The sequence below is a fragment of the Micromonospora sp. Mcm103 genome, assembly GCF_024519755.1.
Taxonomy (GTDB): Bacteria; Actinomycetota; Actinomycetes; order Mycobacteriales; family Micromonosporaceae; genus Micromonospora; species Micromonospora aurantiaca.
Genome location: NZ_JALJRJ010000003.1, coordinates 431,386 through 472,091, shown reverse-complemented (window position 1 = coordinate 472,091; position 40,706 = coordinate 431,386). Strand labels below are relative to the sequence as shown.

Annotated in this window: 44 protein-coding genes; 28 read left to right on the top strand and 16 right to left on the bottom strand. The window is 72.9% G+C overall.

Going from position 1 to position 40,706, the window contains the following annotated elements; genetic code table 11:
* From OC439_RS07160 to OC439_RS07145, 4 genes are all read right to left on the bottom strand, one after another.
* A partial coding sequence (locus OC439_RS07160; RefSeq protein ID WP_262012745.1) for a mucoidy inhibitor MuiA family protein occupies positions 1–821 on the bottom strand: 821 nt, incomplete at its 3' end.
* A 36-nt stretch (positions 822–857) separates the two neighbouring features.
* Positions 858–1,694, bottom strand: coding sequence for a hypothetical protein (locus OC439_RS07155; RefSeq protein WP_262012744.1), 837 nt, complete (start codon positions 1,692–1,694; stop codon positions 858–860).
* Entirely contained in the window at positions 1,691–2,200 is a 510-nt protein-coding gene (locus tag OC439_RS07150) for a SigE family RNA polymerase sigma factor (protein WP_262012743.1), read from the bottom strand. The genes OC439_RS07155 and OC439_RS07150 overlap by 4 nt, the downstream gene beginning before the upstream one ends.
* Before the next feature lie 88 nt (positions 2,201–2,288).
* Positions 2,289–3,707: a PLP-dependent aminotransferase family protein gene (locus OC439_RS07145; protein ID WP_262012742.1), complete on the bottom strand. Its 1,419-nt coding sequence runs from the start codon at positions 3,705–3,707 to the stop codon at positions 2,289–2,291.
* Positions 3,708–3,815: 108 nt separating this feature from the next.
* Between OC439_RS07145 and OC439_RS07140 the strand changes: the two genes are divergently transcribed.
* Together OC439_RS07140 and OC439_RS07135 are read left to right on the top strand one after the other, a co-directional pair.
* The gene (locus OC439_RS07140) at positions 3,816–5,093 is read left to right on the top strand and encodes an MFS transporter (RefSeq protein WP_262012741.1); all 1,278 of its coding nucleotides are present in this window, start codon (positions 3,816–3,818) and stop codon (positions 5,091–5,093) included.
* Positions 5,094–5,175: 82 nt separating this feature from the next.
* Complete coding sequence (locus OC439_RS07135) at positions 5,176–5,526, top strand: STAS domain-containing protein (protein WP_315985914.1); 351 nt, start codon at positions 5,176–5,178, stop codon at positions 5,524–5,526.
* Here the strand turns inward: OC439_RS07135 and OC439_RS07130 are convergent.
* Positions 5,509–6,780 (bottom strand): PP2C family protein-serine/threonine phosphatase, encoded by a 1,272-nt coding sequence (locus tag OC439_RS07130; protein WP_262012739.1) that lies wholly within the window; start codon positions 6,778–6,780, stop codon positions 5,509–5,511. The genes OC439_RS07135 and OC439_RS07130 overlap by 18 nt on opposite strands.
* A 203-nt stretch (positions 6,781–6,983) precedes the next feature.
* Between OC439_RS07130 and OC439_RS07125 the strand changes: the two genes are divergently transcribed.
* The 5 genes from OC439_RS07125 to OC439_RS07105 are packed head-to-tail and all read left to right on the top strand — an operon-like array spanning position 6,984 to position 12,114.
* Entirely contained in the window at positions 6,984–8,582 is a 1,599-nt protein-coding gene (locus OC439_RS07125) for an ABC transporter substrate-binding protein (RefSeq protein ID WP_262012738.1), read from the top strand.
* Positions 8,579–9,583, top strand: a complete 1,005-nt coding sequence (locus OC439_RS07120; protein WP_262012737.1) for an ABC transporter permease — start codon at positions 8,579–8,581, stop codon at positions 9,581–9,583. Before OC439_RS07125 ends, OC439_RS07120 begins: the two co-directional genes overlap by 4 nt.
* Positions 9,576–10,442: an ABC transporter permease gene (locus tag OC439_RS07115; protein ID WP_151010877.1), complete on the top strand. Its 867-nt coding sequence runs from the start codon at positions 9,576–9,578 to the stop codon at positions 10,440–10,442. The genes OC439_RS07120 and OC439_RS07115 overlap by 8 nt, the downstream gene beginning before the upstream one ends.
* Complete coding sequence (locus tag OC439_RS07110) at positions 10,439–11,407, top strand: ABC transporter ATP-binding protein (RefSeq protein ID WP_262012736.1); 969 nt, start codon at positions 10,439–10,441, stop codon at positions 11,405–11,407. The genes OC439_RS07115 and OC439_RS07110 overlap by 4 nt, the downstream gene beginning before the upstream one ends.
* Entirely contained in the window at positions 11,404–12,114 is a 711-nt protein-coding gene (locus OC439_RS07105) for an ABC transporter ATP-binding protein (RefSeq protein ID WP_262012735.1), read from the top strand. The genes OC439_RS07110 and OC439_RS07105 overlap by 4 nt, the downstream gene beginning before the upstream one ends.
* 7 nt (positions 12,115–12,121) lie before the next feature.
* Here the strand turns inward: OC439_RS07105 and OC439_RS07100 are convergent, their stop codons facing one another.
* The 3 genes from OC439_RS07100 to OC439_RS07090 all read right to left on the bottom strand — a co-directional run bounded on the left by OC439_RS07100 (position 12,122) and on the right by OC439_RS07090 (position 14,790).
* A complete protein-coding gene (locus OC439_RS07100; protein WP_262012734.1) occupies positions 12,122–12,562 on the bottom strand; it encodes a hypothetical protein in 441 nt (146 codons plus the stop codon).
* Between the two features lie 98 nt (positions 12,563–12,660).
* Positions 12,661–13,458, bottom strand: a complete 798-nt coding sequence (locus OC439_RS07095; protein ID WP_151010871.1) for a S1 family peptidase — start codon at positions 13,456–13,458, stop codon at positions 12,661–12,663.
* A 168-nt stretch (positions 13,459–13,626) separates the two neighbouring features.
* Positions 13,627–14,790, bottom strand: coding sequence for a peptidoglycan DD-metalloendopeptidase family protein (locus OC439_RS07090; protein ID WP_262012733.1), 1,164 nt, complete (start codon positions 14,788–14,790; stop codon positions 13,627–13,629).
* A gap of 170 nt (positions 14,791–14,960) precedes the next feature.
* On the opposite strand from OC439_RS07090, the gene OC439_RS07085 reads away from it, so the two are divergent.
* Positions 14,961–15,437: a TspO/MBR family protein gene (locus OC439_RS07085; RefSeq protein WP_151010867.1), complete on the top strand. Its 477-nt coding sequence runs from the start codon at positions 14,961–14,963 to the stop codon at positions 15,435–15,437.
* Positions 15,438–15,442: 5 nt separating this feature from the next.
* Here the strand turns inward: OC439_RS07085 and OC439_RS07080 are convergent, their stop codons facing one another.
* A complete protein-coding gene (locus OC439_RS07080; protein ID WP_262012732.1) occupies positions 15,443–16,324 on the bottom strand; it encodes a helix-turn-helix transcriptional regulator in 882 nt (293 codons plus the stop codon).
* A 132-nt stretch (positions 16,325–16,456) separates the two neighbouring features.
* On the opposite strand from OC439_RS07080, the gene OC439_RS07075 reads away from it, so the two are divergent.
* The 12 genes from OC439_RS07075 to OC439_RS07020 all read left to right on the top strand — a co-directional run bounded on the left by OC439_RS07075 (position 16,457) and on the right by OC439_RS07020 (position 26,661).
* A complete protein-coding gene (locus OC439_RS07075) occupies positions 16,457–17,362 on the top strand; it encodes an oxidoreductase (RefSeq protein ID WP_262012731.1) in 906 nt (301 codons plus the stop codon).
* 87 nt (positions 17,363–17,449) lie between these two features.
* Positions 17,450–18,517 carry a DUF2855 family protein gene (locus tag OC439_RS07070; protein WP_262012730.1) on the top strand — a complete coding sequence of 356 codons (1,068 nt, stop codon included), beginning with the start codon at positions 17,450–17,452 and terminating at the stop codon, positions 18,515–18,517.
* Positions 18,518–18,636: 119 nt separating this feature from the next.
* On the top strand, positions 18,637–18,855 hold the full coding sequence (locus tag OC439_RS07065) for a hypothetical protein (protein WP_225319468.1): 219 nt from the start codon (positions 18,637–18,639) through the stop codon (positions 18,853–18,855).
* A gap of 141 nt (positions 18,856–18,996) precedes the next feature.
* A complete protein-coding gene (locus OC439_RS07060; RefSeq protein ID WP_151010859.1) occupies positions 18,997–19,728 on the top strand; it encodes a GAF and ANTAR domain-containing protein in 732 nt (243 codons plus the stop codon).
* A 188-nt stretch (positions 19,729–19,916) separates the two neighbouring features.
* The gene (locus OC439_RS07055; RefSeq protein WP_262012729.1) at positions 19,917–20,669 is read left to right on the top strand and encodes a SigB/SigF/SigG family RNA polymerase sigma factor; all 753 of its coding nucleotides are present in this window, start codon (positions 19,917–19,919) and stop codon (positions 20,667–20,669) included.
* Between the two features lie 166 nt (positions 20,670–20,835).
* Positions 20,836–21,228: a LapA family protein gene (locus tag OC439_RS07050; protein WP_262012728.1), complete on the top strand. Its 393-nt coding sequence runs from the start codon at positions 20,836–20,838 to the stop codon at positions 21,226–21,228.
* Positions 21,228–21,593: a DUF5994 family protein gene (locus OC439_RS07045; RefSeq protein WP_262012727.1), complete on the top strand. Its 366-nt coding sequence runs from the start codon at positions 21,228–21,230 to the stop codon at positions 21,591–21,593. The genes OC439_RS07050 and OC439_RS07045 overlap by 1 nt, the downstream gene beginning before the upstream one ends.
* Before the next feature lie 67 nt (positions 21,594–21,660).
* Positions 21,661–21,834, top strand: a complete 174-nt coding sequence (locus OC439_RS07040; RefSeq protein WP_262012726.1) for a hypothetical protein — start codon at positions 21,661–21,663, stop codon at positions 21,832–21,834.
* Positions 21,831–22,844, top strand: a complete 1,014-nt coding sequence (locus OC439_RS07035; protein ID WP_262012725.1) for a glycosyltransferase family 4 protein — start codon at positions 21,831–21,833, stop codon at positions 22,842–22,844. The genes OC439_RS07040 and OC439_RS07035 overlap by 4 nt, the downstream gene beginning before the upstream one ends.
* 138 nt (positions 22,845–22,982) lie before the next feature.
* Positions 22,983–24,113 (top strand): glycosyltransferase, encoded by a 1,131-nt coding sequence (locus OC439_RS07030; protein WP_262012724.1) that lies wholly within the window; start codon positions 22,983–22,985, stop codon positions 24,111–24,113.
* Between the two features lie 2 nt (positions 24,114–24,115).
* Positions 24,116–25,168, top strand: a complete 1,053-nt coding sequence (locus tag OC439_RS07025; protein ID WP_262012723.1) for a glycosyltransferase — start codon at positions 24,116–24,118, stop codon at positions 25,166–25,168.
* Positions 25,165–26,661: a glycoside hydrolase family 130 protein gene (locus OC439_RS07020; RefSeq protein ID WP_262012722.1), complete on the top strand. Its 1,497-nt coding sequence runs from the start codon at positions 25,165–25,167 to the stop codon at positions 26,659–26,661. Before OC439_RS07025 ends, OC439_RS07020 begins: the two co-directional genes overlap by 4 nt.
* A 69-nt stretch (positions 26,662–26,730) precedes the next feature.
* Here OC439_RS07020 and OC439_RS07015 read toward each other — a convergent pair whose 3' ends face one another.
* Positions 26,731–28,023 carry a GAF domain-containing protein gene (locus OC439_RS07015; protein WP_262012721.1) on the bottom strand — a complete coding sequence of 431 codons (1,293 nt, stop codon included), beginning with the start codon at positions 28,021–28,023 and terminating at the stop codon, positions 26,731–26,733.
* Between the two features lie 156 nt (positions 28,024–28,179).
* Between OC439_RS07015 and OC439_RS07010 the strand changes: the two genes are divergently transcribed.
* Positions 28,180–29,565, top strand: a complete 1,386-nt coding sequence (locus OC439_RS07010) for a glycoside hydrolase family 6 protein (RefSeq protein ID WP_262012720.1) — start codon at positions 28,180–28,182, stop codon at positions 29,563–29,565.
* A gap of 59 nt (positions 29,566–29,624) precedes the next feature.
* On the opposite strand, the gene OC439_RS07005 is transcribed toward OC439_RS07010, so the two are convergent.
* On the bottom strand, positions 29,625–30,551 hold the full coding sequence (locus OC439_RS07005) for an MBL fold metallo-hydrolase (protein ID WP_262012719.1): 927 nt from the start codon (positions 30,549–30,551) through the stop codon (positions 29,625–29,627).
* 95 nt (positions 30,552–30,646) lie between these two features.
* Here OC439_RS07005 and OC439_RS07000 point away from each other — a divergent pair, with 95 nt between their 5' ends.
* On the top strand, positions 30,647–31,513 hold the full coding sequence (locus tag OC439_RS07000; protein ID WP_262012718.1) for a LysR family transcriptional regulator: 867 nt from the start codon (positions 30,647–30,649) through the stop codon (positions 31,511–31,513).
* A 28-nt stretch (positions 31,514–31,541) separates the two neighbouring features.
* Here the strand turns inward: OC439_RS07000 and OC439_RS06995 are convergent, their stop codons facing one another.
* From OC439_RS06995 to OC439_RS06985, 3 genes are read right to left on the bottom strand one after another with little or no spacing between them, the layout of a single operon-like run.
* Positions 31,542–32,195, bottom strand: coding sequence for an NADPH-dependent F420 reductase (locus tag OC439_RS06995; protein WP_262012717.1), 654 nt, complete (start codon positions 32,193–32,195; stop codon positions 31,542–31,544).
* Positions 32,196–32,208: 13 nt separating this feature from the next.
* Complete coding sequence (locus OC439_RS06990) at positions 32,209–32,607, bottom strand: ester cyclase (protein WP_262012716.1); 399 nt, start codon at positions 32,605–32,607, stop codon at positions 32,209–32,211.
* 53 nt (positions 32,608–32,660) lie between these two features.
* The gene (locus OC439_RS06985; protein WP_262012715.1) at positions 32,661–33,347 is read right to left on the bottom strand and encodes an SDR family NAD(P)-dependent oxidoreductase; all 687 of its coding nucleotides are present in this window, start codon (positions 33,345–33,347) and stop codon (positions 32,661–32,663) included.
* A 117-nt stretch (positions 33,348–33,464) separates the two neighbouring features.
* On the opposite strand from OC439_RS06985, the gene OC439_RS06980 reads away from it, so the two are divergent.
* The 4 genes from OC439_RS06980 to OC439_RS06965 all read left to right on the top strand — a co-directional run bounded on the left by OC439_RS06980 (position 33,465) and on the right by OC439_RS06965 (position 36,768).
* Positions 33,465–34,088: a TetR/AcrR family transcriptional regulator gene (locus OC439_RS06980; protein ID WP_262012714.1), complete on the top strand. Its 624-nt coding sequence runs from the start codon at positions 33,465–33,467 to the stop codon at positions 34,086–34,088.
* A gap of 161 nt (positions 34,089–34,249) precedes the next feature.
* On the top strand, positions 34,250–35,332 hold the full coding sequence (locus OC439_RS06975) for a sporulation protein (protein WP_410054892.1): 1,083 nt from the start codon (positions 34,250–34,252) through the stop codon (positions 35,330–35,332).
* 107 nt (positions 35,333–35,439) lie between these two features.
* A complete protein-coding gene (locus OC439_RS06970; protein WP_018788305.1) occupies positions 35,440–35,661 on the top strand; it encodes a hypothetical protein in 222 nt (73 codons plus the stop codon).
* Positions 35,662–35,835: 174 nt separating this feature from the next.
* Positions 35,836–36,768, top strand: a complete 933-nt coding sequence (locus OC439_RS06965; protein ID WP_262012713.1) for a cation diffusion facilitator family transporter — start codon at positions 35,836–35,838, stop codon at positions 36,766–36,768.
* Positions 36,769–36,867: 99 nt separating this feature from the next.
* Here OC439_RS06965 and OC439_RS06960 read toward each other — a convergent pair whose 3' ends face one another.
* A complete protein-coding gene (locus tag OC439_RS06960; protein WP_262012712.1) occupies positions 36,868–37,425 on the bottom strand; it encodes a MarR family winged helix-turn-helix transcriptional regulator in 558 nt (185 codons plus the stop codon).
* 133 nt (positions 37,426–37,558) lie between these two features.
* On the opposite strand from OC439_RS06960, the gene OC439_RS06955 reads away from it, so the two are divergent.
* Together OC439_RS06955 and OC439_RS06950 are read left to right on the top strand one after the other, a co-directional pair.
* Positions 37,559–38,491: an NADP-dependent oxidoreductase gene (locus OC439_RS06955; protein ID WP_262012711.1), complete on the top strand. Its 933-nt coding sequence runs from the start codon at positions 37,559–37,561 to the stop codon at positions 38,489–38,491.
* A gap of 65 nt (positions 38,492–38,556) precedes the next feature.
* Positions 38,557–39,645 (top strand): alkene reductase, encoded by a 1,089-nt coding sequence (locus OC439_RS06950; protein ID WP_262012710.1) that lies wholly within the window; start codon positions 38,557–38,559, stop codon positions 39,643–39,645.
* A gap of 70 nt (positions 39,646–39,715) precedes the next feature.
* On the opposite strand, the gene OC439_RS06945 is transcribed toward OC439_RS06950, so the two are convergent.
* Complete coding sequence (locus tag OC439_RS06945) at positions 39,716–40,552, bottom strand: LLM class flavin-dependent oxidoreductase (protein ID WP_262012709.1); 837 nt, start codon at positions 40,550–40,552, stop codon at positions 39,716–39,718.
* Positions 40,553–40,706: the final 154 nt, after the last annotated feature.

Genomic DNA, 40,706 nt, shown 5'->3' with positions numbered 1-40,706 from the left:
GGCCGGAACCGGTCGAGATACCAGGGCGACAATTCGGGTACGCCGCTCGCCGCCGCCGGCCGGGCGGTGGAGAGCTGGAGTTCGCACTCCGGCCAGTCCTCCCCGGTGCCCTGGCTGACCAGCCCGAACCAGGTGACGGTCATGGTGTCCTCGACCAGCCGCAGGTCGTAGGAGGGCGTCCAGCGGGCGCCGTCCACCAGGTACGTCAGCTCCAGCTCCACCTCGGTCTCGTCGGCGTCCACCGAGACGGACACCTCGGCGGCCAGCCGGTCCGGCTCCCGCTTGCCGCGCGCCGCGTCCAGCTCCCGGTCGACGGCGGCCAGCTCCTCCGCCAGCTCGGCGCGGCGCCGGGTCAGCCCGCGCCGCCGGGCCCGGGACTCGGCGAGCTGACCGGCCACCGAGTCGGTGAAGGCCGCGACGTCGGCCGGGGCCGCGTCACCTGCGGCCAGCGCCCGGGCGTACGTGCCACCCGCGCGCTCGGCCAGCCGGGTGAGGAAATCGCCGCGCTGGTCCTCGATCGCGTCGGTGTCGCCGACCTCGGCCAGCTCGTCGGCCAGGTCGCGCCGCCGCCGTTCCAGCTCGACGACCTGGGCGTCGGTGCTGCGGGCCTGCCGCCACGCGGCCACGTCCACCCCGAGCACCGTCACCGCGCCCCGGCCACCCACCCGGATCGAGTCCCGGCGCAGGCCCAGCGGGAGCGGGGCGACGCGTACCCGGTGGTCGCCGGCGGTCAGCCGGACGCGGCCGCGGCGGGTGACCCGGGCGCGGTCCGGGTAGACGGTCACGCCGGCGACGGGCGCATCGATCTCCACTGTGTCCACGGCGGCGAGGGTAGTTCAGCCGCGCCCGCGGCGGGGCTACCGCAGATGGAGCCGCTCGTCGACGGCGACAGCGGCCAGGTCGCGCGCGGTGAACGGCAGCGGGGACGCGGGCGCCTGCCTGTCGTACGCGCCCTGCGCGACGAAGACCACCACGCCGTCGGGGTGCCGGTAGGCGGCCCACTGGTCGAACCGGTCGTCCGCGCCGGGCCGGACCACCACGCCCACAGTCGCGTCGCCGACCGTCACCGGCTGGCACTCGCCCCCCATGCCCCAGAACTCGCGCGCCAGGGCACACGGTTCGGACGGCAGCACGTTGCCCGCGGTGTGCACCTCGGTGAGCAGGCGCCCCTTCCACGTCCCCTTCGCCACGTCGACCGAGGCCAGGTAGCTCCACAGCTCGACGCCGCCTGCCCGTCCGGTGAAGTCCGCCTGATGGGTGCCGAGCGTCTCCTTCCCGGTCTCGGTGGAGACGGTCTTCTCGGCGGTGTACCCGGCGGGCACCACTGTGACGAGCCGGTCGAGCAGCAGGGCGGCCTGGTCGTACCGGGTGCCCGCCCGCGCGGTGCGGTCCTCCTGCGGCAGGCCGTCGGGCCCGGTCGGCATCGGCTCGGCGCTCGTGTCCGCCGACGGCGGCGGGGCGGCCTGCGGCAGCGCGGCCGGCGGGCGCCGGTCGCCGCCGTCGGGGGTGGCGAGGGCCACGACACCCACGACGGCGAGTACGGCCGTCGCCGACCCGGCGCACGCCTGGACGACCCGGCGCCGGTTGCGGGCCCGCCGCGCGGTCCGGAGCATGGCGTCCGTGCTCGGTCGCGGTGGCGCGGCGACGCCGCGCATCTCGTCGCGAAGCGCCTCGCGCAGCTGGTCTCCGTTCATCGTTGCCCCTTCTCGCTCGTCGAGTGCATGGGTGACAGGAGGCCGCGCAACGTGTCCAGTCCGCGGGCGGACTGGCTCTTCACCGTTCCCGGCGAGCAGTTCAGCAGCGCCGCCACCTCGTCGATCGGCAGGTCCTCCCAGTAGCGGAGGACCAGGACGGCCCGCTGCCGGGGCGGTACGGCGGCCAGCGCCTGGAGCAGCACGAGCCGGTCCTCGTGCGGACTCGCCGGCACCGGCGGATCGGCGTCGGGCGTGCCCACCCGTTCCCGTCGCCACCAGCCCCGCCGCCGTTCGTCGAGGAAGGACCTCACGATGATCTGGCGCAGGTAGGAGTCGAGCGCCTCGTGCCGGGCGATCCGGTTCCAGACCAGGTACAGCTTGGTGAACCCGGTCTGGACCAGGTCCTCCGCGCGGTGCCAGTCACCGCAGAGCAGATACGCGGTGGCGCGCATGGCGTGGTGCCTCGCCGAGAAGTACTCCGCGAACGCCGTGTCGCGATCACTCATTCGGACCTCCGATCGGATTCGGGATAGTCACGCCATGTGTGGCTCCCGGGGTTGCTCGGAGGGCGAGGCGAATCTGCGCCGCCGCCGGTCAGCCGCGGAAGCTCCGCGCGAGCAACCGGAGCCCTTCGGGTACGTCGGCGGTGGCGACGGCGCCGTAGCCGAGCACCAGACCGGCCGGGCCGGGCGGCCCCGCCTGGTAGCCGGCGATCTCGCGTACGGTGACGCCGGCCTCGGCCGCCCGGGCGACGACGGCCGGCAGGTCGACGCCGGCCTCCGGGCGCAGCCGCGCGCACAGGTGCAGGCCCGCTGTGGACGGCACCGGGTCGAGCCAGCCGGCGAGGTCGGAGCGCAGCGCGGCATCGATCAGGTCGCGCCGCTCGGCGTACACCCGGGTCGCCTTGCGGATGTGCCGGGCCAGTTCGCCGGAGTCGATGAACCGGGCCAGCGCGGCCTGCGTGGTGTGGTCGCCGTGCCAGTCGGTGAGCTGCCGGGCGGACAGCAGCGCCGGGCGCAGCGAGGCGGGGGCGACCAGGAACCCGAGGCGCAGCATGGGCAGCAGGGTCTTGGAAAACGTGCCGACGTAGACCACCTTCCCGGCCCGGTCCAGCGTCTGCAACGGGTCCAGCGGGCGCGCCGAGAAGCGGAACTCGGTGTCGTAGTCGTCCTCGACGATCACCGCGTCCCGGGTCGTCGCCCAGTCCAGCAGCGCCGCCCGGCGGGCCGGGGACATCCGGACGCCCAGCGGGAACTGGTGCGACGGGGTGACGTAGACCAGCCGCGCGTCGCCTGGTAGCGCGCGTACGTCGATGCCCTCGTCGTCGACCGGCACCGGCACGACCCGCGCGCCGTGGCCGGCGAACAGCCGCCGGGCCGGGGGATAGCCGGGATCCTCGATGGCCACCCGGTCGCCCGGTTCGAGCATCACCCGGGCGATCAGGTCCAGCGCCTGCTGCGCGCCGTGGGTGACGACGACGTCGTCGGGCCCGGCCCGTACCGCGCGGGCGAGACCCACGTACCGGGCGACGGCGGTACGGAGGCCCCGGTGCCCGGCCGGGTCGGCGTAGCCGCCCCGGATCGTCGCGGTACGCAGTTCCCCGGCGACCAGCCGCCGCCAGGTGGCCAGCGGGAACAGCCCGGTATCAGGGGTGCCGGCCCGGAAGTCGTGGCCCGGCCGGGGCGCGGCGGTGGGCGCCGGCTCGGCGGACGCCCAGAACGCGCGGGGGCGTACCCCACCGGCCGGCGCGGGACGGGGCCGGGCGCGGGCGACCGGCTCGCCGGCGACGAACGTCCCCGCGCCGACCCGGGCGGTGAGCAGGCCCTCGGCGGTCAGCCGCTCGTAGGCGACGGCGACCGTGTTGCGGGAGACGTCGAGCCGCCGGGCCAGTTCGCGGGTGGGTGGAAGCCGCTCGCCGGGCCGCAGCCGGCCGTCCAGGATCGCCTCCAGCAACTGCCTGTGGATCCGGGTGGCGCGGTCGCCGGGACCGGCCAGGCTGACGTGGACATCCACGGCGACGACACTACATTGGCCCAATCACATCGCCTGGAATCGGCGCTTCTGCGAGCCAATCCGCAGGTCTTGGATGGAGGAAGGAGCACGGCGAACGGGGGACGAGCAATGACCGATGTCGACACCGGCCGCCGGGTCCGGGTGCTGGCCCTGGCCCAGCTCGCGAACTCGGTGGGTGACGGCGCGTTCTACGCCTGCTCGGCGCTGTTCTTCATCCGGGTGGTCGGGCTCTCCCCGGCGCAGGTCGGGATCGCCCTCACCGTGGGCTGGTCGACGGGCATCCTCGCCGGGGTGCCCGCCGGCCAGTCGGCAGACCGCTACGGCGCGCGGCGGATGACAGTCGTCTTCGCCGTCGCCACCGCCGCCGCACTCAGCGGCTTCCTCGTGATCCGTTCCTTCCCGCTGTTCGTGCTGCTCGCCTGTTGCTACGCCGCCTGCCAGGCCGGGCTCACCGCCAGCCGGCAGGCACTGCTGGTCGGGCTGATCGAGCGCACGCGGCGCACGGCGGTACGGGCCCGGTTGCAGTCGATCTCGAACGCCGGCCTGGCCGCCGGGGCCGGGCTGGGCGCGCTCGTGCTCTGGGCGGACAGCCACCCGGCGTACCTGTCCGCCTTCGCGCTCGACGCGGCGAGCTTCCTGGCCGCCGCCCTGCTGGTGCGCCGGCTGCCCGAGGCGGCGGCGCCGGTTCCGGCCGGACCCGAGCCGGGACGGCTGGCCGTGCTGCGCGACCGCCCGTACGCGCTGATCACGCTGCTGAACGCGGTGATGTGCCTGAACATGCCGCTGCTCAGCCTGGCGTTGCCACTGTGGATCGCCGAACGGACCGACGCCCCGGCGCCGATGGGCGCGATCGTGCTCACCGTGAACATGCTGTGCGTGGTGCTGTGGCAGGTCCGGGTGGCCCGCCGGGTGACCGATCCGGGCACGGCGGCGCGGGCCAGCGGGCACGCCGGTTGGGTGCTGCTTGTCGCCTGCGGCGCGTACGCGGTCTCCGGGATGGTCGGCGGCGCGTGGGTGGCCTCGGCGGTGCTGCTGGGCGCGGCACTGGTGCAGGTGTTCGGCGAGATGGTGCAGGCGGCCAGCGGCTGGGAGGTCGGCTTCACCCTGGCCCGCCCCGACCGGCAGGGGCAGTACCAGGGCTTCTTCGGCATGGCGCCGCAGCTCGCCCGGATGCTCGGCCCGGTGCTGCTGACCTCGCTGCTGCTCGGCTGGGGCACCCCGGGCTGGCTGGTGCTCGGCGGGCTGTTCGTGGTCGCCGGCCTGGCCATGCGGCCGGCGGTACGCCTCGCCGAGCGCCGCCGGGCCGCCGCCGCGGTGCGGATCCCCGCTCCGGTGCGGCGGACCGGCACCGAGGTGTCCTCCACCACTTCCCGGGAAGACCGCTGAGCCGACGCGTGCCCCCGGGAGGCGGTAGGGGCCGGTTTCTGGCACGGTGGCGGGTAGCGAGGTGCGCGGTTGAGGGGGAGTGGTGGAGTTCTCGGCGACGAGCAGGCAGGGGCGTGTCGGCACGGTGATCGAAGTCGCCGGTGACCTGGACATGAGCACCACCCCGCAGCTGCGCGACCGGCTGTACGAGCTGACGGAGGGCGGCGCCCGGGTCGTCGTCGTCGATCTGGCCGGGGTCGGGTTCATGGACTCCAGTGGCCTGGGCGCGCTCGTGGTCGGCTACAAGAGCCTGCGGGAGCGGGACGGCTGGCTCGGTCTGGCCGGCGTCCGCGCGTCCGTGCGCCGGGTCTTCTCGATCACCTCGGTGGACCGGGTGATCCCGTTGTTCGACACGGTGGCGGAGGCGGAGGACGCATCACCGCTGGTGCCGTGAGCGCCCCTCGACGGGTTGACCGCTCGCGCGGGCGAGGTCGGCGCCGGCGGTGCTGCGCCGGGGCCCGTGGTCGCCGTACCAGTCGATGACGAGCAGGGTGGCGTCGTCGGCCAGCGCCGGCCCGGCGATCTCCAGCACCGCGTCGGACAGCGCCCGCACCGCCTCGCGGGGATGCAGGTGGGCGATGCCGAGCAGGGCGCGGGGCAGGTCGAGGTCGGCGGCGTTGCGTTCGCGCATGCCGTCGGTGACCACCACCAGCCGGTCGCCGGGCCGCAGCGGCAGTTCCGCGCTGCGGTAGCCCTCGTCGGGGAACATGCCGAGTGGGAAGTTGCCCGGCAGGTCCACCGGTGCGACCCGGCCGTCCCGGACCAGTATCGGCGGTACGTGCCCGGCGTTCAGCAGTTCGCAGCGACCGGTGGTCAGGTCGATGCGGCCCAGCACGGCGGTGAGGTACGCGCCGCGTACGTTGGCGTGCTCCGCGACGGCCCGGTTGGCCTCCTCGGCCTGGACGATCAGGCTGCCGCCGCGCCGCCGTGTGTTGCGCAGGCTGCCGACGCCGAGGGTGGCGGTGAGCGCGCTCGCCACGCCGTGGCCCATGGCGTCGGTGACGCTGAGATGCAGGACGTCTCGTGCCAGGGTGTAGTCGAAGGTGTCCCCGCCGACGCTCGCCGCGGGTTCCAGCCACCCGGAGAGGGCGAAGGAGTTGGCCTCGCAGGTGAACGAGGCGGGCAGCAGGCGACGCTGGATCTCGGCGGAGAGGCTGAACGGTGTGGTGCGCTGCCCCCACTCGAACAGGTCGGTGTGCCTGCGGTTGGCGATGACCACGAACGCCAGCGCGAGCGCGGTGCGGGCGATCCGGCCCACCACGTCGTCGTCCGGCTCGTCGGGCAGGTCGATCTCCAGCAGGCCGATCGCCTCACCGCGGTCGGTGACCGGCGCCAGCACGGTCCAGGTGCCGTCGCCGGGGATGACCGCCGGGGCCTGCTGACGTAGTGCCTGCTCGTAGGGCCCACCGTCGAAGGGGAGGACCTCGGCGTCCTCCTCGTCGTGGCGCCGGCCGGGACCGCCACCGGCCGGCTGGTGGGTCAGCCGGACCAGCGCACGGCCGCTGAGGTCGGCGATCAGCAGCGAGACGCCGAGCGCGTTCAGCGCCGTGGCGATGACGCCGGTGACGGCCTCGACCGCCTCCACCGGGGCGGCGTCCTCGGCCGACTGCAACATCTCGGCCAGCATCGCCTGCTCGCTGCCCTTCACCTCGTGAGCATATTCAGCCCGCCGGACGGCCGCCTCGCGAGCGACACCGGGGGCGGCGGGTCGCGGTCATCGATCAGAGGTTATTGCATATAGTTGGCAACTACCGAATAGTGGCGGTAGTGGGCGCTCCGGCACGCGATGATCGATCCTCGCCGGAGCGCCCGCCCGCTGCCATCCGCAGACGAGTGTTCGAGGGGTTGCCGGTGGCGATCAGACCCAAGCCCGTACGCGTGGCCGCGGTGCTCACCGCCGCGCTGCTCGCCGCCGCCGGCTGTTCGTCGCCCTCGGCGTCGACCCGCGGCACGAGCGATACCGGCACAGTGGTGGTCGCCACCGCGGGCGAGCCGGACACGCTCAACCCGGTGCTCAACTACGGCGTCGACGGCGCCTCGCTGATCTTCGACGGGCTGGTCGCCCGGGACGCCCGCAACGAGCTGGTGCCCGCCCTGGCCCGCGAACTGCCCACCGTCTCGGCGGACGGGAAGACGGTCACCGCGAAGCTGCGCGAGGGGGTGCTGTTCCACGACGGCAGCCCGCTGACCGCCCAGGACGTGGTGTTCACCTACCAGGCGGTGCTCGACCCGAGAGTCGACTCCACGCTTCGGTCCGATCTGGACATGCTCGCCTCCGTCACCGCGCCCGACCCGGCGACAGTGGTGTTCACGCTCAAGTACGCGTACGCGCCGTTCCTGCAACGGCTGGCGCTGGGGATCGTCCCGGCGAAGGCGTTCGCCGGGCAGGACGTCAACAAGGCCGCGTTCAACCGCAAGCCGGTCGGCACCGGCCCGTACCGGTTCACCTCCTGGACCCCGGGTGACCGGCTCGTGCTCGCGGCGAACGAGACGTACTGGGACGGCAAGCCGGCGAACTCCGGCGTGGTGGTGGCGTTCGTCGCCGACGACAACGTCCGGGCCCAGCGGATGCGGGCCGGTGAGTTCGACGCGGCGGAGCTGGCGCCGAAGCTCGCCTCCGGGTTCGAGAACCGGAACGGCTACCGGGTGCACAAGGTGCCGACCGCCGACTACCGGGGCGTCATGCTGCCGATGGGCAACCCGGTCACCGGCGACCTCGCGATCCGGCAGGCGCTGAACGTCGCGGTGGACCGGCAGGCCATGGTGACGGGTGTGCTCGGCGGTGCGGGCGAGCCCGCGTTCGGGCCGGTGCCACCCACCTCGGAATACGACGAGCCGTCGATCGCCGGCAGTCCCGCCGCCGACACCGCCGCCGCGACCGCCGCGCTGGACGCCGCCGGGTGGAAGCCCGGCCCGGACGGCATCCGGGTCAAGGACGGGCGGCCGGCCGCGTTCGCGCTCCTGTACCCGGCCACCGACAGCCTGCGCAAGGAACTGGCGCTCGCCGTCACCGCCGACGCGAAGAAGGTCGGCATCAGGGTCACGCCGGAGGGCCTGACCTGGGACGCGATCACGCCGCGAATGAAGCGCGACGCGCTGATGATGGGCTACGGCACGCCGTACGACCCGGACTTCGTCTCCTACAAGCTGTTCAGCTCGGCCTTCGCCGGGCAGGGCTTCTTCAACCCCGGCTCGTACCGCTCGGCGGTCACCGACGCCGCGTTGCAGGACGGCCGGGACAACGCCGACCCGGCCGCCCGCAAGGCCGCGTACGCCACGTTCCAGAAGCAGCTCGCCGCCGACGTGCCGTGGGTGTTCCTCACCTACCTCCAGCACACCTACGTGGTGAAGGGCGGCGTGACCGGGGTGACGCCGCGGGTCGAGCCGCACGAGCACGACGTCGCCAACAGCATCTGGTGGAACGTGCACACCTGGACGAAGACGTCGTGACGGCGCCGGTGACGGGCCGGCGGCGGCCGGCCGGGGCCAGCGCCGTGGTCCGGCGGCGGCTGCTGGTCGCCGTACCGGTGCTGGCCGCGACCAGCATGGGCATGTTCGCCCTCGGCGCCGCCTCCCCGATCGACCCGGCCCAGCAGTACGCGGGCGCGGCGGCGTTCACCACCAGTGAGGAGAACCTCGCGCAGATCCGCGCCAACTGGGGTGTCGACGATCCGCTGCCGGTGCAGTACGCCCGCTGGGTCGGCAACCTGCTGAGCGGCGACCTCGGCTGGTCGACGAGCCGGCACGAGCCGGTCACCTCGGTGCTGGCCTCCCGGGCCGGGTGGACGCTGCTGCTCGTCGGCACCGCGCTCGCCCTGGTGCTGGTGGCGAGCGTGCTGCTGGGCACGCTGGCCGCGTACCGGCGTGGCGGCTGGTTCGACAGGGCGCTGCGCGCCGTCGCGTACGCCGTGCAGTCCATGCCGGTGTTCTGGATCGGCCTCGCGGCGATCGCCGTGTTCGCGCTCAGCCTCGGCTGGCTGCCCGCCGGCGGGCTCACCGACATCACCGCCACGAGCACCGACCCGGCCGACGTGGCCCGGCACCTGGTGCTCCCGGTGACAGTGCTGGCGATCTCCCAGGCGCCGTGGTTCGTGCTGTTCGTCCGCGACGCGGTCGCCGAGAGCCTGCGCGACGACCACGTCCTGGCCGCCCGCGCCCGCGGGCTCCCCGGCCGGGTCGTCCTGTTCGGACACGCGCTGCGTACCGCGCTGCTGCCGTTCCTCACCCTGGTCGGCACGCACCTGCCCGAACTCGTCGGCGGCGCCGTCCTGGTGGAGACCGTGTTCTCCCTGCCCGGCCTCGGCGCGGTCACCGTCGAGGCCGCGCTGGGCGCCGACTTCCCGCTGCTCGCGGCCACGACCCTGGTCACCACCGTCGTGGTGCTGACCGCGAACCTGCTCACCGACCTCGCCTACGCCGCCGCCGACCCCCGGGTACGCCTCGATGACTGATCTCGCCCTTCCCGCGCGCGTCCGGCGCATGTGGCGTCCCGGCAGCGCCGGCACGACAGTCGCCGTCGTCGTGCTCACCGGTGTCGTCGCCGCCGCGCTGCTCGCCCCGGTTCTGTGGCCGCTGGACCAGAGCGCCGTCGACCTCTCCCGTACCCGGCTCGCGCCCTCGCCCGACCACCTGGCCGGCACCGACGACCTCGGCCGCGACGTGGCTCTGCGCAGCCTCTACGGCCTGCGCGTCTCGCTGCTCGTCGGCGCGGTCGCCGCGCTCGTCGCGGCGGTCGTCGGCGGCCTGGTCGGCGCCGTCGCGGGCAGCGTCGGCGGCTGGGTGGACCGGGCGCTCATGCGCGTCGTGGACACCGTCGCCGCGCTGCCGCACCTGCTGCTGGGCATCTTCATCGTGGCGATGCTGCGCCCCAGCCTGGGCGCGGTGATCGCCTCCATCGCGCTGACGCACTGGCTCTCCACCGCCCGGATCGTCCGGTCGGAACTGCTCAGCCTGCGCAACCGGCCGTTCGTCGACGCCGCGATCTCCGGTGGCGCCGGGCGCGTCCGGGTGCTCACCCGGCACCTGCTGCCGCACGTGCTGCCCCGCCTGGCGCTGGCGACCACGCTCATGGTGCCGCACGCCGTCTGGCACGAGACCGCGCTGTCCTTCCTCGGCCTCGGCCTGCCCCCGCACCTCGCCTCGATCGGCAACATGATCAACGACGGGCAGCGGTCGCTGCTCACCGGCGCCTGGTGGGCCAGCATCGTCCCCGGTCTCCTGCTCGTGGCCGCAACGCTGGCACTCGCCGTGCTCACCGGCCGGTGGCGCGACCGCCTCGACCCGCGCGTACGAGCGGAGCTGCACCTGTGACCGCCCCGGCGCTGCTGACCGTCGACGGGCTGACCGTCCGCTTCCGGCTGCGCGACGCCGTCGTGCACGCCGTGACCGACCTGAGCCTCACGCTGCGGCCCGGCGAACTGCTCGCGGTGGTCGGCGAGTCCGGGTGCGGCAAGTCGGTCCTCGCGCACGCCCTGCTCGGCCTGCTGCCAGGCAACGCCACTGTCACCGGGCAGGCCCGCCTGCACGCGCCGGGACGCCACGAGGTCGACCTGATCGGCGCGGGGGAGCGGCACCTCGCCCGGCACGTACGCGGCCGGGGCGTCGGCCTCGTCCCGCAGAGCCCCGCCACCGCGCTCACCCCGGTGCGTACCGGGCGGAAGCTGCTGGAGGAGACGCTGCGCGCCCACGGGCACAGCCGCCGCGACGCGCCCGCCGCCGCCGACCGGGTCGCCGCCGACGTCGGCCTCGACCCGGCCGACCTGAACCGGTACCCGCACGAGCTGTCCGGCGGCATGGCCCAGCGGCTCGCCACCGCGCTCGCGCTCGCGCCCGACCCGCCGGTGCTGCTCGCCGACGAACCCACCACCGGCCTCGACCGGCCGCTCGTCGACCACACGCTGGACCTGCTGCGCCGCCGCTGCGACACCGGCGCCGCCGTCCTGCTCATCACGCACGACCTGGCCGCCGCGCGCCGCGTCGCGGACACCGTCGCCGTGATGTACGCCAGCCGCATCGTCGAACACCGCCCCACCGAGGCGCTGTTCGACGGCCCGGCCCACCCGTACACCGCCGGTCTGCTCGACGCCCTGCCCGACCGCGCCTTCGTTCCGGTGCCGGGGCACCCGCCAACGCTCACCGACCTGCCCGGCGGCTGCGCCTTCGCCCCGCGCTGCGCCCGCGCCACCGGCACCTGCGACACGCTGCCCCGCCTCGCCGCCGACGGCGCGGGCCGGGTCGCCTGTCACCACCCGCTGCGCGAGGAGGTACCGGCATGACGATCACGGTTCCCGGCGCCACCGACGCCGCCGCCCCGGGCGACGCGCCGGCCGGCGGGCTCGCCGCGCACCAGGTCTCCGTCGCGTACGGCGGGCAGCGCGTCCTCGACCGGGTCGACCTGCACGTCGCCCCCGGCGAGACGGTCGGGCTGCGCGGCCCTTCGGGCAGCGGCAAGTCCACTCTCGCCCGCGTCCTCGCCCTGCTGCACGCCCCGGACAGCGGTCACGTCACGATCGACGGGCGGCCGCTCGGTGGCGTCCGCCACCGCCTGCCGGCGGAACTGCGCACCCGCGTCGCGATCCTGTTCCAGAGCCCGCGCGCCGCCACCGACCCGCGGCTCAGCCTCGCCGACATCATCGCCGAGCCGCTGCGCGCCACCGGCACACCGCGCGAGCAGGCGGCGGCCCGTACGGCGGAACTGGCCGACCTGGCCGGCCTGACCCCCGACCTGCTCACCCGCCGCCCGCACGCGGTGAGCGACGGGCAACTGCAACGCGCCTGCCTGGCCCGCGCCCTGGTCCACCGGCCGGACTACCTGCTCTGCGACGAGGCCACCGCGATGCTCGACGCGTCCACCCAGGCGCACGTCGCCGCCGTCGTCACCGACTACCAGCGCCGGCACTCCGCCGGGGTCCTGGTCATCACCCACGATCCGGCACTGATGGCCCGCTGGGCCACCCGGGTGGTGGACCTGCCGGCGGCGTGACGTCGCGTCACTCCTCGACCGGGCGGCGTACGGTGCCCAGCGCCCCGGCGACGACCGCCCCGAATCCGACCGCCATGAGCGGCATCCCCATCTCGAACGGCAGCTCACCGACCCAGTTGATGCTGTCGCGCTCCGGCAGTGCGCCCAGGCTCACCGCGACCACCGCACTGGCGAGGAACATCCCGGCCACCGCCGCGCCGACCGCGAGCTTGGCGCACGCCACGCTCCGCCCGGCCCAGAGGCCGGCGAGGACGGCGATCACCAGGGACACCACGACCAGCCAGGTCCAGCCGCCCTCGGTCTCCAGGTAGGCCCAGCCCGAGTACGACCACTGGTGAAGGCGGCTGGCGCGGAACCACGGGATCAGGTAGCCGAGCAGCGCGGTGGCGCTGCCGACCGTGAGCAGCACGTCGGGGGCCGGGCGGTACCAGCGAGGGGAGTCGTCCATGCGTCCGGAAGGTAGCAGTCACCGTCACCGGCGGATCCGCGTGGACGTGGCGGTGGCCCGGCCGCTTCGCCGCGACCGGGCCACCGCGCCGTGCGCGGTCAGCCGCCGAGGCTCGTGGCGGCGGACTGGATCGCCGAGGCGAACGTGCTGACCTGGGTGTAGACGCCGGGGTAGTTGGGGCGGGCGCACCCGTTGCCCCAGCTCACGATGCCCACCTGGATCCAGGCGCCGGCGGCGTCCGGGCGGAACATCGGGCCACCCGAGTCACCCTGGCAGGTGTCGACACCGCCGCTGGCGTAACCGGCGCAGATCTCCTCGCTGGGGATCACGTCGCCGCCGTAGTAGCGGTTGCAGGTGGTGTCGTCGACGAACGGCACCGTGGCCTTGAGCAGGTAGCGCTGCTGCGCGCCGCCCTCCCGCGCGGCGCCCCAGCCCGCCACCGTGAACGTGCCGTTGTCGTACGCAGTGCTGGTGGCGATCTTGAGCGTGGCGAGCGAGGTGACCGGGGTGGCGAGCCGGATCAGCGCCCAGTCGTCACCGTTGCCGTTGTAGCCGGGGGCCCGGTAGACGTAGTTGGAGCGGACCTGGATCCGGCTGGAGGACTGGAGGTCCACCACGCCCAGCGTCGCGGTGATGCTGGTGTTGGCGCCGGTACGGCCGACGCAGTGCGCGGCGGTGAGGACCAGTCGCGGGCTGTAGAGCGCTCCGCCGCAGCCCATCGAGAGCCGGACCATGAACGGGAACTCGCCCTGCGCGGCCCGGGTGCCGCCGACGACGTACGGCGTCATGTCCCCGGCCGGTGCCGCTGCGGCGGGCGCCACCGCGGTGACCGCTCCCGCGGTGACCACTGCCAGAACGGCCGCCATCCGGCCGAGGAATCTGCGCCAACGGACCATGGTTCCCTCCAGACATCGACGCTGTGCCGCCCCGCCGGGCCGCACTCGCGGTGGCAGGGAGCCTATGGGCAGGCATCGATGAACGGCAATGGATGCGGGCATCCCGTCTGCGTCATACGCCGCGCGTGCCGACGCCGTGTCCGGCGCCGGCACGTGTCGCCCGCGTGGTCAGCACCAGCCGTTGATCGGCCCGTTGACCCCGGTGGAGAGGTAGGCGTCGGACACCCAGCTTCCGTCGCTGAGCCGGTCCCACAGCGCCGTGGTGCCGTACCGGCCGGTGTGCGAGGTGCCGTTGGCGGAGCAGGAGACGGTGACGGTGGCCCCGTCCGCTATCGATCCGACCGCGCCGTACCCCGTGCCGGGGCCGGAGCGCCGGGTCAGCGTGCCACCGCCGTTGGCGTCGACGACTCCCTGGTTGAAGCCGAGCGCGCCGTAGTTGTAGACGCCGCCACCCCCGCCGACGTAGGCGGATCCGTGCCGGGCGCCACCCTGGTACGCGGCCGCGCCGCTGACGAAGTCCCACTTGCCGATGCCGTGCCCGGCGATCGGCACGTACGCCGAGTTCTGCCGCAGCCCGAAGTGCACGTGCCGGCCCGTGGCGGAGCCGCCGCAGGTGACGTCGGTGCCGGTGTTGCCGAGGTACGCGCCCTGCGCGACGGCGGCGCCGTTGACGGAGATGCTGTTCCACAGGTGGTAGTAGTCGGTCGAGTAGCCCCGGTCGTGGATGACCCGGATCCACCCGGTGCACATCGTGTACGCCGTACCGGCCCGCGCGGCCCGGACCACCTGGTCGCCACCGGCGAGGTCGACCGAACTCCACGGCGCGGCCGCCCCGCCCCAGCCGTGCGGCCCGGAGGTCAGCGTCCACGTCTGCCCGACCGCGAACGGCAGCGCCATGCCGGTGCGGAAGTCCCCGCCCGCGGCCAGTGGCGCCACCGGCGTGCGGAACACGGCCTTCTCGTTCTCGCTCACCAGCGGTGACGCGGCGGCCAGGTCACCGAACGACGCCTCGCCGTCGAAGGCGACGGTCCAGCCCTTGCTGTCGGACCGGGCGAGGAAGACCGATCCGGTGGGGTGCGCGTCCTCGGACCGGTCGGCCAGCAGCACCGCGGTGCCGAAGGCCCACCGGCCGTTCGTGCGGGTGACGGTGATCCGGGCCTGCTGCGCGTCCGCCGCGCGGGCGGTGGCCGAGCCGGCCGAGCCGAGAAGCTTCGCGGTCACGGCGTCGGCGACGGGGCCCGGTGCCGGGCGAGGGGCGGCGGTCGCTGGCGCCGGGGCTGCCGCCCAGGCGCCGATGGCCGCCAGGGCGCAGGAGAGCATGAGCCGTCGCATGGAGCCTCCTTATCGACATCTGTCACTGGATTGAGAGGCTATCGACGGTCGTGAAAGTTATCTACGACTCTCGGCGCGACGGTGAAGGATCTGTGCATCGGGGCGTATCCGGAAGTGGATCTTCCGGTGGGTGGCGGGTTGATCCGCCGCCGACCGGGTAGATGAGCGGGATGCGAGTACCGACCCTGGTCAAGACTGCGGCAGCAGTCGCCGCGACCGCCGCCGCGGGCGCCGCCGCCACCTCCACCGGCACCTCGTCGCGCTGGTACCGCCGCCTGCGCAAGCCCGCCTGGCAGCCGCCGTCGGCCGCGTTCCCCCTGGTCTGGACCCCGCTGTACGGGTTGATCGCGGTGGCCGGCGCCCGCGCGCTGGACCGCTCCGAGGGGCCCGAGCGCGCCGCCTTCGCGCGCGGCTACGCGCTCAACCTGGCGCTCAACGCCGGCTGGAGCGCCCTGTTCTTCGGCGCCCGCAGGCCCGGAGCCGCGCTGGCCGAGATCGCCGCGCTCAACGTGTCCAACGTCGTGCTGCTGGGCCGCGCGGCGCGCACCGACCGTCCCGCCGGGGCGGCACTCGCCCCGTACGTCGCCTGGACCCTCTTCGCCACCGCCCTCAACGGCGCGATCGTCGGCCTCAACCGGGGGCGGTGACCGGATCAGGCCGGGTGGACGTCGGCGGGCGCCGGGCGGGTCGCACGCCACGACGCCAGGAGCCGTAGCCGGTCGGCGTCCGGGCTGCCCGGCTCGGTGGTGAAGACGAGTATGACCGGGCCGGGACTGCCCGGCAGCGGGTAGGTGTCCCAGTCCAGGACGATGTCCCCCAGTCCGGGCACCCGGAACGTCTTGGTGCCGTTCACCGAGGCGCGGACGTCGTGCCGTGCCCAGAGCCGCCGGAACTCCGCGCTACGGATGCTCAGCTCGCCGACGACGGCCGTGGCGCGGGGATGGGTCGGGTCGTCGGCGACGGCGGCGCGCATCATGCCGATGTAGTCCAGCGCCTGCCGCTCCCAGTCCGGGCAGTTCCGTCCCCCGGTCAGCGCGTCGTCGAACATCAGCAGGAGCATGTTGAGCCGGCCGGGCGGGTGGTCCGCCGGGTCACCGAGCAGCGCCTGCGCCATCGGATTCCAGTCGAGCAGGTCGAGATGCCGGCCGAGGACGACCGCCGGGGTGTCCATCACCCGCAGCAGCCGCCGGGTGCTGTCCGGCACCCGCTCCGGGCCGCGCTCGACGCGCGCGGGCACCGGCCGCCGGGCGGCCCGGGCCAGCGTGAACAGGTGCCGGCGTTCGGTGTCGTCCAGACCGAGGGCGCCGGCGATCGCGTCCAGGACGTCGTCCGAGGGGCGTACCTCCCGGCCCTGCTCCATCCGCTGGTAGTAGTCGGTGCTCAGCCCGGCCAGCAGGGCCAGTTCCTCCCGCCGCAGGCCGGTCACCTTGCGTCGGCCGCCCGGCTCCAGGCCGATGTCGCGGGGGCGAAGTCGGCCGCGCCGGGCGCGGAGGAAGGCGCCCAGCTCGCGGGCGTACGGATGCGGGCTGCTCATGCCGCCAGTCTGCCGCGACGCCGGGCGCCCAGGGTAGGTCCGGCGGACCTAGGCAACCGCGAACGACCGAGACCGGCCGGATCGCTCCTAGCGTCATCGCCGGACGCGAACCCCGCACCGGAGGAGCAGCAGATGACCGGATGGACCGCCGACCGCATCCCCGACCAGCGCGGCCGGGTCGCCGTCGTGACCGGCGCGAACTCGGGCCTCGGCCTGGTCACCGCCACCGAGTTGGCCCGCCGCGGCGCCCACGTCGTGCTGGCCGTGCGGAACACCGCCGCCGGCCGGCAGGCCGCCCGCCACATCGGCGGCGACACCGAGGTACGCGAGTTGGACCTGGCAAGCCTCGATTCGGTACGCGCGTTCGCCGCGAAGCTGACCGCCGACCATCCGACGATCGACCTGCTGGTCAACAACGCCGGTGTGGTGCTGCTCGGCCCGCGCCGTACCTCCGCCGACGGCTTCGAGCTCCAGTTCGCCACCAACACGCTGGGCCCCTATGCGCTGACCGGCCTGCTGCTGGACGCCCTGGCCGGGGCGCGGGCGGCGCGGGTGGTGAGCCTCAGCTCCCTCACCCACCGGAACGCGCGCCTCGACTTCGGCGACCTGATGTCCGAGCGCGACTACCGGGCCTCTGCCGCGTACGGCCGCTCGAAGCTCGCCACCACGGTCTTCGGCGTCGAGCTGGACCGCCGCCTGCGCGCGGCCGGGTCGCCGGTCGTCAGCGCGCTGGCGCATCCCGGTCTCACCCGCAGCAACCTCACGCCGCGTGCCTGGGAGCACCGGGGCCGGCTGGGACGGGTGATCGGGCGGCTCGGCCTGCTCGCCACCCAGCCGGTCGAGCGGGGCGTCCTTCCGCAGTTGCGGGCCGCGACCGACCCGGAGGTACGCGGCGGCCAGTTCTTCGGCCCGTCCCGGTTCTTCGAGACCTGGGGCCCGGTGACCGAGGCGCGGCTGAGCCGGCAGGCCGCCGACCCGGCCGTCGGGAAGCGCATCTGGGCTGCGGCGGCGGAGCTGACCGGTGTTCGTTACCTCTGAACCGGCGGCGCGCAACGACGCGGCCGAGTGGGATTTTGCACTCCCAGTGCACTTGTCTCCGGTTTCGCCGCTGCCTAGCGTCAGGCCATGGCTGACTCGTGGACGTTCGCTGTGGCCCGTGACGACCTCGCTCGCACCACGCTCGTCGACGGCGCCGTGCCCGGCCTCGCCGACGGGGAGGCGCTGCTGCGCGTGGACCGCGTCGGCCTGACCGCCAACAACGTCACCTACGCGGTGCTCGGCGAGGCGATGCGCTACTGGGAGTTCTTCCCGCCGCAGCCGCGCGGGCTCGACGGCGGGTGGGGGCTCCCGCCACTGTGGGGCTTCGCCGAGGTCGTCGCGTCCACGGTGGCCGGCGTCGAGCCGGGGCAACGGGTCTACGGCTACCTGCCGCCCGCAGGCCACCTGGTGGTACGCCCGGACCGGGTGGACGCGTCCGGGTTCCGCGACGCGAGCCCGCACCGGGCCGAACTGCCCTCGCCGTACAACTCCTACCGGGCCACCGACGGCGACCCCGCCTACCGCGCGGAGCAGGAGGACCTGCTGATCCTGTTCCGGCCGCTGTTCTTCACCTCGTTCATGCTCGCCGACCAGGTGATCGACGAGGACGGCTACGGCGCGCGGACGCTGGTGCTGTCGTCGGCGTCGAGCAAGACGGCGTACGCCGCCGCGTTCGAGCTGCACGGCCGCGGCCCGCGCCTGATCGGGCTCACCTCGCCCGGGAACCTCGCCTTCACCCGATCGCTGGGCTGCTACGACGACGTCCTCTCCTACGACGACATCGGCGCGCTCGACGCCGTTCCGACCGTCTACCTCGACCTGTCCGGCTCACCCGCGACCCGCGCCGCCCTGCGGGCGCACCTCGGCGACCTGCTCGTCCGGGACATCGCCGTCGGCCTGACCCAGCAGACGCCCAACGCCGACGCCGCCGGGGAGGTCTTCTTCGCGCCGGTGCGCATCCGCAAGCGGAGCCAGGACTGGGGCCGGGCCGGTCTCGACGAACGCTTCGCCGACGCCTGGCAGCGGTTCTCCCAGGTAGTGAGCGGATGGCTCGACGTGCGGGTCGGCACCGGCCCGGAGGCGCTGCGGGACGCGTGGCTCGACGTCCTCGCGGGCCGGACGCCGCCCCGGGTGGGTCACGTCGTCCAGCTCTGAGAACGCCGCCGATATCGACCGTGACGGGCCGGGTCGGCCGATGCGCGCTAGGCTGTCCCTAACGGGGTGCCGGCGGCTGATCGCCGACCCCTTGCTTTTCCCACGGTTTCCCAGCCGCGATGACTGAGTCGAGCGCTGCCGTGCAGATTTCCTTGGAGCACCACGTGCCCGACAACACGTTCGCCCTGAACCCCTTCCGCGCGGAAGGGTTCGGGGCCACCGACGACGAGCGCAGTCCGATCGCGGACATCAGCGCCGAATCCATGACCCGCCTGCGGAGCCCGTTCACCGCGGCGCGCCCCGCTCGCGAGTCGGCCGGCGCGCCCGCCCGGCGCTAGGCCGTCATCCAGGGTGACGGACGCAGAGACCTACCTCTGAATCGGGTCGTGGGCGGGCGCCACGTGCATCTGGTCCGCCAGGGCGATGACGCGCCGCTCGGCGGTCCGACTGCGGGACCGCTGATCGGCGAGGTGACCGAAATGACCGAGATCCAGCTGGCCGACGTCTTCGTGGAGATGGCCGACACTCTCGTCGACGACTTCGACGTGATCGAGTTCCTGCAGGGGCTGACCGAGAGGTGTGTCGAGCTGCTGAATGTGTCGGCGGCCGGGCTGCTCCTGACCGACAAGCGCGCCACGCTGCGGGTGGTCGCCGCCTCCTCCGAACGCACCCGGCTGCTGGAGCTGTTCCAGCTCCAGACCGGCCAGGGGCCCTGCCTCGACTGCTTCACCTCCGGGCAACCGGTGTCGGTCGCCGACCTGACCCTGACCACTGCCCGATGGCCGAGGTTCAGCGCCGCCGCGGCCGAGGTCGGCTTCGCTGGGGTGCACGCCCTGCCCATGCGCCTGCGTTCCGAGGTGATCGGCGCGCTGAGCCTCTTCGACGTCCGGCCGGGAGCTGTCGACCAGGGCAGGCTCCGCATAGCCCGGGCGCTCGCCGACGTGGCCACCATCGGACTGCTGCAACACCGTGCCATCCACGAGCGCGACATCATCACCGAGCAGCTGCAGACCGCCCTGAACAGCCGTGTGCTGATCGAACAGGCCAAGGGCATTCTGGCCGAGCGCCTCCAGGTGGACGTCGGCCAGGCCTTCGCGATGTTGCGCGACGGCGCCCGCAGCCGCAACCGGCGGCTGTCCGAACTGGCCCAGGCGATCGTCGACGGCTCCGAGCAGCTCGCGCCGGTACCGGTCGCCGACAAGTCCGACTGACGACCGGTTCGACACCTGAGGGTGCTTCGCCGGGCCGCCCGGGTTTCGGCCGGGGGAATGAAGGCGTACGGTGACGGTGTCGCCCGGGTCCCCGGTGGCCGCCAGTCTCGCCGCCACCAGCCCGTTAGGGGCACAGGACAATGGTCACCACAATCGTGACACCGCCGGCCGTGCCGTCCCCTCCGACAGTGACCCCGGCAACGGGGGCGAGTGAACAACTGTTGCGTCGACGCGCGGCCCTGAGCCCCGAAGATCCCGACCGGGCCCGGCTGCGAGCCCGGATCATCGAGGCGAACCTGCCGATGGCGGACCGGCTGGCCCGCCGCTACACCGGCCGCGGAGAGTCATACGAGGATCTGGCTCAGGTCGGCGCGCTCGGTCTGATCAAAGCCGTCGACGGTTACGACACCGACCTGGGCGCGCCGTTCGCCGGCTACGCCATCCCGACCATCCTCGGCGGCATCCGACGACACTTCCGCGATTCGGCCTGGGCGATCCGGCCCCCGCGATCGATGCAGGAACTGAGCGCCCGGGTGCCGGAGGCGCGGAGCAAGCTCGGGCAGCGGCACGGTCGCGAACCAACCGACGCAGAGCTCGCCGACCACCTGGAGGTGACTGTCCCCCAGATCGTGGCCGCCGTCACCGCCTTCGACTTCTATCGTCTGCAGTCGGTGAACGAGCCACGGCCCGGGGGCAACGGTGTCGAGCGGATCGCACACGTCGGCGCCGCCGATCCGGGATACGCGGCAGTGGACGACCACCTCACCCTCCGAGGGCTCCTCGCGGCGCTTCCCCTACGTGAACGTCGGATCCTGACCATGCGGTTCTACGGTGACCTGACCCAGGCAGAGATCGCCGCCCGGGTCGGGCTGTCGCAGATGCACGTCTCCAGGCTGCTGACGCGCTCTCTGGCCCAGCTGAGAGCCGGGATGCTCCGCTGAGCGGTCGCCGGCCGGGCTCTGACGGTACGTGTTCGGCCAGAGGGGTAGTTCCGACATCTTGGACGTACCGATCGGTCAGGCCGCGGGTAGGCTCAGGATGTCGTCCCGGACCCCGACGGCTCCCGGTTCGCGTTGTTCGCGCACCACCGCCGAGATGAGGTCCACCATGACCAGGTTCGCCGACTCCACCCGCTCCGCCACCGTGCGGTCCACACCTGAGATCAACAACCGGCCCCGTCCGGTGCCGCGCGTCCGCGCCCCGGGATCGCTGGTCGCGATCACGGCCTTCGCCGTGGTGCTGCTCCTGCTTCTGATCTTCATCCTGCAGAACGGTCAACGCACGACCGTGCACTTCTTCGGTGCGAGCGGGGAGCTCCCGATGGGGGTCGCGCTGTTGCTGGCCGCGGTGTTCGGCGTGCTACTGGTGACCGTCCAGACCACCACGCGACGCGTCATCCAGCTGCGGCTGGCGACCCGCAGGCGCCGCGCCACCCCCGGCACCCGTCCAGACCTCGCCGGCACCGACCCGGACGCCGGCGTACGAGAGGGACGGAACTGATGGTCCGCTCAGCCCAGGACCGCATGACGTGGGTCTGCACCAGTGACCTGCCGACGGCACGCCTGCGGCTGGCCGATCCACCGTCCAGCCGCGCGATGTTCGACGGCGGTTGGTGGCCCACGTCACGAGACCCGGTCGTCGAACTGTCCAGCCTGATCACCGCGCTCGCCGCCCGAGGCGACGGCGTGATCGAACGGGTCATGCTTCCGCCGGCGGCCTGGGACAGCCATCCGACGCGGATCGGTGTCGGCGGCACCGTGGTGCGGGTGGGCTGGTTCGCCACCCTCGACGCCGAGCGGGTGATCCTGACAGGCACGCCGAATCTGCGGATCGACCTGGCCGTGACAGCGCCGGTCCGGGCCTGAACGCCCGGACCAGCCCGGCCCGGGGGCGGGCCATGACCGTTCCGCACCGCTTCACAAGGGGGTACCGATGAGGATCGCCAGATACCGGATCGCTGCGGCGCTGCGCGAGCGCGGGCAGAAGGTCAGGGCCGAATGGGTCGAGCGGGAACTGCCGGAGCTGGTGGATTCCGACCAGCACGCCGGGCTGCTCGCCACCCTGCGTCTCGATCCGGCCGACCTCGCCGCCACCCGGTCCTGGTGAGGGTTGCCCTGCTCGGGCCGATCGCCTGGCGGACACCCCCGCACCACTACGGTCCCTGGGAGCAGGTGACCGGGCTGCTCGCCGAAGGGCTGGTCACTCGCGGCGTGGACGTGACCCTCTTCGCGACACTCGACTCCGTCACGTCCGCCGCCCTCGACGGCGTGTGCCCCCGTGGCTACGCCGACGACCCGGGAATGGACGGGCGGGTGTGGGAGGCGATGCACGTGTCCCACGCGATGGCCCGTTCCGGCCGGTTCGACCTGGTGCACAGTCATCTCGACTGGCTGCCGCTGGCGTTCGCCGAACACTGTCGTGCTCCGCTGCTCACCACCGTGCACGGCTTCTCCGGCGCGGGCATCCTACCCGCGTACGCCCGGGCCCGCTCGTCCTACGTGTCGATCTCCGACGCCGACCGGAGCGCGGAACTCGACTACGTCGCCACGGTGTACCACGGTGTCGACCTCACCGGGCTGCCGTTGAGGCGGGAGGCGGGCCCGGGACTGGCCGCCTTCGGCCGGATCCATCCGGACAAGGGCATCCACACCGCCATCGAGATCGCCCGCCGCGCCGGACGGCCGCTGACCATCTGCGGCATCGTGCAGGACGAGCGGTACTTCGCCGAACAGGTGGCCCCGCACATCGACGGCGACCAGGTCGTCTTCCTCGGCTCGGTCGGCCCGAAACGACGTGCGGAGGTGCTGGGCGCGAGCGCCGCGCTGCTGCACCCGATCGCCTTCGAGGAGCCGTTCGGGCTGTCCGTGGTGGAGTCGATGGCCTGCGGCACGCCTGTCGTCGCGTACGCGCGAGGATCCATGCCGGAGGTGGTCGACGAAGGGGTGACGGGCTTCCTCGTGCACACCGTCGAGCAGGCGGTCGACGCCGTCACCCGGGCTGCCGAGCTGGACCGGGCCGCCTGTGGGGCGCGGGCCCGGGAGCGCTTCGGCGGCGACCGGATGGCCACCGAATACCTTGCCGTCTACGACGACCTCATCCGTCGACCGAGACGCTGAACCTGCCGGGGGCGCCCCGCACCGGGCAGCTCCCGAATCCGTTCCGCCGGCCACACACGCTGGCCGGCGTACGCCGATACCGCGTGAGGCTCGTCCCCGTACCCCGGAGGTGGCCGACAACCGGAAGGCCCGACACCCATGCCCAGCTACGGATTTCTCAGCACCCACCCGCCGACACGGTGTGGACTGGCCACCTTCAACTCCACCCTCGCCGCCCACCTGACCGCCGACGGCACGCGCGGTGGCATCGTCCGGGTCACCGACCGCGGCGACGACCAGCGGGCCGGGCCCGGGGTCGTGCACACCTGGTCGACGTGCACCCAGGCCGGCTGGCGGGACGCCGCAGCCGCCCTGAACGCCTTCGACGTGGCCGTCGTGCAGCACGAGTACGGCATCTACCCCGGGGCCGACGGCGAGGACGTCCTGCCGGTGTTGCGCCGGCTCACCGTGCCCAGCATCGTGGTCCTGCACACCGTGCTCCGCCGTCCGACCGCCCGGCAGAAGTCCCTGCTTGAGCAGATCGTCGCCGCCGCCGGAGCGGTCGTCACGATGACCGGCACGGCTCGCGACCGGCTGCTCGTCGGCTACTCCGTACGGCCGGAGAAGGTCACTGTCATCCCGCACGGCGCCGCCGAGCACGTCCGCGTGCCCGCCGACCGCCGTACCCGCCCACACCTGCTGACCTGGGGACTGCTCGGCCCCGGCAAGGGCGTCGAGTGGTCGTTGCAGGCGCTCGCGCGGTTGCAGGACCTCGACCCGACCCCCACCTACACCGTCGCGGGCCGGACCCACCCCAAGGTGGTCGAGCACCACGGGGAGGCGTACCGGTCGGGACTGCACCGGCTCGGCGCGCAGCTCGGCATCGCCCACGCCGTGGACTACCAGGACGTCTACCACGACCAAGCCGCCCTCGGCCGGTTGATCCGCTCCGCCGATGTGGTCGTGCTGCCCTACGACTCCCGCGAACAGGTCACCTCAGGTGTGCTGGTCGAGGCGGTGGCCGCCGGGGTGCCCGTCGTGGCCACCGCCTTCCCGCACGCCGTCGAACTGCTCACCGGCGGCCCCGGTCTGGTCGTACCCCATCGGGATCCGGCGGCGCTGGCCGCCGCGATCCGGCGGATCCTCAGCGAACCGGGCCTGGCGGCCCGGCTGGCCGGCCGCGTCCGCCCGATCGCCTCGGACCTGCGCTGGCCGGCGGTGGCGGCCCGCTACGGCGCCCTCGCCGAACGGCTCGTCGCCGCCCGCCTTACCGCGGCCAGTGCGGCATAGGCGTGACCGCGACCACTGGTCTGTCCAGCGTGCCGGACACCGGCCGCCGGCAGCCGACGCCCCGGCCGAGCTTCGCGCACCTGATTCGGTTGAGTGACGACACCGGGCTGTTCGAACACGCCCGGCACGCCATCGTCCGGCGCGAGCACGGTTACTGCACCGACGATGTCGCCCGCGGCCTGGTCGTCACCAGCCGCGAACCGGAGCCGGCCGAGGAGGTGCTGCGGCTCGCCGAGCGCTACCTCGCCTTCCTGACCCACGCCCAGGACGTCGGCGGCGCCTTTCACAACCGGCTCGGGCACGACCGGCGCTGGACCGACGAGGCCGGCCTCGGCGACTGGTGGGGCCGGGCGCTGTGGGGGCTCGGCACCGCCGCTGCCCGCAGTCCCGCCGCCTGGATCCGGGAGGAGGCACTCGTCGCCTTCAGCCGGGGCGCCAACCGGCGCTCCCCGGCGCCGCACACGATGGCCTTCGCCGGGCTCGGCGCGGTCGAGGTGCTTCGCCGCCACCCCGCCCACGCTGCCGCTGCCGCGCTGCTGACGGACGCCGCGACGACGATCGGCGGCCCTGGATCCGACCCGCGGTGGCCCTGGCCGCAGCAAGGGCTGACCTACGCCAGCGCGGCCCTCGCGGAGGTCGTCGTCGCCGCCAGCCAGCTGCGTCACGGGGGACCCTCCCTCGACGACGGGCTACGGATGCTGGCCTGGCTGCGTGAGGTCCAACTGCGCGACGGGCGGCTGTCGGTCATACCCGCCGGCGGGTGGCGGCGCGGCGCGGCACGGTTGCGCCACGACCAGCAACCGATCGAGGTCGCCGCCTTCGCCGACGCCTGCGCCACGGCCGCCGAGGTCACCGGCGATCCCGGTTGGGAGGCCGGGATACGGCAGGCGGTGGGGTGGTTCCTCGGTGAGAACGACACCGGCACGCGGATGTGGGATCCGGCGACCGGCGGCGCCTACGACGGTCTGACCACGCACGGGCCGAACGCCAACCAGGGCGCCGAGTCGACCCTCGCGCTGATCTCCACCCTGCAGCACGCCCGGCGGTGGTCGTGACCGGGAGCCTGGCCGTCCGGCAGGACGTCGTCCTCACCCCGGACCCACGCCGGGTGATTCTCAAACTCTTCGTCCCGGGCGAGGACGCCGCCCTGGTACGCAGCCGCGCGAGGGCGCTCATCGACCGCGTCGCGCACCTCGACGAGGAGGAGACCGGCCGTCTGTTGCGGGGCACCTTCGAGCGCTTCGGAGCTCGGCACCGGGATCTGGACGGCCGGCTTCACCACCACTACGACCTGGTGCGGCACCGCGCCGCCCGGGCCTGGGACCTTTCCCCCGCCGCCCGTCTCCTGGTCGGCGCCTACTTCAGTCACGAGTACGCGGTCGAGTCCGCCGCGCTGTGCAACCCGTCGATGGTGGTCCACCCCGATCAGACCGGTCTGAGCGCCGGGCAGGTACGCGCCGCGGTCAGCCTGCGCCAGATCGGCGAGGGCCACCTGTCGTCCATCGGCTTCGCCACCGCCGTCCTCGGACCCGGACGCCGACTGACAGTCGCCGAACGCTCGGGTCCGCTCGTGGTGGGGCAGCGGACCGGCGTACGGCACCGGCGGGACCTCCTGGCCGCCGGCCTGGCCGAGGTGGACTGCGACAACGAGATCACCGCCACCGTGCTGGACGCCCTGCCCGAACGGTACGACGAGGCCACCTTCGAGCGGGTGCTCGGCGACCTGCCACCGGACCTGCTGTCCCGCAGTGGCGGGATGGCCAGTCTCGAACAACTGCGCCGCACCAACGCCGCCGGCTACGCCACCGCCTTCCCCGCCGACACCGCCCTGCATCAACGGGTGCTCTGGCCGGCCACGCCGGCGGAGAGCAACGGCATGGAGGACGCCCGGTTCGTGCGGTTCACCGACGAGAACGGACCGGTGTACCGGGCCACCTACACCGCCTACGACGGCCGGCGCATCGCCACCCGCACGCTGGCCAGCACCGACCTGCGCCGATTCGAGGTCACCCCGATGCGCGGGCCGGGCGTCCGCAACAAGGGCGTCGCGCTGTTCCCCCGTACCGTCGGCGGCCGGCACCTCGCCCTGTGCCGCGCCGACGGCGAGACCATCGGCCTGACCTGTCTGAACGGCGAGAACCGGTGGCAGGAACCGGTGCCGTTGCACGCCCCCCGGGACAGCTGGGAGCTGATCCAGGTCGGCAACTGCGGGTCGCCCATCGAGACCGACGACGGCTGGCTGGTGCTCACCCACGGCGTCGGCCCGATGCGCCGCTACGCCATCGGCGCGCTCCTGCTGGACCTGCGCCGACCGGAGCGGGTCGTCGCACGGCTTCCCGGCGCGCTCCTGTCACCCGACGAGGCAGACCGGGACGGATACGTACCGAACGTCGTCTACTCCTGCGGCGGGCTCGTCCACGCAGGCGAGCTGTGGCTGCCGTACGGGGCGAGCGACGCCCGGGTCGGCTTCGCCACCGTGCCGCTGGCCGTGCTCATCGGGGCGATGGTGCGATCGCCGCACGGCCCCTCCGCCCAGGCGGCGGAGTAGACGAAGGACGCGCCCGCTCCAGGCCCCGGCGCGGCGTCGACGCTTCCCGGGCGCGGGATCGACCGGTGGTCAGCGGTTGAGGTAGGCGGCCAGGCCGCCGAGTTCCTCGTTGGCGATGAAGACCGAACGCACGTTGATGATTGCCTCCTCGACGTGGAGCGGACAGCCCCACGCCGAGTCGCCCCACGAGTCAGCGATCTTGATCTCGGCGGGTGCCGTGCAGCCGTCGCCGCCGCCGAGCTGACACCGCTCGGGGCGCGGAGTGGCGGCCTGCGCGGCGGCGGCGGCGCGCAGCCGGGCGGTGAGTTCCGCCGCCGCGGCGGCGCGCTGTTCCGCCTCGGCCCGTAGTTCCCGCTCCGCCCGCACCACCCGGGCCAGCTCGTCGTGGGCGGCCCGGGCGCGGGCGTCCGCGTCGGCCTTCGCCTGTTCGATGTGGTGGCGTTCGATGGCCAGGGCGGCGGTGCCGGTGAAGACCCGGGCGAGGGCCAGGTCGGTGTCGCGCGGGACGCGCGGGGTGCGGTGGTACATGGCGAACGTGCCGAGCAGGCCGCCGTCGCGGGCCAGGATCGGCGTGGACCAGCAGGCGGCCAGCCCGGCCCGCTCGGCCAGGTCGCGGAAGTCGGCCCAGAACGGGTCGGTGGCGATGTCGGTGACGACGACCGGTTCCCGCCGGTGCGCGGCGGTGCCGCACGAGCCGACACCCTCACCGGTGGCGATCCCGTCGATGGCCTGGTTGTAGAAGCCGGGCAGGCTGGGCGCGGCGCCGTGGCGCAGGTGCCGGCCGTCGGCGTCGGCGAGCAGGACGGAGACGAGCACCTCCTGCGGCGCGAGGTTCTCGATGCAGCGGGCCATCCCGTCGAGCACCTCGGCCAGCGGCGCCTGCCGGGCGATCTGCTCCAGCATGGCGCGGTGCTCGGCCATCAGCCGTTGCGCGTGCTTGACCTGCGTGGTCTCCACCCCGATCACGCGGATCCCGGTCACCGTGCCGTCGGCGTCGCGGCGTGCCTCGTAGGTGAAGTCGAAGAACGCCTCCCGCGCCTGCGACCCGGTGCCCAGCATGATCCGGGCGTCGTGGCCGGTGTACGACTCGCCAGTGCGGTAGACCTCGTCCAGCAGGGCGATGAAGCCCTGGCCGTCGAGTTCGGGCATCAGCTCGGCGAGCGCGACCCCGGTACGGGCCCGTTCCTCGCCGATGGCGGTGAAGAACGCCGGGTTCGCCGCCTCCACCACGTGCGTCGGCCCGGCGAGCGCGGCGAAGACGGCGATGGACTTGCCGAACAGTGTCCGCAGATCCTCGTCCGCGGGCCGCCCGGCGACCGGCGAACCCGCCGTAGGCAGATGCTGGCCTGGTAGCGCCGTCATGCCTGGTCTTCCTCCCACGCCCGCCTCGTCGACCGTCGCCAGATTACGGGGCAGTGGCCGGCGTTCACATCTTGGCATCGACGCCCGCCTCCGTTACCGTCGTGGGAACGCTCCCATGAACTTAGATACATCTATTTGATCAGGAGGAAACACGACGTGGCTATCCTCTCGTCCCGCCGCAGTTCAGCGGCCATCAGCGTGGCCGCGGTCGCGGGGCTCGCCGCGGCCGGCGTCGGTCTCGCCGTCGGCGGCGCGTCCGCCGGCACCGTGTCCGGATCGCTCTACCGCGACCCGTCCTCGGCGGTCGTCCGCTGGGTCGCCGCCAACCCCGGCGACTCGCGCGCCGCCGTCATCCGCGACAAGATCGCGAGCCAGCCGCAGGCCCGCTGGTACGCCAACTTCAACCCGTCGACCATCCAGTCCGAGGTCTCCGCGTTCATCGGCGCCGCCAACTCGGCGCAGCAGATCCCGGTGCTGTCGGTATACGAGATCACCAACCGGGACTGTGGCGGCGCGAGCGCCGGCGGGGCGCCGGACCTCAACCAGTACCAGACCTGGGTGTCCAACTTCGCCAGAGGACTCGGCAACCAGACCGTCCTGATCATCCTGGAGACCGACTCGCTCGCGCTCCAGACCTGCCTGAGCACCGGTGAGCTGAACGCCCGCAACCAGGCGCTCACCACGGCGACCCAGACCATCAAGTCGGCCAACCCCAACGCCAAGGTGTACCTCGACGGCGGCCACTCGACCTGGAACAGCGCCAACGACACTGCGAACCGGCTCCGCGCGGCCGGCGTGCAGTACGCCGACGGCTTCTTCACCAACGTGTCGAACTTCAACCCCACCTCCAGCGAGGCGAACTTCGGCCGGGCGGTCATCTCCGCGCTCAACGGCATGGGCATCTCCGGCAAGCGGCAGGTCATCGACACCAGCCGCAACGGGGGAGCCGCCGGTGACTGGTGCGCAGACGACAACACCGACCGGCGCATCGGGCAGTACCCGACGACGAACACCGGCGACGCCAACATCGACGCGTACCTCTGGGTGAAGCCCCCGGGTGAGGCCGACGGCTGCCGCTACACGGCCGGTTCGTTCCAGCCGGACCTGGCCTTCAGCCTCGCGAACGGCGCGCCGAACCCGCCCACCACCGCGCCGCCGACGACCAACCCGCCGACGACCGCTCCGCCGACCACGGCCCCGCCGACGACCGCGCCGCCCACCACGGCGCCGCCGACCACGCCGCCGCCGGCCGGTAACGGCTGCTCCGCGTCGGTCGCGATCAACCAGTGGAACGGCGGCTTCACCGCCAGCGTGAACGTCACCGCCGGCTCCGCGGCCATCAACGGCTGGACCGTGACCGTCGCGCTGCCCGGCGGCGCCGCGATCACCGGCACCTGGAACGCCCAGGCCAGCGGCACCAGCGGCACCGTCCGGTTCACGAACGTGGGCTACAACGGGCAGGTCGGCGCCGGCCAGACGACCAACTTCGGTTTCCAGGGCACCGGCACCGGCCAGGGCGCTACCGCCACCTGCGCAGCCTGACCGGAACCGATCCCGGGGCCCGGCGCGGAGGATCGCTCTCCGCGCCGGGCCTCTCGTCGTCAGCCCTGGCCCTCCGCCGCCGTCCACAGCGGAATCGGATCGTGGGCGCGGACGTCGTGGGCCGGCACCACGTGCATCAGGTCGGCCAGGGCGATGATGCGCTGAAGGCCCTCCCGGACCCGCGTCGCGTCCACGTCCGCCAGCATCCGTAGCAGCGCCGGACGCTCCGCCCGGAGCGTCACACCCTCCATCTGCCACGTCAGGTCGCCGATGAAGGCGTATCGGCTGCCGTCGGGGAGGTTGACGAAGACCACTACCGAGCCGTCCGTGTGGCCGCCCGCCTCCACGATCACCACCGAACCGTCGCCGTGGACGTCGTGGCTGGCGGGGAAGCCGAGGTAGGGCGGCCCGTCGAACGTGTAGTGGTGGATCCGGCGGTGGCTCGCGACCTCCCGGAACACGGCGGCGTCGGTGGCCCGGTCGACGTACCGGCCCTCCGCGGGGTTCAGCCAGATGGGCACGTCGAGGTCGGCCAGGCCGCTGACGTGATCCCAGTGGGCGTGCGTGATGACGACGCCCCGCAGCCGTGCCATGTCGTAGTCCCGCGCCCGCAACTGCTCCCGGACCGTCGCGCCGACTTCGTGCGGGGTGCGCCGGTAGGACGGCATGGCCGCGATGTGCGCCTCGACGTCCGCGCCGAACCCGGCGTCGATCAGCAGGTCACCGCGCGGGTGCCGGACGAGCACGGCGGTGGCGGCGAACCGTCGCCGGTCGCCGAACGCGCCGCCGCGGTAGGCCAGGAAAGCCCGATTCTCGTACGTCCCGGTGGGCAGTTGGTAGATCGCCATCTCGGGTGGCGGTGCGGCCTCGGGCAGCGGACCCGTCCACGGTTCCGGCCCCGGAAGGGGCGCGGGCCGGAACGACCGGACGGTGACCAGCGCGGCGGCCACAGCGGCGAGCGCGACAGCGCTCCACACGTAGATCATCTGTCGTGCCTCTTCGCGTTTCTCACCGGTCGATTCGACAGCCGGTGGCGCGTCGGCGTCCAACACCTGATCTGCGGCGGCAATACCTTGAGGGTATGGTCCCTCCGGTGGTGGACATGCGCTCTCTGGGCTACTTCGTCGCGGTGGCCGAGGAGCTCAACGTGGGCCGCGCCGCGGCCCGCCTGCACATCTCGCAGCCGCCCCTGAGCCGGGCGATCCAGCGCCTGGAGGTCGAACTCGGCGTCGAGTTGTTCACCCGCTCGGTCCGGGGCATGACGCTGACGCCGGCCGGTCAGGTGCTGCTCCCGGAGGTGCGCGAGCTGCTCGCCCGGATCGAGTCCCTGCCGTCGCTCGTCGCTCCGGCGGCCGAGCCGCGCACCATCACCATCGGGACGCTCGCGGACAGCGTGGACCGGGCCGGCGGCACCCTGATCGACGCCTTCCGCTCCCGGTACCCGGGCGTCGAGATCCGCGTCGTCGAGGGCGACCTCACCGACCCCACGGTGGGCGTCGACCGCGGTCTGGTCGACGTCGCGCTCACCCGGGGGCCGTTCACCGCCGGCGAGGTCGCCGTTGCCGAACTCCGCCGGGATCCGGTCGGGGTCGTCCTGCGTGCGAGCGACCCGCTCGCGTCCCGGGACCGGGTGCGGCTCGACGAGCTGCGGGACCGCCGCTGGTTCCGCGTCCCGGACACCGTCGACCCCGTGTGGCGGGACTACTGGACCGGTGGTCGCGCACCCGCGGACGGCACCGACACGGTGGTGCGGACCGTCCGCGAGTGCATCCAGGCGGTCCTGTGGTCGGACTCGATCGGGCTGGCCCCGCTCGCCATCACTCCGGTCCCCGGCATCGTCGTCGTCCCGGTGGACGGCGTGGCGCCGAGCCCGCTCGTCGTGGCGTGGCGGCGCCGCGACCGCAGGTCACTCGTGCACGGCTTCGTCGACGTCGCCACCGCCCGGTGAGCACCTCACCGGGCGGGGGCGGCCGGAGTCACGCGGCGACGAACCGCCGCGCCCTCGTCAGGTTGCGCGCCAACTCCTCGCGGTTCTGGTGCGCGTGGCGGAGCCACGCCGGCTGACCCGGGCCGGTACGCCAGGACTCACTCAGCGGACTGTTGTCCACTGTGTCGAAGCCGAACCGGTCGTAGAGCCGTGTCACCAGCTCGACCGCCTCCGGGTGGTCGCTGGAGACGGACAGCGCCAGCCGGTCCGGCGCGCCGGCGGGCCGGGCCGAGGTGAGCAGCCGTGGCGCCTGGATGTGGGTGAACGCCTTCGCGACCTTCGACGTGGGGAGCTGTTCCTGGCGCAGCTCGTGGACCGTCTTCTCGCCCGAGTCGAGGACCGGGATGTTCCCGTCCCGCCAGACCATGTAGTTGTTCGTGTCCAGCACGACCTTGCCGGCCAGCTCCTCGACCGGCATGTCGTTCACGACCTTGAGTGGCACGGCGACGATCGCGAAGTCGCCCGCTGCCGCCGCCTCCGCGGCGTACGCCGCCCGCGCCGACGGCCCGAGTTCGGCCACGAGGTCCGTCAGCGTGTGCGGTCCCCGCGAGTTGGCGATCACGACCGTGTACCCGGCCGCTACCGCCGCGCGGGCGAGCTGGCTGCCGACCTCGCCCGCGCCGATGATGCCGATGGATGTCATCGTCGGTGGTCCGTCAGCGGGCGGCGGTGAGCTGCCGCAGCATCTCGGCCGAGTCGTGCAGCGCGGTCATCTGCACGAACCGCCCGTCGCTGACCTTGTAGATGGCGTACTCGACGATTTCGAACGAGGCGCCGGAGGGCGGCACGCCCAGCCACTCCTTCACCGGCGTGCCGTAGTTGATCGCGCGTACGGCGATCCGGTCGCGGTCGAACAGCAGTTCCTTGACCTCCCAGCGGAGATCCGGAACGGCGTCCACGTCGTGCTTCTGCACCGCGAGCACGTCGTCCCGGGTGCCCGGCTCGCCGTTCAGCATCACCGTGTCGTTGATGAACTCGTCCATGCCGTCGAACTCGTGGGCGTTCAGTGCGGCGACGTAGCGCAGGTACCAGTCGCGGAGATCGTGCTGAGTCATGTCACTCTTCCTCTGCTGTGCGGATGATGTGCGGATGCGGTCGGGGCGGACGGTTACCAGCTCAGGGGCCCGAGGTCGTCCTGGAGGGTTCCGGTCGGGCCGTCGGGGGGAAGCGTCGCCAGGCGTACGACGGTCCGGGCGCTCTCCGCCGGGGTCCTGCCGCCGCCGATCGCGGCGGTCAGGTCGGTGGCGGTGTAGCCCGGCTCGACCGCGTTGAACCTGATTCCCGGCTGGGACTTGGCGTACTGGAGGGTGATCATCGTGGCGGCGGACTTCGACGCCGAGTAGAGCGGTGACGTCAGGTGGTACTCCGGCCGGTCGGGGTTGGTGACCGCCCAGAAGGAGCCGGCGCTGCTCGACACCGTGACCACTCTCGGATTGGACGACCGGCGCAGCAGCGGCAGCGCCGCCTCCGTGACCCGGACGATCCCGACCACGTTGGTGTCGAAGACGCGCAGGGCGGTCGGCCCGTCGACGACGCCGTTCTCGGCGATGCCGGCGTTGTTGACGAGGACGTCCAGCCGCCCCTCGTCGGCGTCGATGGTCGCCAGCGCCTTCGTGACCGAGTCGTCGTCGGTCACGTCGAGCGGCACGAACCGTGCCCCCAGAGCCGAGGCGGCCTCCTCGCCCCGCCCGGTGTCGCGCGCTCCGACGTAGACGACGTGCCCCAGGTCGAGAAGCTGTCTGGCGATCGCGAAACCGATGCCCTTGTTCGCGCCGGTGATCAACGTGACGGTCATGCTGTTCCCTCGTGTTCCCAGTTTTGTACTGATCGGTTCGTGGACCACCGTAACAGCTTTCTGTACCGATCGGTTCGTGGGCTGGGTCACTTCTGTACCGAGCGGTATAGTCGAGGCATGGGCACTGAGACTCCGACCCCGGGACGGCCGCGGGCCTTCGACGAGCAGACGGTCCTCGACCGGGCCGCCGAGGTCTTCTGGCGGCAGGGCTACGAGGGCGCGTCGCTGAGCTCACTCACCAGGGCGATGGGCATCAACCGCCCGAGCCTGTACGCCGCGTTCGGCAGCAAGGAAGAGCTGTTCAAGCGGGCCTTCGACCGCTACCACGAGACCAACCTGGCGAACGCGCGCGCCGCCCTCGACCAGCCGACCGCGTACGCCGCGATCGAAGCCTTCCTGCGCGCGAGTGCCGACAACCTGACCGCGGGCGGCCACCCCGCCGGCTGTCTCTCCATCCAGGGCGGCCTGGCCTGCTCCCCGGAGAACGCCCGCATCTCCGAGATCCTCGCCGCCGGCCGGGCGGCCACCGAGGCCGCGCTCGAAGAACGGCTGTCCCGTGCGGCGAAGGAGGGTGATCTCCCGGACGGCCTGGACAGCCGGGCGCTCGCCCGTTTCGTGATGGCGCTCAGCGAGGGGCACGCCGTCCACGCGGCGGCCGGCGCGAGCCGCGAGGACCTTCAGGCCTCCGTCGACGTCGCCATGCGAGCGGTCGCGGCACTCCATCCCGGTTCCGGAGGGTAGTCGTCCGGATTCACTCAGCTACTTCTCAGGTGGCGTTGGTAGCTTCCCCGCTCGATGGCTTCCATTATGGACGCCGCTGGTCTCGTTGTGGCACAAGGGTTTCACGTGAAAGTTTCACAGTTCCCGTGTCGCACGTACGACGGTCGTCGAGGGAGAGGTTCGTGGTGCTCAAGAAGATGCTTGGTGCGTTCGGGGTGGGCGGCCCGAGCGTCGATACGGTCCTGTCCAATCCGAGCACCCGCCCGGGCCTGATGCTGGGCGGGCAGGTGAACCTGACCGGCGGCAGCCACGACGTGGCGATCGATCACATCACCGTCGGGCTGGTCACCCGGGTGGAGATCGACGGCGCGGAGGAGGAGTACGACGCCCTCGTCGAGTTCCATCGCGTACAGGTGGCGGGTGGTCTGAACCTGCGCGAGGGGCAGCAGTTGTCGCTGCCGTTCCAGGTGGCGATGCCGTGGGAGACGCCGGTGACCGACCTGTACGGCCAGCGTCTGCACGGCATGACGATGGGCCTGCGTACCGAGGTGGCGATCCGCGGCGCGATCGACAAGGGCGATCTGGACCCGGTGTACGTCCACCCGCTGCCGGTGCAGGAGCGCATCCTCGAGGCGTTCGGCCGGCTCGGCTTCGGGTTCAAGGGCGCCGACCTGGAACGCGGGCACATCTCCGGGCTGCACCAGAGCCTGCCGTTCTACCAGGAGATCGAGTACTACGCCGCCCCGCAGTACGCCCACGGCGTCAACGAGGTCGAGCTGACCTTCGTCACGAACGAGCGCGGCGTCGACGTGGTGCTGGAGTTCGACAAGCGCGGTGGCCTGTTCGCCGGCGGCCACGACTCGTACGGCCGCTACCACGCCGCGCACGCCGACGCCGACCGTGTGGACTGGGCCGCACAGGTCGACACCTGGGTCCGCCAGGCCCTCGACGGCTACCAGAGCCTGCACGCCGGCCACGGCTACGCCCCGCCCGCCCAGGGCTACGGCGCTCCCGGCTACCCGCCCCCGCCGCCCGGCTACGGGCAGCCCGTGTACGGCGCTCCCGGCTACGGGCACGCCGCGTACGGCCACCCCGGCGGGCACCACAAGGAGCACCACCACCAGGAGCACCACGGCGGGCCCGGCATGGGTGCCGTTGCCGCGGGCGTGGTGGGCGGTGCGGCCCTGGGCTTCGCCGGGGGCATGGTCGCCGACGAGGTCTTCGACTCCTTCGGTGACGACGAGGGCGGCGACGAGGAGGCGTGAGCCAACCTTTTTCCACAGTGGACTGACGCGCCCGCTCCATGATCTAATTCGGCAGTTTTGTCCGTAGACGATCGGTTTCCACCGATCGGGATTTCGAAGGAGTGCGCATGCCCGTCACCGCCGACCTCACCAAGCTGGTCGACAAGGCCTACCAGGACAAGACCCTCACCGAGATCGTCGACGCCCCGGTGTCCGCCCTCGCCGGGGTCAGCGACGGCGACGCGAAGCTCCTCAAGGACGCCTTCAACATCACCACCGTCGGCGACCTGGGCCGTAACCCGTACTTCCGGACCGCCAACGCCCTGGTCGCCCTGACCGGCGCCAAGTAGCACCACCGCCGGCGGCCCGGGAGACCTCTCCGGGCCGCCGGACGCCGGCTCCGGCCAGTGTGGTTGGTTTCGGACGCTTCCGGGCAAGGGCTCGTCGGCACCTGTGCCAGCGGTCCGCCGGGGCGCTGGCACACTGACCACCCACACCGTGACGTACGACGAGGGGAACAGCCGATGGCGGCGGAGGGCAGCACCAAGGCCGTGGTGACGGCGCTGGTCGCGAACCTGGGTATCGCGGTGAGCAAGTTCGTGGCCGCCGGCATCACCGGGTCGGCGTCGATGCTCGCCGAGGGCGTGCACTCGGTCGCGGACTCCACGAACCAGGCTCTGCTGCTGGTCGGCGGCAAGCGTGCCCGCCGTGCCCCCACCGCGCTGCACCCGTTCGGGTACGCCCGCGAGCGCTACGTCTATTCGTTCATCGTGGCGATCATCCTGTTCACCCTCGGCGGCCTGTACGCCCTCTACGAGGGCTATCACAAGATCAGCGACCCGCACGAGCTGTCCTCGCCGCTGATCGCCGTCGCCGTCCTGCTGATCGCGATCGCCCTGGAGGGCTTCGCGCTGCGGACCGCGGTGAAGGAGGCGAACAAGGTACGCGGCACGCGGAGCTGGGCCTCCTTCGTCCGCCACGCCCGCGCCCCGGAACTGCCGGTGATCCTGCTGGAGGACGCCGGCGCCCTGCTCGGCCTGCTGTTCGCCCTGTCCGGCGTGGGCCTGAGCGTGCTCACCGGGAACGCGCTCTTCGACGGCATCGGCACCCTGTGCATCGGCGTCCTGCTTGTCGTCATCGCCGTCGTCCTGGCCGTCGAGACCAAGAGCCTGCTCATCGGCGAGGCGGCACTGCCCGAAGAGGTCTCCGCGATCCACACCGAGCTGGTCTCCACCCCGGGCGTCGACCGGGTCATCCACCTGCGCACTCTGCACCTCGGGCCGGAGGAACTCCTGGTCGCGGCGAAGATCGCCATCAGCACCTCCGACCGGGGAGTCGACGTCGCCGCCGCCATCGACGACGCCGAGGCGCGGATCCGTCGGGTGCTGCCCATCGCCACGGCGATCTACCTCGAACCCGACATCGACCGGCAGCCCGCCCGCACCAGCGCCACCTGACCCGGAGGTCCGGGTCGGTGCCCGGGTCACCGACGTCGGCGTAGTGCCGAGGAAAGCGGCGGGGACTGCTCTGTCCGGGCGGGCTGACGGCGGAGCGGGTCAGTCGGCCTGGGCCGGGGTGTCCGGCGTGGACCTGGGGCGGCGCTTGCGTGGTGCGGCCGAGCGGGGCGGCAGCGCGCGCATGTGGTCGCGTACCCGGGTCATGATGTCGCCGAGGTGACGCACGTCGTCGTCGGAGAGCGGGTTGAACAGCAGCAGCCGCGACACCTCGATGTGGCCGGGCAGGATCCGGCGGAACAGGGCGGCGCCCGCGTCGGTCAGGGCGACGAGGGTGGCTCGTTCGTCACCGGGAAAGCTGCTGCGAGTGATCAGGCCGGCCTTCTCCAGCAGTCCGGCCTGATATGTCAGCCCACTGCGGCTGTAGACGACGCCGTCGGCGAGCTGGGTCATGGTCAGCGGCGTCTCGGACCGCGCGAGGTTGGCCAGCAGTTGGAACTGCACGTAGCTGATGCCGCCCTCGGTGCGTAGCTGCTGCTCGACGTGGTGTTGCAGCAGGCTGACGGCCTCCAGGAGCGCGAAGTAGGTCTGCAGCTGTTCGGGGTGCAGCGGTGGCACCCCGTCGTCGCTGCCGTCCCCCGCCGTGCGGGTGGATGTCATGTGCGCACCTTACCTGCTTCGAACTCGCAGCATTGTGAGTGGTGTCACTCCTCGCGTGGCTTTGCTTCGAACTCGAAGCGACCTAGGGTCGAGTCATGCTTCGAGTTCGAAGCGGTTACCCGAGGAGGACACCATGAAGGCAGTGCGCTACCACTCCCACGGCGGCAGCGACGTGCTCACCTATGAGGACACCGAACGGCCGGTGGCGGGAGCCGGAGAGGTGGTCGTCCAGGTGGCCGGCACCTCGTTCAACCCGGTGGACGTGGCGATCCGCGCCGGCTACCTGCGGGACGTCTTCCCGCTGACCTTCCCCCACACGCCGAACTTCGACGTCGCCGGAACCATCACCGAGGTAGGCGAGGGCGCCGGCAACTGGAACGTCGGTGACGCGGTCCTGGCGTTTCTGCCGATGGCCGCGCCGGGAGCGGCCGCCGAGTACGCGGTCGTCCCCGCCGAAGCGCTTGCCGCCGCGCCGCGTACCGGCGAACTCGCCGACGCTGCGGCCCTGCCCTCCGCCGGCCTGACGGCCTGGCAGTCGCTGTTCGAGCACGCCGGCCTGACCAGCGGGCAGCGCATCGTCGTCAACGGTGCGGGTGGCGCGGTCGGCGGATACGCCGTCCAGTTGGCCGAGCAGGCCGGTGCCGAGGTGACCGCAACCGCCAGTGCGCGCAGCCGCGACCGGCTGCTCTCCTACGGTGCCGACCGGATCGTCGACCACACCACCACCGCGCTCACCGACGCCGTGGCGGGCGAACGGTTCGACGTGGTGCTGAACCTGGCGCCCATCACTCCCGCACAGGGCGTCGAACTCGTGGATCTGGTCGCCGACGGCGGCGCCTTCGTGAGCACCACCGCTCCGGGCCCGGAGCAGCCCGGACGCGGCATCCGCACGGTACGGGTCTTCGTCCGCAGCGACGCCGCCCAACTCGCCCAGCTGGTGGCCCGCGTCGACGCCGGTGACCTGCGCATCGACGTCGGCCAGCGGCGGGCCCTGCGCGAGTTGGCCGCCGTGCACGACGAGTCCGAGGCCGGTCGGCTGGCCGGCAAGACCGTCCTCATTCCCTGAGTCAGCCGCCCCCCTTCGCGGGGCGTCTGCCACCACCCACCCCCCTGCACGGAGGACAGATCACGATGACGACCGCATTCGAACCCGTCAGCCTCGCCGGCACCAAGCTGAGCAACCGGATCGCGATGGCGCCGATGACCCGCAGCCGCGCCCACGGCCCGGGCGCCGCGCCGACCGCCGACACCGCCACCTACTACGCCCAGCGCGCCTCCGCCGGTCTGATCATCACCGAGGGCATCCAGCCCTCGGTGATCGGCCAGGGCTACCCCAGTACGCCGGGCCTGCACAGTGCCGAACAGGTAGCGGCGTGGCGTCAGGTCACCGAAGCCGTCCACGCCCAGGGCGGGGTCATCTTCGCCCAGCTCATGCACACCGGCCGGATCGGTCACCCCAGCCTGCTGCCCGAGGGCCTCGTCCCGGTCGGTGCGTCACCGGTCGCCGCCACCGGCAAGGTGTTCACCGCGCAGGGCCCACAGGACTTCGTCACGCCCCGCGAGCTGACCGACGCGGAGATCCTCACGACCATCGGCGATTTCGCCGCCGCTGCCCGCAACGCCGTTACCGCCGGGTTCGACGGCGTGGAGGTGCACGGCGCCAACGGCTACCTGCTGCACCAGTTCCTCTCCACCAATGCCAACCGGCGCAGCGACCGCTGGGGCGGCACGGTCGCCGGCCGTAGCCGGCTGACCGTCGACGTCGTCCGCGCGGTCGCCGACGCGATCGGCGCCCACCGGACCGGACTGAGGATCTCTCCCGCCAACCCGTTCAACGACATCACCGAGGACGCACACCAGCACACCTACACCGCGCTGGCCGACACCCTCAACCCGCTCGGCCTGGCCTACCTGCACATCGCCGAGGCCGACGACCGCGACCTCACCCGCGAGCTGCGCCGCCGGTGGGACGGCCCGCTGATCCTCAACCCGTTCACGCCCGGAACGGTCACCGGCCCCGAGCAGCTCGCGCTGATCGAGGACGGCACCGCCGACCTGATCAGCTTCGGCGGCCTGTTCCTCGCCAACCCCGACCTGCCCGCCCGGCTCGCCGCCGGCGGGCCCTACAACACACCCGATCCGGCCACCTTCTACGGCGGCGACGCCCGCGGCTACATCGACTACCCCACGCTCGACGGCAGTCCGAGCGCGGTGAGCTGACCACCGCCGCGCGCAAGGCCTGCCCCGCCGGACGCCGCGGGCAGGCCTTGCGCGGAGCGACATCGGCCGGCTACCGCACCAGTGGACCGACCTGCTGTGCGGTGAACCGGACGAAGCCCTCGAGGTCGGGTTCGTCAGCGGTGGGCTGGAGGATCACGGCGTCGGCTCCGGCGTCCCGGTAGCGGTTCACGACAGCGGCAATGTCGGCTGCGTCGCCGAACGCTGTGGCGTCCCAGATGTCCGACTCGTTCCACGACTCCAGCTCGCGTGCCATGCGTGCCTCGGCGTCGGGGCCGGTCGCCGCATGGACGTACACGGTGACGGCCTTGGCCGTCGACCTGACGGCGGCCACCTCCTGCGGAGGTGTGCCGGCGGTCAGCAGGATCCCGTCGGCGACCTCGCAGGCGAGAGCACGCGTCTTCGGCCCGGTCGCGCCGGCGAAGATCCGGGCCGTGCCCACCGGCGGGTAGTCCAGCTTGACCTTGTCGAGCTTGACGTACCGACCCGACGTCGTGACCGTCTCGCCGGCCAGCAGCGCCTTCAGCGCCTCGACGTGCTCGCGCAGCAGCGTCAGCGGCGAGCCCACCCGCGCTCCGACCTGCTCCATCCAGTCCTGGACGCCGTGGCCCACGGTGAGCAGCACCCGGTCGGGGAAGAGCCGGTGCAGCGTGGCGGCCTCCATGGCGAGTGCCGCGACGTTGCGGAACGGCACCGGCAGCAGCCCGACGCCCACCGCCAGCCGGTCGGTCCAGGCCAGGGCCGCGGCGGCGGTGGCGATGCCGCTTTCGAGGAAACAGTCCTCCCAGAGCCACAACTGGTCGAGGCCGGCTTCGTCAGCGGCGCGTGCGACGGAGCGGAGGCGTTCGGGTGGATTCTGGGGCCGGAACACCACGCCGAGGGTCGTCATGACGGCCAAGCCTAGCCGCGGAGGGGCCCCGCCATCCATGCACTTTCCGGGAGGACGACCCGCTCAGCGTGGGCCGCCCGGCCCGACCAGGCCGGTTTTGGTCACGGCCGAGTCCGCCCTGGTGGTGCTGATCGGCGCGCTGCTCGGCGGGGCC

Bases quoted from the DNA above. Each gene is read 5' to 3' on its own strand.
- OC439_RS07155 (WP_262012744.1), bottom strand. From the start codon at position 1,694: ATGAACGGAGACCAGCTGCGCGAGGCGCTTCGCGACGAGATGCGCGGC.
- OC439_RS07150 (WP_262012743.1), bottom strand. From the start codon at position 2,200: ATGAGTGATCGCGACACGGCGTTCGCGGAGTACTTCTCGGCGAGGCAC.
- OC439_RS07140 (WP_262012741.1), top strand. From the start codon at position 3,816: ATGACCGATGTCGACACCGGCCGCCGGGTCCGGGTGCTGGCCCTGGCC.
- OC439_RS07115 (WP_151010877.1), top strand. From the start codon at position 9,576: ATGACTGATCTCGCCCTTCCCGCGCGCGTCCGGCGCATGTGGCGTCCC.
- OC439_RS07105 (WP_262012735.1), top strand. From the start codon at position 11,404: ATGACGATCACGGTTCCCGGCGCCACCGACGCCGCCGCCCCGGGCGAC.
- OC439_RS07100 (WP_262012734.1), bottom strand. From the start codon at position 12,562: ATGGACGACTCCCCTCGCTGGTACCGCCCGGCCCCCGACGTGCTGCTC.
- OC439_RS07095 (WP_151010871.1), bottom strand. From the start codon at position 13,458: ATGGTCCGTTGGCGCAGATTCCTCGGCCGGATGGCGGCCGTTCTGGCA.
- OC439_RS07090 (WP_262012733.1), bottom strand. From the start codon at position 14,790: ATGCGACGGCTCATGCTCTCCTGCGCCCTGGCGGCCATCGGCGCCTGG.
- OC439_RS07085 (WP_151010867.1), top strand. From the start codon at position 14,961: ATGCGAGTACCGACCCTGGTCAAGACTGCGGCAGCAGTCGCCGCGACC.
- OC439_RS07080 (WP_262012732.1), bottom strand. From the start codon at position 16,324: ATGAGCAGCCCGCATCCGTACGCCCGCGAGCTGGGCGCCTTCCTCCGC.
- OC439_RS07075 (WP_262012731.1), top strand. From the start codon at position 16,457: ATGACCGGATGGACCGCCGACCGCATCCCCGACCAGCGCGGCCGGGTC.
- OC439_RS07070 (WP_262012730.1), top strand. From the start codon at position 17,450: ATGGCTGACTCGTGGACGTTCGCTGTGGCCCGTGACGACCTCGCTCGC.
- OC439_RS07065 (WP_225319468.1), top strand. From the start codon at position 18,637: ATGACTGAGTCGAGCGCTGCCGTGCAGATTTCCTTGGAGCACCACGTG.
- OC439_RS07060 (WP_151010859.1), top strand. From the start codon at position 18,997: ATGACCGAGATCCAGCTGGCCGACGTCTTCGTGGAGATGGCCGACACT.
- OC439_RS07050 (WP_262012728.1), top strand. From the start codon at position 20,836: ATGACCAGGTTCGCCGACTCCACCCGCTCCGCCACCGTGCGGTCCACA.
- OC439_RS07045 (WP_262012727.1), top strand. From the start codon at position 21,228: ATGGTCCGCTCAGCCCAGGACCGCATGACGTGGGTCTGCACCAGTGAC.
- OC439_RS07040 (WP_262012726.1), top strand. From the start codon at position 21,661: ATGAGGATCGCCAGATACCGGATCGCTGCGGCGCTGCGCGAGCGCGGG.
- OC439_RS07030 (WP_262012724.1), top strand. From the start codon at position 22,983: ATGCCCAGCTACGGATTTCTCAGCACCCACCCGCCGACACGGTGTGGA.
- OC439_RS07015 (WP_262012721.1), bottom strand. From the start codon at position 28,023: ATGACGGCGCTACCAGGCCAGCATCTGCCTACGGCGGGTTCGCCGGTC.
- OC439_RS07005 (WP_262012719.1), bottom strand. From the start codon at position 30,551: ATGATCTACGTGTGGAGCGCTGTCGCGCTCGCCGCTGTGGCCGCCGCG.
- OC439_RS07000 (WP_262012718.1), top strand. From the start codon at position 30,647: ATGGTCCCTCCGGTGGTGGACATGCGCTCTCTGGGCTACTTCGTCGCG.
- OC439_RS06995 (WP_262012717.1), bottom strand. From the start codon at position 32,195: ATGACATCCATCGGCATCATCGGCGCGGGCGAGGTCGGCAGCCAGCTC.
- OC439_RS06990 (WP_262012716.1), bottom strand. From the start codon at position 32,607: ATGACTCAGCACGATCTCCGCGACTGGTACCTGCGCTACGTCGCCGCA.
- OC439_RS06985 (WP_262012715.1), bottom strand. From the start codon at position 33,347: ATGACCGTCACGTTGATCACCGGCGCGAACAAGGGCATCGGTTTCGCG.
- OC439_RS06980 (WP_262012714.1), top strand. From the start codon at position 33,465: ATGGGCACTGAGACTCCGACCCCGGGACGGCCGCGGGCCTTCGACGAG.
- OC439_RS06970 (WP_018788305.1), top strand. From the start codon at position 35,440: ATGCCCGTCACCGCCGACCTCACCAAGCTGGTCGACAAGGCCTACCAG.
- OC439_RS06965 (WP_262012713.1), top strand. From the start codon at position 35,836: ATGGCGGCGGAGGGCAGCACCAAGGCCGTGGTGACGGCGCTGGTCGCG.
- OC439_RS06960 (WP_262012712.1), bottom strand. From the start codon at position 37,425: ATGACATCCACCCGCACGGCGGGGGACGGCAGCGACGACGGGGTGCCA.
- OC439_RS06955 (WP_262012711.1), top strand. From the start codon at position 37,559: ATGAAGGCAGTGCGCTACCACTCCCACGGCGGCAGCGACGTGCTCACC.
- OC439_RS06950 (WP_262012710.1), top strand. From the start codon at position 38,557: ATGACGACCGCATTCGAACCCGTCAGCCTCGCCGGCACCAAGCTGAGC.
- OC439_RS06945 (WP_262012709.1), bottom strand. From the start codon at position 40,552: ATGACGACCCTCGGCGTGGTGTTCCGGCCCCAGAATCCACCCGAACGC.